The organism is Caloranaerobacter ferrireducens (genome assembly GCF_001730685.1).
In the GTDB taxonomy this organism is placed as follows: Bacteria; Bacillota; Clostridia; order Tissierellales; family Thermohalobacteraceae; genus Caloranaerobacter; species Caloranaerobacter ferrireducens.
In genome coordinates, this window is sequence record NZ_MDJR01000008.1 from 1 (window position 1) to 52,682 (window position 52,682).

Here is a 52,682-nt window from a genome sequence, read left to right on the forward strand (position 1 = left end):
TCGTCCTGAGCCAGGATCAAACTCTCAAGAAAAAAATTATCTGTATTTCAACCTCAAAAGAATCCTGTCTCCGCACTGTTCAGTTTTCAAAGACCAAACTCATTTTTCTTTGTCGACTTTTGCCGCCGACTCTTAATACTATAGCAGATTTATTTCATCATGTCAAGAACTTTTTTTGCTTTTTTTCTTTTGTCTTTTCCTCAACGGCAAGAAATAATTTACCACAAAACTTTTCATTAGTCAAGAACATTTTTCAGATTTTTATAATATCACAAAATAATAATGAATAAGATATATTAAATATTCTTTCTGTATTTATTATCTCGCTTTTGGGAAAACTTGTACGTAAAAGATTATTTGTCAGGAGGATAGAGTATGTTCTTCCAAATCAATCGTAATAAGAATAGTGTAAATTCTTTTTCGCCTTATGCAGTAAGTGAATTTAGTAAAATTATTTTAGAATACCTAAACAAATACTACAATAAAAATTATAAAGAACTAGTTATTGTATGTATAGGAACAGACAGATCAACTGGAGATAGTTTAGGCCCTTTAGTAGGATACAAACTCTCACCTCTCTTCAGAAAATATAGTAAAGTACATCTACTGGGTACCTTAGATAATCCTGTGCATGCAAAAAATCTTAAAGAAAATATTAATGTTATAAAAAATACATTCGATAATCCTTTTGTAATTGCTATAGATGCTTGTTTAGGGAATATTGATAGAATAGGTTATGTAAAAGTCGAAAAAGGTCCACTAAAACCAGGAGCTGGAGTAAATAAAAATTTGCCTGAAATAGGTAATATTCATATAACAGGAATAGTAAACATTAGTGGATTTATGGAGTATATTGTACTACAAAACACTAGACTAAGCATTGTAATGAAAATGGCAGATGTCATATCAAAGTCTATTTATCTAAGCTATATTCAATTTTATAAAGATAATAGCCAAACAATACATAATTAAAAGCCCATCATTCAAATAATGGGCTGTACAACCTATTATTTATAATATACTCTATTTCTTCTAATGTTTTACCAGTTGCATTAATTAAAAGTACCTCTTTATTTCTATCTATCTCAAATCCTGCATCCATACTGATAAATCTATCCATATAAGGTATACTGTAACCATCAGCCATATATATTATTGCTTCTACTTCTTTATTTTCATTAATATCATACACTTCATAACCTTTACTTTTTAGGCTATTCTTTAAATCATCAAGTCCTTTTTGAATAGCTATTTTTTTTGCCATAAGAAAACACCCCCAGAATACTCATTTAAAATTAGTATCTTCTGTAAGGGTGTTTTTATTCTCTTACTGAGCTATAACTTCTATGCTTCTTCTTTCTATTGTAAATATTATCTCATCATCAACATCAAATATTTCTCCATCTATATTTAAACTTATTGGATTACACATATTTACTTTTACTTCTTTAGATTTGTAAAATTGAACATATTTTTTAAATTCACCATGTTTACCTTTAAATATAGACGGAAATAGTAATAATAACTTTAATTTAGGAATCTTTTTTATAAAACAAATTTCAGAGAGGCCATCATCTTCTACAGCATCAGGGCATATTGCCATGCCTCCCCCATAATATTTACCGTTTCCAACAGCTATAAGGAGAATCTCATCATTAATTTCCCTATCATCAAGTTTTACCTTAATCTTCTTACACTTATAAGATATAAGTGTTACTAACAAACCCACCGTATAAGCAAATTTACTTTTAACATATCTTTTTATTTTCTCTGTATTTTTAACTATTTCAGCATCAAATCCAATACTTGCAACATTCAGAAATGGTTTACCATCAGCATACCCTAAATCGATGCTTTTAACTTTACGATTTATTATTAAATCTAAAGCATCTTTTATATTTTCAGGTATATTTAATGTTCTAGCTAAATCATTACCAGTACCACCAGGTACAATGCCTAATATACCTTTACCCATTTCAACTATTCCAATCATTACTTCATTAATAGTTCCATCTCCACCTACTGCCACAATAATATCAAATCCATCTTCAAGTACATTTTTAGTGATTTCTATTGCTTCCTTAGGTCTTGTAGTTTCAATAATTTTATATTTAATATCAGTTTTTTTCATTTTTTCTTCAATGTAAGGTATTAAGCTTTTAGCCCTATTTTTCCCAGCAACTGGATTTACAACAAAACACACGCTCAAAACATACCACCCAACTTTTATATGCTTTCTAGACTCTTTGAAATACCCTGTTTTTTTGCTATTTCTATAGCCTGTATTTCTTCATCCGAAAGTGTGTAATTAGATTTACCATTAAATATAGGCTTTGCATAAGTATTACATTCGTTTCTACCAAATAAACTTGATATTACAAAACCATTAAGATTATCATCTAATAGAGCTACTGAAAAACTTAAATCGCTTCCTACATCATTAAAAGCATTATACCTTACAAAACCTACTTTTTGTACTGCAAATTTCAATTTGCTATCTAGTTCCTCACACATACTTTTGATAGCTTCTGTCTCTTTTTTCATATCTTTAACTTCATCAATATACTCAAAAATCAAATCCTCTAAAGAAGCTTCGTCAACACCTTCAACAAGTCTATTGTATTTTTTTGTAATAGAAGAAATTCTTATCTGACTAATAATATTTAGTAATAACAAAAATATTACTCCAACTGTTAGAAAAATAATTATTTGATTACTATACTGCGCAATTATTTCTTCCATAACTTACAGACCCCCTTTATGTTACGATATGGTTAATATTCGTTAATTATCTTTAAATTCCTTCAAAAATTATATTTCCTTTGCTATTTCTCTTATTGCTTTTATTGCTTCTTCAATATCCTCATGTGTATTAAAGTAACCAATACTAAATCTTACAACTCCTTGTTCAAATGTACCTATCGTCTTATGAGCCAAAGGAGCACAATGAAGTCCTGGTCTAACGGCTATATTAAAAACTCTATCTAAAATATAACTTACCTCAGATGAATCCTCTTCACCAAGATTAATAGATACAACTGGGGCCTGTTTCTTTACATCACAAGGTCCATAAATTTTTACTTTATCTATTTCTTTAAGCTCTTCTATAAAATACTCTGTTAACTCTTCTTCATGTTTTCTTATATTATCAATACCTGTTTTTAAGATGAATTTAATTCCTGCTCCTAATCCTACTATCCCAGGCGTATTTGGTGTGCCACTTTCAAATTTATCTGGTAACATCTCAGGCTGTATTAAAGATTCAGATCTACTACCTGTTCCTCCCTCTTTCATTTGCATTACATCTATTCCTTCTCTTATATAAATTCCACCAGTTCCTTGCGGCCCTAATAAGCTTTTATGCCCAGGAAACACAAGAATATCTATATTCATATTTTTTACATCAATATCATATACTCCAGCAGTCTGTGCAGCATCTACCATGTAAAGTAACCCATTTTTATGTGCTATTTTACTTATTTCATCTATAGGAAATAAAGTCCCAGTAACATTAGAAGCATGAGTGGTAATTATCATTTTAGTATTTTGTCTAATATTTTTTTCAATGTCTTTTATATCTATCATTCCAGTCTTATCGCATTGGATTATGGTAGTTTCTACTCCTATATTTTCTAAAGCTTTAAGCGGTCTTAATACCGAATTATGTTCCATAGAAGTTGTTATGACATGATCACCTGATTTCAAAATGCCTTTAATCCCAAGATTAAGACCTTCTGTAGCATTTGATGTAAATATTATATTCATTGGATTTTCAATATTAAATAACTTACTTAAAAGTTCCCTTGTTTCATATATAGCTCTACCAGCTTTTAGAGCTAACTTATGTCCAGATCTACCAGGATTAGCTCCAAATTCTTTCATAGATTCTAGCATAGCTTGATAAACTTCTTCTGGTTTTGGAAAAGTAGTTGCAGCATTATCTAAATAAATCAAATCACTCACCTCCAAATAAATGACAATTTAATTATAACATATTAGAATATAAGTATATTAAAAATATGCTGAGCTTGTTGATAAAGTTAATCTTTAAAAAATATATGAAAATAACAAAATCTTCAATTTAAATAAATCAAGGAAGATTTTGTTGAAATCCATTTCGGAAATTATATTTTAAATTACCACAATTTAATAAGGTTAATAATTTCCTTATGGATTATAAAAGTGAATGCTTGAAAGAATTTAATTTTCTCTTTCGCATGAGCGTTATTTTCATGAATATTTATTTTGTCTACAAGCTCTAAATACATTAAAAATACTTTGTTATTTATAAATCCTCTTATTTAAAGAATTATATTCCTTAAACAAGAGGATTATCCTAAGAATATCTATTCTACATCGCAAATTTTAATAAATTGAAATTTTGATACATCAAATAATCCCATATCAGTAACCTTAATTTCAGGAATAACAGGCAAAGCTAAAAAAGATAATGTCATAAACGGATCTATATCGTTATTTACACCAAGTTTGTTATAGGCTAAATCTAACATTTCTTTTAATGTAACATTTACTTCTTCCATCGATTTATTTGACATAATACCAGCTATAGGTAACGGTAATGTCTTAAGAACTTCTCCTTTAGAACATATAGTAATCCCACCACCTACTCTGACAACTTCTTTTATAGCTAATAACATATCTTCATCATTATCTCCAATAACAATTAAATTATGTGAATCGTGTGCTATTGTTGATGCGATAGCACCATTTGTCAATTTAAAATTTTCAACCAGACCTAATCCAATATTCCCTGTTGCTTTATGTCTTTCTATGACAGCAATTTTCAATATATCTAAGTTTTTATGATGTTTAAAATATCCTTTTTCCGTTTCTACTTTCCTTATAACCTTTTCTGTAACAAGACTATGTGGTAATAATCTAATAACATTAGCTATATCTCCTTTAAGCTCTATTTTTAAATCTTCTTTTCTAACTTCTTTTGTTCTAACAGTATCAGTAACTTTTGATACATCCACGGCTTTTACTTTAAACAATGGTACATTATTTTTTGCTACCAAAACACCATTTTTAAAGACCTGAACTACATTAAATTTTTCCAAATCATCTATTACAATAATGTCTGCCACATAACCTGGTGCTATAGCTCCAATTTCTTTTAGTTTATAACACTCTGCAGCATTTATTGTAGCCATCTTAATTGCAGAAATCGGATCTAATCCCATCTTTATAGACAATCTTACATTATTATCTATATGTCCTAACGTTAAAATATCCTCTGGATGTTTATCATCTGTACAAAATAAACATCTTCTTAAATTCTCTTTTGTTACTCCTCTGATAAGAGTTTCTAAATTTCTAGCAGCTGAACCCTCTCTTATTAATATATACATTCCTAATCTTAATCTGTTTATCATCTCTTCTATAGTTGAACATTCATGTTCTGTTCTAACTCCAGCTATTACATATGCATTTAAATCTTTACCACTTATATTCGGTCCATGTCCATCTATCAACTTACCTTTTACTATTTTAACCTTCTCTAAAGTATCTTCATCTCCCAAAATTACTGATGGATAATCCATTAATTCTCCTAAACCTAATATTCTTTCATCACAAATTAATTCTCTCAATTTATCTGCATCTAATATTGCTCCTGAATTTTCAAAAGAAGTAGCAGGTACACATGACGGGAGCATAAAAAATATATTAAGAGGAAGTTCCATACCTGAATTCATCATAAACTTTAAACCTTCTAATCCACATACATTTGCTATTTCATGCGGGTCAGCAATTATTGTTGTTGTACCTCTAGGAACTATAACTCTTGCAAATTCATTTGGAGTTACCATCGACGATTCAATATGTACATGACCATCAATCAATCCAGGAGCTACATATTTCCAGTTCAAATCTATTTCCTTTTCACCTTTATATTGACCTATTCCAACTATTTTCCCCGAATCTATTGCAATATCACCTTCAATTATTTCATGAGAAAACACATTAACTATTCTGCAATTTTTCAAAACCAACTCTGGCAGTTCCCTACCATAAGCTAAATCAATCATTCTCTTAATATTATCACTCATTACTAATCGCCCCCAAATTTTTCTCTTTCAATGCTTTAAGGAGCCTGTCTGGTGTAACTGGTATTTCTGTCATTCTAACTCCAACTGCATCATATATAGCATTGAGTATCGCTGGTGCCACTGGAATTGTTACTGGTTCACCTATACCTTTTGCTCCAAAAGGAGCAGTAGATTCTGGTTCCTCAATTATTACCTTTTCTATTTCTGGCATATCCATTGAAGTTGGTATTAAATAATTGGTAAAACTATTATTTTTAATTTCTCCGTTCTTCAATTTTAAATCTTCCATGAGAGCATAGCCTAACCCCATAGAAAATCCACCATCTATCTGCCCTTCAATTAATTTAGGATTGACAGCTTTACCGACATCCTGGGCAAATACTGCTTTTAATACTTCTACTTTACCTGTTTCAGTATCAACCTCAATTTCTACCGAACAAGCAGCAACAGTATATGGCCAATACGGAGCTCCTTGACCTGTTTCATCATCCATTTTTGTAGTTTGTGCTATAAATATGCCCTCTTTCTTAATATTTTCTTTAATACTACTTGCTAGTTCCTTAAAAGTTACAAATCTTTCAGAATAACTCTTTAAATATATTTTTTTATCTCTTGTTTCTAATCCTACTGTACTATTTAATCCTAGCCTCTTAGCAGCTATTTGAATTAACTCTTTCCTTAATTTTTCTACTGCTATTTTAACTGCATTACCCGTATTATAAGTCTGTCTGCTTGCAGCTGCAGTTCCAGAATCTGGAGTAATACTCGTATCTTCACAACTAAGTATAATATCTTTTACCTGTATACCAAGCACTTCAGCAGCCATTTGAAGCATAATAGTTTTTGCCCCTTGACCAACTTCAGTAGCCCCTACATATATCGCAATATTTCCATCTTTTCGTAATTCTGCAATAGCTCTAGAAACATCAGGAAAACCATTACCATAACCAGTCCCATAAAAAATACAAGCTATTCCCTTCCCCCTCTTTTTCATATAAAATCGCCCCCTATTTTTCATCTATTAAACCTATACGCCTAGCTACTTCTTCAATACATTTATTTAGAGGAAAACTTTCTGTAATTAACTGACCTGTAGCCGTTTTAGACCCAATTTTTAATATATTCTTCATTCTAAATTCTACAGGATCGATATTAAGTTTCTCAGCTAATATATCTATCTGCTGCTCATATGCTATAGGCACTTGAGTTGCACCAAACCCTCTCATTGCTCCACAAAAAGGATTATTGGTATATACTGCATAACTGTCTACTTTTACATTTGGAATCTCATAAGGTCCACAAGCATGAACTCCAGCCTTTCTCAAAACATTTATTGCCCATGATGCATAAGCTCCAGTATCTCCTACAATAGTTGCTTCCATTGCCAATAACTTGCCATTTTTATCAGCACCAGTCTTATATCTCATAACCATAGGATGCCGTTTCGAATGAGCAATAAAGGATTCATTTCTGCTATACACAGATTTCACAGGTCTACCCGTTAACTTAGTAGCTATTGCTAAATGAATTTGTAAAGTTATATCTTCTCTCCCTCCAAAAGCTCCACCAACTGCAGGATTGATTATTTTTACTTTTTCTTCAGGTACACCCAAAGCCTCTGCTACCTCTAATCGATCCCAATGAGGATACTGTGTTGAAACACAAACCACAATAGTTCCATCATCTTCTGTATAAGCTACACCTGCTTCTGGCTGCAAAAAAGCGTGTTCAACCATTGAACTAATATATTCATTCTCTACTATAACCTCACATTGTCCAAATGCTTTGTCTACATCACCTTTTCTCAATTTATAGTGATATATAATATTACTCTCACCATGAACTTTTGGCGATTCTTCTTTCATAGCTTCTATTGGATCAAAAACTGCCTCAATCTCTTCATATTGTACATCAATAGCCTCTAAAGCTATCTGTGCTATTTTTTCTGTAGTTGCTACAACAAAAGCTATAGGATCTCCGATTCTTCTTACTTTCTTTTCACAGAATACTTGATGGTCTTTAAATACAACACCGTGATAATTTTTCCCTGGAACATCTTTGTATGTAAGTATTTTTATTACGCCTTCTATTTTTTCAGCTTTAGTTGTATCTACTCTTATAAATGCATGTGGTTTTGTTGACCTTAAAGTTTTACCATAAAGCATACCATCCATATATATATCTTGAGGATAAACTGCTTTACCTGTAACTTTGGAGAGTCCATCTACTCTAATTACATCCTCTCCTATTACTCTATATTTCACTTATTTTCCCTCCTTTAACAAGTATGCAGATGCTTTTTCAATTGCATCTACAATCTTGTTATAGCCAGTACACCTACATAGGTTTCCTGATATAGCCTCCCTAATCTCTTGCCTTGATGGATTTGGGTTTTCATCAAGTAAAGCCTTTGCAGACATAATCATACCTGGTGTACAAAATCCACATTGTACAGCTCCTTCATCTAAAAAAGCCTTCTGTATAGGATGGAGGTCTTCTTCATTGCTTAAACCTTCAATTGTAATTATACGACTACCATCAGCTTGAAATGCCATTACTAAACATGAGCAAACAGCTTTTCCGTCCATAATTACTGTGCATGCTCCACATTCTCCCTCACCACAACCTTCCTTTGTTCCAGTAAGACCCAAAACATCTCTCAAAACATCTATAAGTCTCATATCTTCATCGATTTCAACGCTATAATCCTTGTAATTAATATTTAGGTTTATTTTCAACATAATCATCCCCTCTTTATTTGATAGTTGTTAAAATTAATTCCAGAGAATAATTTCAGTAATTCCTATTCCCTGCACTCTGTCCCCTGAACACTATTGTTTATTGCTTCTTTTAGAGCTTCCTTGAAAACTCCTTTAACTGCCTCACTTTTAAACTCAACAGTTAAACGACCAGCTAATCTTTTTTTAACAATTTGTTCGAATTTTATTGTTGAAGCTATTATTGTTTCTTCATTTAATCTTTTTCCTATCAAAAACAACTCTAATTCCCTCTCCCTTAAACCGTGTTTACCTAAAGCTCCAGATGCTATTCGTATATTTTTACATTTAAGTTCATCTTCTACTTCTAAAAATACACTAATACACATCCTAGATATCGCTAATGCTTTTCTTAATCCTAATTTACTAAAGCCCAACCCTTGATTTTTCAAAAGATTCTTGAATTTTATACTGTAAAGAAGCTCATTAGCTTTTATGTCCACTCTTCCCTTATCTTTTAAAACTTTTTCTAAAGATATTTCCCTTGTACCTTCAATATTTTTTATAACCAGTATTGAATCTAATGCCAGAAGCACTGGCACAACATCGGCAGCTGGAGAACCATTACAGATATTGCCACCGATAGTTCCTCTATTTCTTATTTGTGGGGAACCAACAGAATTAGCTGATTTTCTTAGACCCTCTAGCCTTTGACTTTTAATATGTTTAACTAATTCAGTAAATGTTACAACAGAACCGATCTCCATATACTCATCACTTTCTCTTATAAAAGACAATTCTTTTATAGTAGATATATCTATTAATACATTGTGTTTAAGCTTTTCATGCCTTAATTGTATTATCAAATCTGTTCCTCCAGCTATTAATTTACATTTATCTCCGTATTTATCTAAAAGCTTCAATACTTCATCAACAGCTTTAACTTTATAAACCTCATTTACCCCCATAACAATCCTCCTTTATATATAAAAGGGGAAGCTTAACTTCCCTCTTAACTTTCTACTCCAGCTAGATCTATCTGTTTTTTAATCATTCTATTTACATCATCTTTCAGAGATTTTTCATTTATTGTTAGAATTTTCCTATTTAGCATTACTATATTTCCATCAATAATTGTAGTATCTACATCTGTGGCTTTGGCAGAATATACTAATTGAGAGATAATATCTACATTATCAGTCGGATAGTTATGTATACTATCTAAATTTACAATAACAATATCAGCTATCTTACCAACTTCTAAACTACCTAGCTTATCTTCCATACACATAGCTTTAGCCCCACCTATTGTAGCAAGTTCAAATACTTTTTCCGAGGGCATTACAGTTGGATTTAATAACCTTGCCTTATGTATCAGAGCCGTTGTTCTCATCTCTTCAAACATGTCTAAATTATTATTACAAGGTGCACCATCAGCACCTAATGAAACAGCTACTCCCATTTCCAATAGTTCAGGTATTTTTGCAATTCCTGAAGCTAATTTTAAATTTGAATTTGGACAATGAGAAACTTTTGTACCAGTCTCAGCTAAAATTCTCATTTCCTCATCGTTTAGCCAAATACAATGAGCTAGTATTAGCTTCTCTCCAGTCAACCCTATCTTATCTAAATAAACTATGTTTCTCATTCCTCTATCCTTTTCTACTAATTCTATTTCTCCTCTGTTCTCAGATGCATGCGTATGTACCATAACATCAAATTCTTTTGCTAAGTCCCTTACTTTAATAAGTAATTCTTCACTACAGGATACTACAAACCTTGGAGCAAATGCATATTGAATTCTTCCATTCCCTTTTCCATGCCATTTTTTTAATAAGTTAACACTTTCTTTAATAGATTCATCTGTATTTTCCATTAAAGCATCAGGAACACCTTCACCATAATCCATCATACATTTACCTGTAGTAGCTCTAAAACCACTTTCATAAATAGCAGTAATCGCCGCATCAGTATAATTTACCGTCTCCATATCAATAATAGCAGTAGTACCACCTTTTATTAATTCTGCTATACCTAATTTAGCAGATATATAGTTAGATTCTTCTGTATGAGAAGCTTCTAACGGCCAAACTTTCTTTTTTAACCAATCTAATAACTCCAGATCGTCAGCTTGACCTCTAAATAAAGCTTGTGTTAAGTGTATATGAGTCTGTATAAGCCCTGGAATTATAATTTTACCTTCTGCATCTATTATTTGAGCTGCTTCTACCTCTATTTTAGGAGATATTTTAATAATCTTATTTCCTTCTACCAAAATATCGCCTTTTAATACTTCTCTTTCTTTATTCATAGTTACAATAATTCCATTTTTGATTAGCAATCTTTTCATGATTTTCCCCCTCATACGTTTAAAAAATAATTTTAGTTTTGCTCCCACAAAAGTGGGAGCAAAACGTTATACTAACAATTTTAACACAAATAATACTGCTAATATATACATAAGAGGTGATACTTCCTTGCCCCTACCAGTTAATAACTTCAATACAGCATATGATAAAATACCAAATACTAGACCTTCAGCAATACTATAAGTTAATGGCATCATTATAATTGTCAAAAACGCTGGTATAGCTTCTGTAAAGTCATTTAAATCAACCTTCATTATAGGTGACATCATAAATAAACCAACAATTATTAAAGCTGGAGCTGTTGCTGCAGCAGGAACAATGGTAAATAATGGAGCAAACAATAATGATAGTAAGAATAATATGCCAGTAGTCAATGCAGTTAAACCTGTTCTACCACCTTCTGCAACACCTGAAGCACTTTCTACATAAGTAGTTACAGTACTTGTACCTAAACATGCTCCTACAGTAGTTCCAACAGCATCTGCAAATAAAGCTTGTTTTGCTTTAGGTAGTTTACCATCTTTCTCTAACATATCAGCTTTAGATGCTACACCAACTAAAGTTCCAATTGTATCAAACATATCTACAAATAAGAATGTAAATAAAACAATTAACATATCTAAAGTAAACACCTTATCAAAAGCAAACTTAAATGCTATTGGTTTTAATGAAGGAGGTGCACTAATTATAGATTGAGGCATAGGAGTTACTCCTAATGGAATTCCTATTATTGTAGTAATTAAAATACCTATTAATAGTGCTCCTTTAACACCTCTAGCCAACAATATTCCTGATATAACTAAACCTATTAAAGCTAAAATAACAGTCGGATTCTTAATACTGCCTAAAGTTACTAAAGTTGCATCACTATTCACAACAATTCCTGCATTAACTAAGCCAATAAAAGCAATAAATAGACCAATACCAACACTAACAGCATGCTTTATATTTAATGGTATACAATTAAGTATCGCTTCTCTTATTTCAAATAGAGTAAGTATTATGAAAATAATACCTTCTAGTAATACAGCTGTTAATGCGAATTTCCATGAATATCCCATTGTTAAAACAACTGTATAAGCGAAAAATGCATTAAGTCCCATTCCAGGAGCTAAAGCAAATGGATAATTAGCATATAATGCCATTACCATAATAGCTATAAATGACGATAAAACTGTTGCTGTAAACACAGCTCCTTTATCCATACCTGCGTCACTTAAGATAAGCGGATTGACTACGAGTATATAAGCCATAGTCATAAATGTAGTGATGCCTGCAATAATTTCAGTTTTTACATTAGTATTATGTTCCTTTAGCTTGAAAGTTCTTTCTAAGAAGCCTTTCTCGGCTTGTAAATTAGTACTCAATACTACTCCCCCTTTTTTTATTAACCTTTTTGATTAAAAATTACTTCGTTATACCTCAATCTCACCTCCTTAAAAAATATCTATTCTAATACTGTTGGCAAAATTTCAAAATTATTAACATCTAAAAGTCCTCTGTCTGTTATTTTCCATTTAGGACTAGTTGATAATGATAGAAATGATAAATGCATAAATGGTGCATGCACTTCACAACCCAACTGATGTTTTACTACTCTTTCTAATTGAGATATTTTCTGACTTACTTCATGTCCTGTTAATTCATCAGTTATCAGTCCACCAACAGGTAGTCTTAACTCTTCTAAAATTCTCCCTCTATTTGCTACAGCGATTCCTCCGCCCATTTCTATAACTCTATTAACTGCTAAAGCCATATCTTTTATATTAGTACCTACAACTAAAATATTATGAGTATCATGTGCTATACTCTCAGCAAAAGCCCCCTGTTTTAATCCAAAACCTTTAACAAAAGTCTTTCCTATGCTTCCATTTCTTCCATATCTCTCTATACATGCCATTTCTAAAATATCTTTATTAATATCAGGCATAACTTTTCCATTTTGTACTTTTAACTCTTCTTCTAAGCTTCCTGTTAAGTTTTGATCAGGTATTAGCTCTATGCATCTTACTTTAACTTTGTTTCCAGATGCCTCAATTTCTAAATCTGCATCACTTATTAAATTACATTTTACAGATCTTTTAACGCTATCTGGGTATGTATACTTAGGCATATCTATTAATAACTTGCCATATGATGCTACTAATTTACCTTCAATAAATACTCCATCTACCTTCATTTCCTCCAAATCTCCGATTATAGCAATGTCAGCAAGTTTTCCCGGAGATAAAACTCCTCTATCTTCTAGTCCAAAATAAGTCGCTGGATTAATAGTTACCATTTGTATAGCTTCAACTGGGTCAACACCTTCTTTTATTGTTCTCCTAACAATTTCATTCATATGACCTAACTTTTCTAAATCTTCAGCAACCATATCATCCGTAGCTAGAATACATCTTCTTGAATCAAGTCTATCTTCAGTAACTGCACGTATACACTCAGCCATATTTTTTTGGGTAGACCCTTCTCTCATAAATACATATACACCTTGCCTTAACTTCTCTACGCATTCTTCTTTAGTCGTAGTTTCATGGCACGAACACTTACCCCCTGTAGAAATAATATGAGCAGCTAATTCTCTTCCAAATAACTCAGGAGCATTACCATCTACTATTTTCCCAATACTTTTAGCATATGTAGTTGATGCCAATAAATCTGTTATAACCTCAGGGGTATTCCTATAGACATGTCTAGCATTACTAAAACCTTGTAATTCTCCTATTCCTATTACATTCGGATAATTCAAAATCTCTTCCATATCTTTTGATGTGATATCATATCCTGCAGTCTCTAATCCTGGACAGTCTGGAGTTAATGCTGGTACGACTAGATGTACATGATTAGGCACTAAACTAGCTTCTTCAGCCATAGCCTTTATGCCTATTGGCCCTAATGCATTACCTATCTCATGCGGATCAGCAACTAAAGTAGTAGTACCAGAAGGTATAGATAATCTAGAAAACTCCGTTATTGTAAGCATACTGCTTTCAAAATGCATATGAGAATCTATAAAGCCAGGAGATAAATATTTTCCCTGAACGTCAATAACTAAAGTATCCGGTCCAATTAAATTATCAGCATCCCCCACCAACAGAATATATTTACCTTTAATAGCTATATCAGCAGTATAAATTTCTCTTGTTAATACATTAATAACATTTCCCCTATATAAAACAATATCAGCAGACTCCTTGTCAGACATCAAAACATCTATTAATTGCCTATACTCCATTGCTTGTTTAATTCTTAATGCATCCAACCTAGCCCTCCCCCTCTCTTCCTAGTCGCTCATATATTCCCTATATACATCAACATTATCAACAATACCAACTATAGCAGCGTCTATGGGAGCTTGTAACCTATCAGCAGCTATTCTTGCAGCAGCACCTCTTGAATAGATTACTATCTCGCCAATACCAGCACCTACAGTATCGACAGTAATTAATGGATTCCCAGAAGGCTTAAAATCAAGATTTAATGGCTGAGTCACCATTAATTTGCAACCTGTTAGTCTTTCATCTTTCCTCGTAGCAACTACGGTACCAATTACTCTTCCAATTTGCATTGTACCTCTCCTTTAGGTTATTTCTTTCTAATCTTTAATCCCAATTCTTTAGCTGTATCTTTAGCAAGTGGAGTAATAATAGTTCTAGCCGATACAATAATTTCCTTTTCTTTTTTGGCAATACTAATAACATCTTTTTCAGTTATAACACCTTCAAAGAAATTCACATCAGTCATCTTATCTTCATTAGTCTGAGTTTTCAAAGATTCAAAAGATTTATATGTCTTAAATTTATCAAGAATCTTCACTACAAAATCTTTTTTATCTACTTCTGTAACACCCATTTTAATTAGCTTATCTAAATAACCTTCTATCATTTCATCTAAAAAAGGATTTTTTGCTTTTGACCCCATTTTGGTTCTGCAATTTAAAAAATCAATAAAAACTGGTTTACTAAACCAAAGCATATGCCATATAAGGCTTGTAATAAAATCATCCTGCAAACCCATTACAAGCTTCGTTAAAGTATTTTGAGTCATCATAGGTACTATTACACCGTCAAATTTGTAAAAAACATCTAAGTTTGCTATCATAACATTATTAAATATTTTTTTCGGACCCAATCGTGACTTTAAAACATCCATTCCAATAATCTCTTCAGCTACTTCTGATAAAACTACATCGTAAGTAAATCCATATCTTTTTAATTTGATTAACTTATCAACATAATCATTAAGACCTATGTTAGTCCCAGTAAATACTAGAGCCAAATGAACAGAATTAGTCTCTATAAAATTTTTTTCAGTTTCATCCTTTCTATCTTCATATATGTTACTTGTTTTTTTAAAAAGCTCATTTATTACACTTTTTGTAAATTCATATTTATCCATTTCAGCACCCCTTATTATCTATCACTGCTACCATAACATAATTATTATCAGGCTATTGATTAGCTTATTGTTTCTAACTAAAAAATAATTATGACTCATTAGGAGAGTATGGTAGCTAAAATGGGATGAAAACTATTCATTTTTTAATAATACTCTCTCAACTTCAGAATGAGGTCTTGGTATTACATGAACTGAATGCAACTCTCCAACTGCTCTTGCTGCCTCAGCACCAGCATCTGTTGCAGCCTTAACAGCACCTACGTCTCCTCTTACCATTACAGTAACTAATCCATAACCAATTTTTTCATAACCTACTAATGTAACATTTGCTGCTTTAACCATAGCATCAGCAGCTTCAATAGCTCCCACTAAACCTTTAGTTTCAACCATACCTAAAGCTTGACTCATATAAACTCCTCCTTTATTTATTTTCTTTTTTCTTATTTTTTGATTTATCCTTGATTTTGTTAGATTTTTTATCTTTCTCAAAGTTTTTCTTAAACTTTTCTATTAGTTTATCCACCTCTTCATGAGGTCTTGGTATTACATGATATGATAACACCGTACCAACTCTATTAGCTGCTGATACTCCTGCTTCAACACTAGCCTTCACAGCTGCAACCTCACCTGCTATTTGTATAGTCACACTAACGGCCTTACCAGCACCAATTACTTTCTCATATCCTACCAATGTAACATCAGCCGCCTTACTTGCCGCATCTAATGCAGTTATCGCTGTTGTTAAACCAACCGTTTCTATTAAACCTAATGCTTTTTTCAAAACTACACCTCACTTTCTTTTGGCTCTTTACTAGAATTACCATTTTCTTTTTTCTCTCTACTTTTGTTTTAGTTTTAATGATAATTCCTCTAAAGTTGTAATGGTACTTTTTCTATTTATAATACTGCTTTCTTTTTTATGAGTTTTTCTCGTTAAATCTTCTAATGTTATTTTATTCACTACTCCAGATCTATTTTGAGTATTGTTCTTCTTATGAAATATTTCTAAAAGTATCTGCTCCTCTCTCTTGTTAAGATTATGAGAAGTACTACTGTATGCCTTTAAATTAGCTTTATTTTTATTACCTGATTTTTCTAAAATATTGTTAAGAATTACATTCGTCAACGAATTTACCATGTTCTCACCACCACTAATACTCTAAAATCTTATCAACTTCTGTATGGGGCCTTGGTATCACATTTACCGATATAATTTCTGCAATTTGGCTAGCTGTTTCTTTAGCGTTTTCTACAGCTGCCTTAACAGCAGCAACTTCCCCTTCGACCATTACAGAAACTATGCCAGAACCAACAAATTCAAAATCTACTATTCTAACATCAGCTGATTTAACCATCGTATCTGCCGCTTGGATTGCAGCTACTAAACTCCTTGTTTCTACCATTCCCAATGCTTGTTTCATAATTTATACCACCTTTTTATTTAATATTGGGAAAATATTTTGTAATTTCTATATTTTCATATCTAGGAATCTTAGCCTTTTCAAAATCTACTCCCTTTTTTTCTAATGGTTTTGTTGCATCTATACCTATTTTATCGGTAGTCCCTTTATAATTATGCGATGGGTCTAATACAGAGCCATTAGCTCCTGAAATAATAACTAAATCTTTTGATGCTTGTACTCTAGTCGCTAAAATTCCTTCAACTTCACTTGTGTTAAATATATCAACATCATCATCTACAACAATTACATGCTTAAAATCATTATTGCATCCTAAAGCCGCTAAAATAGCGCTTTTCGCATCCCCTTCTTTCTTTTTGTTTATTGAAACTACTGCATGAAATCTATATCCTCCTCCGATTGTTACGTTAACATCCTTAACATCTACAAGCTTGCTTAAACTAGTATAAAGCTCAACCTCTCTAATTAACCCATTAGGTAAGTGTTCTTCTCTACAAGGGAATGATACTTGAAATATTGGATTATTTCTGTGCATTACAGCAGTTATCTCAATAATAGGATGAGAATTTGCTCCTCCATAGTATCCCATCAATTCACCAAACGGTCCTTCTATTTCTCTTTTTTTCGGAGGTATTATTCCCTCTAATACTATTTCAGCATATGCAGGAACTTCTAAATCTACTGTATGGCATTTTACTAACTCTAATGGTTCTCCTCTTAAAGCACTATCTATTTCGTATTTATCAACTCCGAAAAAATGACTGCTTACCTGAGATGCCAATAGAAATTCGTAATCATAACCTAAAATTATAGCAACCTCTAACGGTTTATTTTGATTTTCTAAATTCAATAGCTGGTCTTTGAGTTTAGGAGATGCTACAAGTATACTCAACCTGTTGCCACCATTAACTTGTAATCTTCTAACCGAAGTATACCTTTTATTAGTTTCTGGGTCTTTAATAACAATAATCCCTGCAGTTATATATGATGATGAATCTTTCTCATGAAATGTAGGTATAGGAAACATCCTTGGAATATCAATATTTCTAGTTATAATATTTTCTTTTACAGGACCTGTATTTAAAAGTCTAGTTGGTTTAGGATTGGCAATAGCATCTATTATTCTATAAATTCTATCACCATGAGTTAAGTTGAGCATATTGTAATATATATTTCTATCTCCAAACATTGCTCCTACAACAGGAATCCTATATCCTTTAACTTTACTAAATAGCATTGGTCTAGTGTTGGAATAATATTTTAGCACCGCTCCTAATTCATATTCTGGATCTACTTCTACATCACAGGTTAATAAGTTCCCGTTTTGTTTAAGCTTCTCCAAGCTGGCTCTTAACATTTGCCTTTCCATATTATCCCTCTTTTCTAATTTATTCTCCCCATCGCTTTATTAAATTGTGATTAATCTCAAATTGATCTAAAGTCCTACCTATAATCGAACTAACAATATCACTTATAGATTGGGGATGATTGTAAAAGCCTGGAGATGCAGGCAAAATAGTTACACCCATTCTCGAAAGTTTTAACATGTTCTCTAAATGTATAGCACTTAAAGGAGTTTCTCTAGTCACTAACACTAATCTTCTTCTCTCCTTTAATATTACATCAGCTGCTCTTGTTAAGAGGTTATCAGAAATACCATTCGCAATTGAAGCTAAACTTTTCATAGAACATGGTACAATTACCATTCCATCCGTTTTAAAAGAACCACTGGCAATTGGTGCAGCTAGATTTCTATTATCATGAAAATGAGTAGCTAACTCTTTAAGTTCATCTAAACTAATACCACATTCATGCTGCATTACATATTCTCCCATACTTGAAACTACTAAATGGGTTTCTACACCAAGTTCTTTCAATACCTTAAGAAGTCCTACTCCGTATATAGCACCACTTCCCCCTGTTATTCCAACTATCAATCTCATTCAGCTACCCCTCTTCCTAAGTCTTATGAAAAATTAGTCATTTGTCTGCCTCAATTGAGGCAGACAAATTCAAATTACTTAACTTTATTCTCTGTATCTCCTCCACCTATCCATGGGTCGATTCCCTTTTCCCACGCATCTATATATTCATCAATAGTCATAACCTTTGCAAATAAGCTCATATCCTTCAATCCATATTCGTGCATTTCTTCTGTTTTTGATGCACATCCATCACTTAATGCTATTACCTTATAAGCATGGTACAATGCATCAGATGCAGTACTTCTTACACATACATTAGTCCAAACACCAGTAACCACAACTGTATCAATATTCTCTTCCCTCAAATATAAATCTAAATCTGTATATGCAAAACCACTATGTCTTCTTTTTGGAACTATATATTCGTCTCCTTGAGGATAAAGCTCTTTTATAAAGTCTGACCCCCAAGTTCCCTTAACAGCATGAACAGGTCTTACTCTAAAATCTGCATCATTTTTTCTATGTGCTTCCTGTATATGCACCAATTGAACATCGTCACCTTCTCTATTTCTTACCCATTCAAATAGTCTCTGTAAGTTAGGAACTATTTTCTCTCCTCCTGGGCACCTTAATGGCGCTTTCTCTCCAATAAAATCATTTAACATATCTATAACTAATATAGCGTGTCTAGGCATTGCTATTTACCTCCTTAGAATTTTATTATTCTTTCTAATTTACCTTTGTTTTGTCTTTTTATAAACTTACCATAACCTTCACGACCTACAATACCTTCAGTATCATCATAAACAAGCTTACCGCGAACTACTGTTTTAACTGGCTTACCCTTTAACTTAAATCCATGGAACGGTGTATATTTAGCCATTGTATACATCTTATCTTTATCTATTGTCCATTCTTTTTCTAAATCTATAATTGTAAAGTCAGCATCAGAACCTATAAACATAGCACCTTTCTTAGGATATAAACCATAATGCTTAGCTGGATTCGTACTTAATACTTCTACTAATCTGCTTAATGAAAGTCTTCCCTTGTTATATCCTTCACTTATAATTACAGGTACCATTGTTTCTACACCTGGTATTCCAGGAAAAGCTGTCCAAATATTCATTCCTTCTGCTTCCTTTTCTGTAGGTATTTCGTATGGAGCATGGTCTGTCGCTATAAAGTCAACTCTTCCATCCTGTAATGCCTTCCACAATATTTCATTATCCTCTTTAGTTCTTAATGGAGGAGCTATCTTTGCAAATTGTTTAAACTCACTCATCGCATCCTTATAATTTAGTGTCAAATAGTGAGGACAAGTTTCAGCAGTTACATCTAGTCCTCGCTTCTTTGCTTCTCCTACTAAAATAGCTCCTATACCTGTACTCATGTGTACTATATGAAGCCTTGCACCTGTCTCCTCAGCAAAGCTTATTCCTAATTGAATAGCCACTTTTTCAGCTAAAGTCATTCTAGCCTCAGCCCATGCAGGTCCGTCCATACGACCTTCAGCTTGGAATTTCTTTACATAAAAATCACACATAGCAAAATTTTCTGCATGAATGCCTATTGGAAGACCAGTTTTAGCTACAGCTTTAAATGCTTCTAGCATTTCAGGATCTGTTACTCTAGGATAAGTTGGAACTGATGGTGTCATATATACTTTAAAAGCACATACCCCATAATCTGCCTGCTCCTCAACATTATGCAACCATCCATTTCTTACATCTTCTCCAGTAACTCCACCCCACATAGCATAGTCTACAATTGCTTTATCTTTTATAGCTTCTAGCTTATGCTCTAAGTTTTCTACACTTCTTACAGATGGAACTGAACAGCATGGCATATCTATTATTGTTGTTATACCGCCACTTGCTGCTGCAGATGTACCTGTAAGGAAATTCTCTCTATGTGTAAAACCAGGATCATTTATATGTGTATGTGAATCAATACATCCAGGTAATGTTAAGTGACCTTCTGCATCAATTATTTCCTTAGCATCAATACCATCTAAATCCTGCGTAAAACCTGCAATTTTTTCGTCTTTAACTAAAATATTAGTTAATATCGTATCATCCCCCTGTGGAATACGAGCATTTTTAATAATTACATCATACATTTTAAATCCCCCTTGTATTAATATTATTTAAACGGTTGCCAGCCAATGTAATACTTTATCATCAACTGACAACCAAAAGCTACCATCTATTGGCTATCAACTATTAAATATCGACTGGTATCTACTTCATCAAATGTGTCTCTAATATCTGCTCTTTTCTAAAATTCTCTAATCCTAAATAATACTCCAATGAATTTAATAAGTGTTCTAATTTAACCGGTCCTACTATTTCAGAACCAGTAACAGCTACTCCATATCTTGCCGCTTCCTGTTTAACAAAGTTATATGCTCTATAAAGTGGTGTTTGAGTGCAATCAAACATATTCATTGAAACAACTACACCAGATCTTTCTGGAAATTTGATACCAACTGCTCTAACTGTTGAAAAACCACCACTAGGTCCTCTTACTGCTTTTGCTATCTTCTTAGCAATACTTAAATCTTCAGTGGCCAAAAATACATTATATGCTGTCAATCCTTCTGTATCTGCACTAACAATTGTCGCACCTGCTGTTGGATGTAAAGCTGCAGGACCAATATCTGGCTTTCTTTCATCTGTATGGGCTACTTTTTTAAGCCCTTCATATTGTCCTTTCCTTATAAAAGATAAAGCCTTCCTTTTTTCACATCTTGCATTCTGTCCTGAAAAATAAACAGGTACTTTATATCTTTCAAAAATTTCTTTCCCAATCTCCTCTGCTAATTGCACACATTCCTCTAATGTAATATTTTTAAATGGAAATATTGGTATTGTATCCTGAGCACCAATTCTAGGATGAGTTCCTGTTTGTTCTTCCATATTTATCAATTCATATGATTTACCTGCCATATTAAGTAGTGCTTCTTTTAAAGGCTCTGGTTCACCAATTAATGTTACAACCGTTCTATTAAAATCATACTCTGGCTCATAACTAACTAATTTTACTCCTTCTACATTTCTTACTTGATCAACTATCGCTTCTATAACTTCTTTTCTTCTACCTTCACTAAAGTTAGGAACAGCTAATATGTACTTCTTTTCTTCTGACATCCCACATCCTCCTTACTTTTCAGTTAATTTATACTTTATTAAAATACTATTTCTTTTCATTGTTAACCATTCCACATATTAGTGCTATAACCTTTGTAGTTCTTTTACAAAACTTGTCTGTCCATTTGTATTTTTTATCCTTAGAATTTGTTATTTTTTTATAATTTTTTGAATAAGTATATATGTGCTTTCCCACAAATTGAAATATATGACTTGTGTAATTGTGTATTTTAAACAATTTCAAAGAATTTTTGATTTCTTTCTCATTTATACACTAACTAATTCAAAAAAATATAATAAAGGAATTTCTTCCCATAAGTGATATAATGAAAATGATCTATCCATTCCCAATTGAAACAATTTTCTATTTAGAATCTTCAAAAAGGGGGATTTCTACATGGGGCTTCGTTTAATTGATTTATCACAAGAAATTTATCAAGGCATGTCTGTTTTTCCAATGCATCAGAAAACTTTCATAATGACAAATATGACACATGAAGAAAACATGAAAACTACTGGAAGCAAAACTTTAGGTTTCTCTGCCAGAAATCTTTTAATCAGCGAGCACGGTGGAACACATAGTGATGCAGTATGGGAATATAAACCAACTGGAGATACTATTGATAAAATGCCATTAGAATATTTTTGGGGAAGTGCAATCTGTATAGATGTATCATTTGTACCTGAGAGCAGAATGATAGAACCAGAAGACTTAGAAAAAGCCGTTAAAAATTCCGGACAAGAAATAAAACCTGGAGATATTGTATTATTATATACAGGTCATTATGATAGAAACTTCGGTACAGATAAATGGCAAACTACATATACAGGTTTAAGCTATGAAGGAGCAAAATGGCTTGCTGAAAAAGGAGTAGTTAATATAGGTGTAGATGCACCTGCGATTGATCATCCTAAAGATTTGAATTTTTCTGGACATCTAGTTTGTGGTGAATACGATATAACAAACACAGAAAATTTATGCAATCTGGATAAAGTAGTAAATAAACGATTTTTATACTTTGGACTACCATTAAAAATAAGAGATGGATCAGGATCACCAATTAGAGCAGTCGCATTAGTTGAAGAGTAGGTAGTTTCTTTAAAAATAATGCCATTCATCCTCAACTAAAAAATGAGGATGAATGGCATTATTTAGTTCTGACACTAACTTTCAAATCGGATATTATTTTCGAGTTTAAAATTTTTTCATATATAAAAGTTGTTAATATCCCACTTAATCCTCCACTTACAGCAGACATTACTGCAACTACTATAAATATTTCTTTTTGTTTACCAAAAAATAATATGTACGATAAAGAAGCTCCTAGCAAATTAGCAACAGCTCCTGCTAAAATATTAACTATACAATCATTCTTAAATTTGACAGTTCGTAATACTATTTCAACACCTATCCCAGGAGGAATAAAAGTAAGAGCTTTAAGAATAAACATACCATTTAATGTAACTGCTAAAAACGCTTGTATTAAACAAAAAAGAATCACGGAAAAAGGCTTTTTTATTATTCTGTAAACTAATGTAAGCCACATCATATAATATACTCCTCCTATTATTCCTGCTGGAACATGAAAAGTAGCAGTAATAACAGAAGATACATAAAATACTGCTGGTTTTGATACGATAGATATCGTAGCAAGTAATGATATTATCAAAAGCTCCTTTAAAGTAAAACCTCTACTCAACTAGATCATCTCCCTTAATTATAATAATACCGCTTTCTCTAATATTCGGTAGATAAAAACCTCTCTCAGTTTTTATCAAATATTTAGATGCTATTTTATTAATAGTAACTATATCATTTATCTTAAAATAAAATCTTAAGAAATTAGTATATTCCTCAAAACTTTCAAATGGTTGTCCAAATTCTTCACAATGATTAATTAATTCAAAATTTATATTATAAAGTTGTAAATATTCTATTACATCATATACAGTTTCATTATGCTTACTTTTTATTTCGCAAAATTCTCCTATCCTAAAAGGATTACTTTCTAAACTTTTAGGTAGTACTAATACTAAATATTTCTTACAAAGAGCTTTCAGCTTTTTTATATTAGGAATAAATCCGTTTATATAACATAAAAATACCAAATCATATCTTAAAGAGAAATTATACTTTAACCAGTCAGCAACTAAAAAAGTTATATTATTTATGCCTAAATTTATACATTTATGCTTCAATCTATCAATAGCTAGTTTATTTATATCAACTGCTGTTCCAAATTTTGTATAATAAGAAAGACATATAGATAATTCACCCGTTCCACAACCTATGTCAATGAAAGTACTCTCTTTATCGATAATATGACTACATTTTGCTACTATTTTAGAATAAAATTCTGTTTCAATCACAGCCGTTTCAAACCATTTTAAATTATGCTTGTTCCAAACAAATGACATCTTAGCACTTCCTCAAATATACTCTTTATCTTTTTATACTGATTATCTCTATTTTCTTTATTTATTTCCAATATAAGTACATCATCTCTATTTCGAATATTATTTAGAAAAACTGTTTTTGTAGGTTTGATAACTCCAAATACAATTTTATGAGAATGTAAACATCTAAATACATATTCCTGAAACTTCAAAGCATTTGTTTCAAAAAAACCAAGTTCATCCATTATAATCACATCTTTTTTCGACTTTAAACTATCCTTAAGTATTCTTGCCCCTATACTATCAAAAATTTCAGGATAAGCTTCCCATCTATCATTTATTAATTTCCTTCCTATAAAATGAATTTTGTTATAATCTAACATTTCACTTTCATCTATAAGACTTTTTATGTGAAATCCTAGTAATTCACCCTGTTTTATATATGGCAAGGTTAGAAACCCAGAAGTTTTGATTCTTAGCTCTTTAATAATTTTTTTCAATATTGTACTTTTACCAGCATTAATATTACCTGTTAGAAAAATATTTTTTTTGATATCCACGTATTTATTCCTCACTTTGCAATATTTTTTTTATTTTCAAAGCTACCTCTAAGTTTAATCTGTCTTTTGCATTTTCTAAATCCATACCAGTTATATCCTTAATTCTTTGAATCCTATAAAGAATAGTATTATAATGTGTAAATAGTGCCTGAGACATTTTCTTAAGATTGCCATTGTATTCGAAATATGCTTCTAACGTTTTTACTAAATCTGTAGATTTTTTTATATCATATTCAACTAAACATTTAATAGTAGTATTATAAAATTTTATAAGTTCTTCTTTCAAAGAGTCATGACATAGTATTTTATATATACCTAAATCCTCAAAATTAACTACACAATTTTCATCTAAAATACCGCCTGCTCTGATAGCCTTAATTGTATCCATATAACTTTTATATGCATTCATTAAACCTATATATTCTCTGCCTATCCCCATTCTAAATTTAAATTTACCTAAGCTTTTTCTTAATAACTTTTCTACTTTATTACTAAATATCTCTAACTTTAAATCCATTTTTTCATTGTCATTAAAAGATAATAACACATATATGCTATCAGTCTTATTTGTAACAAGACCATTAATATTAATGTCTCCTATAAGTTTTTCTATTGAGTTTGCCAATCTAATAATTTTTTTTTGAAATGAATCATCAGATAATGCCGCATTTTCTGTATTTGTACTTCTATTAATACAAATTACTGCCATTACATATTTATTATCTCGATTTAGCTTAAATAAAACTGCTCTTTCTAAAGCTTTTTCTCTTCTTTTATTATCCAAAGATATTAAATCTTCTATAAATTCATATTTATGTCGATTTTCCACCTCCATTACTGATAATATTTTCAGAATTTCCAAAGCTATTGTAGTTGAAGCTGATTCTAAAACAGAAAAATCAAACCCGCCTAATGGAGTACTAGTAGACCATGTAAAAATATATCCATAAAGATGGTTTTTAACAATAATTGGCATAACCATTCTTTTTATGTACTTCCCTTTTATTAACTCTGTACTTTCATATAATTTATTATCTTTATATTTACTTAAAGATTCTTTATAAAATTTTTTTAGATTTTTTAAAAGTAAATTTTTAGTTTTATCGTCTTCGCAGTCAAATTTTATTATTGTTTTTTTAGGAAATTCTAAATCAACTAATACTGGATTTCTAACACTTTCATACACAACCTCAGTTATTTTCTCAATACTAAAATTACCCATCATTGCATTCATCAATTTTTCGTGTATTTTTTCTAATCTTTGAAGTAAAGATGCCTGTTTATTAAATATTTCTTTAAAAATCGGAGTCATAATATCTGAAAAAGGTGTAGCATAATAAAGATCAATAATTGGAAAATTTAATTTATCGGCTAATTCAATTACTTCTTTAGATAGAGATTTTATATAAGGATAAATTTTAATTCCTATGCCTGCTAATTTCTTCTCTGAACACTGTTTAATAAATTCTTTCTGCTCTATTACACTTTCTTTTCTAAAAGAATAAGCTGTTGTCAATAACAACTCTCCTTCATGAACCCAATCTAAAATGTCAGGGTCTGCCATAATATTAACTCTTGAAACAGTATTCTTTATACCTTTATAGCCAGCAATAAGCTTGCAATTTTTCATACAGTCCATTTTTAAAATATCTTCTAACAGAATACCATTTTGCCTAACCAATATACTACACCTCACTATTCTGAATTATGTTAATATTTTGACATCTTTGATTAATTTCCTTCTTATAGATTTAAAATAATATTTTCTAAATGAAAATAAGGAGGTAAAATACCTCCTTATTTTTAATTTATAAAATCTACAGCTTTCATCATTCTAATTAACATCGTAGCTGCTTCTGCTCTTGTTGCATTATCTTTGGGTACAAATGTATTGTAAGTTTTACCTGTGATTATACCTTCTTTTGAAGCTATTGCTACAGATTCCTTAGCCCAATTTGCTATAATAGATTTATCATCAAATTTATTTAACAATGTATTTAATTCATTATCATCCACTGTTATATTTCTGCCAGCTACTTTTAATGCTCTAGTAACCATAACTGCCATTTCTTCTCTACTTATAGTCTTATATGGTTTAAATGTACCATCATCATAGCCAGTAACTAATCCTTCATCAACTGCTGTGCTAACAACTTTTGCAAACCATTCTTTTCCTTCTATATCTGAAAAATTATTACTGCTTGTCTCATTAGTTTTCAAACCTAATGCTCTTACAAGAAGTGCTGCAAACTCTGCTCTTGTTATGTTTTCATTAGGTGCAAATTCATTTTCATTTTTCCCATTTATGATTAATTTTGAAGCTAATATCTCTATATTATCCTTAGCCCAATGATTTACAATATCTTCAAAAGTTTTTTGACTTTCAATTAATGTATAAATACTGTTACCTTTTCTTTTCAAATAAGCTACATAGTTTCCATTTTCATTTACAATTTTAGTTGGTACATGGATAAACATATTATTTTCTTCATCAAACACTACACCTACAACTTTATTTACATCTACTGTTGTATTTAGTGTAATTTTTCTAGTTATATATTTTGATTTAAAATTATTTATCTCTATTTTGTTCTGTTCACTAGCTGAAGCTTCTATTTTAAACTCTACAGGTGCAGTTAGCAACTTCATATTCTGTTTCTTAACAACATCCTCTATTTCGTTTATTACTTGCTTTGAAGGCTCTTTTATTATTATATCTATACTTATGTTTTCATCTTTTAGTACATTTTTGATCTCATCCATATCAATTACATCTACTGGTAAAATATATTCTGCCAAATTAGATTTAACTATTACTGACATATCATCATCTTTTTCTTTAAGAACATTTACTATACTGTAAGGTAATTTGATTTCAACATTTGATATTTCTTCTTCTATAATGTTAAAACTATTACTTGCTAAATTATTAATAGCTTCTAAAGTTTTCTGTTCATCATAGATTATCTGATTTATTATTATTCCATCTTCTAATACTTTCTCTTCTATAGATTTTTCACTGTCTTCTTGTATAAACTCTAAATTCTCTTCAGGATTTTGTGGTTCTTCTTGAATAATAGGTAGTGGTATTATTGGTATCTGTGGTTGTTCTTGTGGCTGCTCTTGAGTTTGTTCTTGTGGCTGCTCTTCCGATTGTTCCTGCTGATCTTCTTGTGTTTGTCCTTGATTTATTGTTTCATTTACAGTAAAAGTATCTGTAAAGCTTAAACCATTCCAAATAACAGTTATTGTGTAATCTCCAGCCTCAAGACCCTCAGGGAAATTAAATGTAAATTGAGTTGAATTTATTTCGCTATCACTTAGCGTAACCCCGCCATATCCAGAAATTGTTAAAGAAGGTTTTTTATCTGTTGTGTTAAAAGTCAACCCTTCCCCTGTTACTAACATTGTGAAAGAGCTATATCCAAAATCTTTTTCCTTAGGAGATATTGATATCGAACGAACAGCAATTAATATGCTTGTTTCAAACTCATCACCATTTCCATCAACTACTTTTATTGTATGTGTACCTTCTGTTAAATAGCTTTCATTTGGTATTGTAAAGTTCAATTGTGAAGTTGAAATAATGTTCACATTGCTGATTGGATTATTATCAATAGTTAAAGTTGTATTATCCTGAATAAAGTTTGTATTAATACCAGTTATAGTTATTTCTTTGTTTCCTAATTCATCCTTGTATACTGATGAAGGAGATATACTGCTAATTCCAGCAGTATTTACTTTTATTAACGAACTGCCTTGAACAACTTCATTTATTAAACTGCTAGATGTAGTTATCTTAATTCCATAATTTCCTTGCATTATTATAGTATTAGGAATTAAATTAAAAGTAAGTTTCGTATCGTTAATAACTTCTACATTAGAAATTGTAACCTCTGATATAGCTGTTTGCTGATCATCTAATATTTCTATTATAGGTATTGATTTTGAAAAATGAGTCATATCACCTATTACAGTTATAGTAATCGGTGTACTGCCCGCATTAACAATAGTATTTGGGGAAACCGATACTATTGTAGGTGAAGTTACAGTAAATTGATAAGTAGCTTTATCTGAGCTAGTATTGCTATCTCCATCAATATCTATTACAATTGTATAATTTCCTGCACTTAATCCTTCTTTTAATGAAAAGCTTAAATGCGTAGAATCTTCAACAACTACTGTTTCAGTTTTACCTGTTAACTCTTGAATTTCAACTGTTGTTGTTCCTTGCCTAAATAATGTGTTTGTTCCTGTTATTTCCACAGTCATTTTTTTATATCCTTCAGGTATATTATTTCCACTTACTACATCTGAAACAAATTCCACATTTGTTATTTGTGGTGCATCAACTGTAAAAGTATCCTCTACTATCTGGCTACCAGTCACGGCTCTAACATAATATGTCCCTACTGGTAATCCAGTTTCCAACTGAAAGCTTATATTAGTATTGTTAGATACATTTATATTCGAAATATAAGTTGCTGTTATGTCAGTACCACCACTATCAGGATTTCCATTATATAAATTTAATTGTGTTATTCCACTTGAAAAACTTGTATTAGTCCCTACTAAAACTAAATTATAAGGCGATATATACCCTGCAGGAATTTTATCTAAATCTAATCCTTGATACCGAAGTGAAGCTGATACAGAGTTTACTGATAAAGTCGTTTGCACTACTTCATTACCCGTACTAACTTCTACAGTATATACTCCTGGTTCCAAACCACTGTTTAGTGAAAATGATAAACTATTCTCATTATTAACAACTATACTACCCACAATGTTGCTTTTTCCTATAATACTAACTGTTGTTTGGGTTTGACTAAAACCTGTATTAACTCCAGTAACATTAATAGTAGTTGTAGAATAACCCTCGCTTATATTATTAGGTGAAATCGAAATAGATGGCGTTCCTCTTACTTCTAAAGCATTAACAGCAGTAATAATCTCATCATCTGTAGTAACTCGTATTGAATATGTCCCAGAAGGTAATCCGTCTTTCAATTTAAATGTTAAGTTTGTATTAGAATCTACTGATGTAATAAAATCTACATAATTCATTACTTGATTCTGACTGTCTAATATTTCAACTGAAGTTTTTCCTAAAGTAAAATTAGTATTAACTCCTGTAACAGTTATTTCTTGATTACTATAATCTTTTGCTAGACTCGTTGGTGAAATACTGCTAATTGAAGGATCCCCTATTGTTATAGTTCCAACATCATAAGTACCCTTAGGGTCTACTATTCTTATATCGTATACCCCATTTGCTAAACCTGCTCCTAAAGTAAAGCTAACTTCATCTGCAGTTGAAGTAACGCTACTAACTTGTGCAGTTTTAACTACTGACCCATTCTGCATTATATAAGGAGTGCTATTGCCTGCTGTAAATGAATTTAGTGATGTTATTGTAATCCTTTTAGGAAGAGATGAACTGCTTACAGCTTTTGGACTAATAGTAAAAGTAGATACAGCTTTAACGGTATTAAATACTGCAAATTGTGTAAAGATTATAGTAAAAATTATAGTAAAAGCCAGTAATTTATTTATAAAATACTTTTTCATATTTATTCTCACCTGTTTTTCACTCCCATCCTTTTAGAGTATAAAGATGATACTGTGGGCTAAGTAGCCCACAGTTAATATTATTGAAGTAAACTTAAGTCTATAATCCATTCTGATGGTGACTGTACATCATCTTCTGTTACAGTAACACTGTAGTTTAGAGGTGAATTAATAGTATAATATCTTTCTGACGTTGTTATATCAGTCACTGCCCATGTTGTTCCTGAATCAAGTTTAAAAGTAAACGTACCATCTTCTGATGTCTGTATCCATCTCTTTTCAACTGAAGTATCTATTACTCCATTAACAACTGGTTGAATTGCAACCCATACTTTTCCACTTAAACTTGTTCCATTTTGTTTAACTTGTCCGATTACCTTTTTCTTAGTTTCGTTATTAAAATCTATCACTATGTTAAGTTGAGTTTGTTCATCATTAACAATAAATTCTTGTTCGATTTCTGTCCAATATGAAGGTGTACCAAAGTTCTTAATTACATAATCTCCTGTTCTTAATCTAGTTTCAAATACATACTCACCATTGTTAGCACTCTTCAATTGAACAGGTACGTAATGTTTAGTTCCTTTCTTATCTAATTCAATATCTATCCAAGCTTCTTGGTCATTTAGTCCAGTATTTTTGATAATTATTGTAACGTTTGGTCCCGGCTCTTTGACTTCAACATGAGTCTGTTGACCTTCATTTACAGTAAACTCAGTATAAGGTTTATACCATATTCCATTACCAGATACAGCTATTACTTTATACAAACCTGGCTCCAATCTAATGCTAAACTGTCCATTTTCATCAACATTTACCCATTTAGTATAGTGCCAATAAATATCATCAGCGTTATAATACTTTTCTTCATTTATCCTTAATCCATCTAAAGTAAGTTGATTTCCTTCATTATCATATCTTGCAATTCCTATCCATCCGTAACTTAACACCTGTTCTTGTCCATCTATACTAGCTGTAACTGTACCTATAACGTTAGGTTCAGGTGGTGATACAACCAATTCACCATTAACTATATTTTCTGAATCAATTAAAGTTCCATCCTGACCTATAGTAAATCTAATATCAGTTTCATAGCTAAAATTATATCCGTATACGTTAACTACTTTATATTCACCTGGTTCTAAGTATATTTTGAATTTATACTCACCATCATAATTTTTATATTCAATCCAGTGTGCATTATCCCAATCATTTATACCTGCATCTACTGGTTTAATTGTTAACCATGCTTTATCAGTCACTTGATTTCCATATGAATCTTTAACTATACCTACAAGATTAGGAACTGGAGGCTTAATTTGCAATAATCCATTTTCTATTACTCCATCAACTGGTGAGCTTATATTCTCTCCTTCTACTGTAAATGGTATATATAATCTTTGCCATAAACCAGGTGCAGATATATTTGTTACTTTCCAATTACCATCATCTAGGCTCAGTTCAAAATACCCATCTTCATCAGTCTGAATCCATTTTACATTACTCCAGTCATGTTCTTTCGCACCTGCTGGTTTTATAGCTATATGAGTGTTAGCAAGAATATTTCCATTTTCATCTTTTACATATCCTCTAACATTCGGTTTTTGTTGTTTTACAATAAGTTCTCCATTAACTACATATTCATTTTCAACAAGATTACCCTGGTTATCTACTTCAAAGTTTATATTTAGCTGCATCCAAGTATCTTTTCCACCAGCTTCTACAACCTTATACTTACCAGGCTGTAATACTAAAGTAAATTGTCCATTTTGATCAGAATTAGCCCATTTATCATCCATCCAGTTGTCGTAATCTACTTCCCAATTATCATTTGCTGGTTTAATTCTCATCCATGAATTTTGAACTATTTCGAATTGTTCAGCTTCTTTGTTGTACTTCTTAACATAACCTATAACATTTGGTCTAATCTCTAAAGAAGATATATCTGCTAATTGACCATTAACAACCTTGAATTCATAATTCACGCTAACCCATTTACCATTTATCCAAGTATTATTTTCATTCCAATATCCTCTTGTAGAATAACCTGTTATCCTATAATCTCCATCATTTAATTTAATTGAAAACTCTCCATTGTCATTTGTATTTGTGCTAAACCATCTGTTGTAATAATAATCACTATTGTAAGCTATAGTACCATCATCATTAAATTCTTCATCTACTATTCGTTCAATATTAACCCATGCATCCACTTCTGGATTACCATCTTTATCCAAAATCCTACCTACTACATTTGGTACGTAATTTACATTCAGCTCATAAGTATCATTACCTGAATTATAGGTTATAATATCTGCATAATCAGATTTATTTAATGTAAATTCAATACCTAACTGTTTCCAGCCGCCTGGTGTGCTAACACCGATAATCTCATATCTGCCATCCTCAAGATATCCTATGAATTGACCAGTATTTGTCCCACTTGTATATTTAACATCCATCCATATCTCATATTTCCAAGGATTCTCTTTATAATCTTCATAATTAGGATCTTGTTCATCTAGTATTTTTCTAATACCAATTCCTACATAATCATTATTGGTAATGCTTATATCTCCGATATTAAGATTACCTTTAACATTCGGTCTTAGTACAATATTATCTGTTAAATCGTTGATAACAATTTTCTTATTAAAAGTTATCCTACGTTCTTTTGAGTAATCATAGTAATATTCTTCTTTGTCTAAACCATCATCAATTCTGTAAGAAATATCTCTAATAATATATTCTCCATCTTTTAAATTAAATCCAAAATATCCTTCTTCATCTGTTTCTGTTCCAAACCACTGAGTATAATCCGCTTTTTCAATACTAATAAATGCATTTGGTATTGGATTACCATCAAAATCTAATACTTGTCCACTAAAGTTTGGCTTAGGTGGTATTATTATTAAATCTAATGCAGGTGGCTCAATTAATATAGGATTATTTCTATCAGGATTAAGTTCTATATATTTTTTTGGTGTAGAAATTGCAAAAGCCTCATATATTTTAGCTTCATCTAAAAATACACTAAAGCTTCCATCTTCTTTTACATGTATCCATTTTTCATATTGCCAAGGTGCTTCTTTAAATTCTTCATCTGAAATACCATATTCTCTTAAGACCAACCAAACTTGATTAAAATCATCATCTTCACCTGCATATTGAGCTCTGCCATCAAAAGGTATTCCTTCATTAGTTTGAGCATCAATTTTCTTAAACACATATCCTTTAACATTATCCTGTGGTTTTTGAATTATTAGGTTAGTAACAGCCTCTCCATTCAGTGTAAGTCTTAATTCAAGATTTCCATCTTCATTAACTATATAAAATTTTATATTAACTTCTTGCCATATCTGTTCATTTGGATTCCATATACCTTTTACAAGATATTCTCCTTCTTCAAGATTTATTGCAAATTCACCATTTTCATTTACACCAAATCCCATATATTCGCTGAAAAATTCACCCTTTGTTGCATCAGGAAGTTTTTCTAAATCTACCCAAGCATTAGGTATCGGATTATTATCTTCATTTAAAACTTGTCCTAATACATTAGGCTGCTTTATAGTAATAACTACTTGCAGTTTATTATCTATAGTGTGTGATTCAGTTACTTCAAACTTATAATCCAAATCTTTCCAATGTCCGTCTATCTCATAACCATCAATCTTATATAAACCAGGTTCTAAATTCAAGTAAACCTTGCCGTCTTTATCTGTTTTTCTCCACTCTTCTATAGAGTTCTCTATTCCACGTATTGGAAGTCCATACCCTGATAAAGATGTTCCATCTTCATATACTAAAGAAATTACCACATTACTACTCTCTTCCTTTATATTATCTAAATCTATTACATAAGCATTTTCTCCAGTATAATTTGAATTTTCATCTAAAATTATTTTTAAATCCATATTCTCTACTTTTATTTTTTCATTAGTTTCTTCATTAAACGCCCATAACTCATAAAAATTATAAGCTCCAGGTAACAAATAGAATTCGAATGTACCTGTCTTAGTATATGAACCTGGTTCAACAATTTCGCCATTGTATTCAAAATTAAATTCTATTCCAGCTTCGCCTTTGTAAATTTGTCCATCTTGAGTTAGTTTTATCTCAAGATTTGGTGCTGGTAATTGTATATTTTCAAGTGGACTTTTATCATCAACTAACACTATCTTTCCATTTAAAACTTGAAATTGTTTATTTACAAAGTAAAGTCCTCCATTATCATTTTCATTAAAAATTTTGGACACAGCTGCAAGATAGTAATTGCCATCATCTAAAGCTATACCAAAGTTGCCAGATGGATCTGTCATTGTCTCATAAAAACCATCATTATCATCTACAATAACTATATGACCATTTTGTAGAGGATTACCTTTTTGGTCTATAATATTTCCGAATATATTGGTTAAAGGAAATATTATTTCTTTATTTAAATATGTGGATTCATCATTATTAACTGTAAATATATATTCCTCTTCAGGTTTTATATGAGTAAATCCTAGCTGTTTGCCAATAACTAAATACTCGCCAGGAGCAAGATGTATTGAGAAGCTTCCATCTTCATTTGTTTCAACAGTCTTTCCAAATATCCTAAATATTTCATCATTTTGTACATCTTTATCTTCTATATAAGATAAATAGCTAGTATCAATTATTAATAGTTTGTCTACATAGAACTCTCCATCTTCTCTATGAACATTGCCAAATACATTATCATCTGGAATTTGAATATCAAAATTAAATACTTCCCCATCAGCCATATATGGAACTTCTATAGTTTTATCAATGCTGATTGATTTTTCACCATTTTCATCCCAAATTTCTAAACTTACAGCCTTATATGTTCCAGGCTCTATCCATCTATCAAACATCCCATTTCCATCAATATGGATAAAATCCACATAATCATAAATACTTTCATATTCAAAATCAATCATTGATAAATCTAAATCTTCTGGTACTAAAATAATTTCAGCACCTTCTATATCGGATAATATACTTCCTTGTTGATCGATTACATTTCCTTTAATATGAATATCCATATGAAATTCAGTAACTTTTTCATCTAAAATATGTCCTACTTTATCTTCAATATTTCTTACTACAAGCAAGTTTCCAATAAAATTACTTTCCATAAAATATAACTTAACTTCATAATAAGAGTCAGTATTCTCATCACCAAACAATTCAATCATATCTGGATATATTCCAGTTGATATATCATCTTTTTTAAGCTCAAAGTTGTACTCTGATATAGAACTTCCCTTAACCATATCATCAAAATTTACTTTTACTGTATAATACTTAACATCATTTATTATTTCTTCTCCACTAAACCATGTATTAGGATTTGGAGGACTATTATCTATTCTTGCTTCCCAAAGCTGTTCAGATTTTTCTGGTATTCCGTCATCATTCTTATCATATACAAGTTTAACTAAAATTTCTTGATTGTTTATTTCTTTATCACTAAAATCAATAAATAATTCACTATTTTCAGCCTCATAAGAAAATCTAATTATTTCTTCATTGCTATTCGGATCTTCATTTGCAATAGTTTCTCTATATCCTAATTTTGCAATAGTTGTAGGTGTTTCTGTATCTTTAGTCAGTAATTCAATATACAATTTATCTTTGTAACCTGTAAAATTTTCTACTGCAACATCAACAATCGGATTTTCTTGAATATCGTAAGTTAATTTATGTGCGTTTATCCAATAGTCAGTTGATTGCCAATAAAATACAACTTCAGTATTTTCACCATATTTTAAAGTTATTTTATTTCTCTCTCTCTTATCTACAGGAATCGCTGTTAATTCATTGTCAGTTTTTCCTTCTAATGTTTCACCTATTTCAATATATTCATCAGTATTATTCTTATCAGAAAAATGACCATATAGTTTATAGAATCTATACTCTGGATCATATTCTTCATGGAAAACCACTTTAAAATCTATAGGTTGTCCAATCTCATTATTGTTTTCATCTACTATTACCGAACTACCCTGAATCGCTATTTGCTCTGAATCAACAATATTAAACAATTCAACTTCTATAATATCATTATCATAATACTCATCTTCTGCTATGCTGAATTTCGGTGGTTCTGGTATCCAATAGAATTTTATACTTTTATTTAGATAGTTAAGTTCTATTTCATTTTTCTTTGCTGCATATACGGGTATTGCAGTTTTTGCATTTTCTGACTTGTTACTAAAATCTTCATCAAGTCTAGAATATTCTTCACTATTTCTAAAATCAACGAAGTGTCCAAAAAATTCAAAGTCTGGTGTATAAACATCTTCTCCATATACATTTTCTATTACGCTTTTGAATTCAACTTTAAATTCTGTAGCTAGTTCTTCAATAGGTTGTTCAAATTCATCTAAAGGAGTAGATTTACCATAAACAACTGTAACTACCGTCTCATTAGAACCTTCACCATTGTATTCAGTATTTAGCAGTTGAATATGTAAATCGTCTCCAAAGCCCATATATTGTGCATCTACGTTGTTAATAATAAATTCTGGTTCATTTACTTCTACACCGTATGCTATATCTAAATTAAAAGAAAACAAATTAAATAACAGTGCTAAAATCATCAATACTGAAGTTGTTTTTTTAGATGCATACTTAAGCATATTTCTCAAGTTTTCCACCCCCTAATAAGATAAAAATAAAAAACCTAGTACAAATGTACTAGGCAAACTAACCATAAGAATATCGTCTTACTTAACCATGAAAACATTTCATGGGCAGCCTGGCAACCATAGGATATTAGTCCCTTAGGCCCATAGCTTTGCGTCCTAACCTTTCGGTTAGTTTGCCAAAATATTTAATTTTAATGCCTTGCAATATATTTATCGACATAATTTAACAATTTATTTAGCCTAAAACAAAAAAATTTTTATCAAAATTCAAACAAAAAAGGATGCAAAACTGCATCCTTCATTTTAACTATATATTAAGCCTTATTTAGTTTCTTTTTCTCTAGCAGGTATTACATAAACTAAATAATATACAACAGGAACTATAATAGCTCCTCCCACTATATTACCTATAGTAACAGGAATTAAGTTCTTCATCCAAATTTGTCCCCAAGTAACTTCAGCTCCTAAAAATTTACCTAAAGAAATAAAATACATATTAGCTACACTATGCTCATAACCTGATAAAACAAACATCATAATTGGGAACCAACAAGCAAATATTTTAGAAATTACATCTTGTGCTCCTGTTGCAAGCCATACTGCAAGAACTACAACAACATTACATAGTATTGCTCTAAAGAAGGCTTGACTAAATGTTAAACCAACTTTTCCAGTAGCAATTTTTATAGCTAATTGAGTAGCTGGAGCATCTACTTTATAAAAACCAGCTTTAACTACAACTATAGCTAATAATATTGATCCGATAAAGTTCCCTAAATAAACAAAGAACCAGTTTTTTAACATTTGGTTTGCATTAATTTTTTTATCCATTAAAGCTAATGTCATAAGGTTGTTTCCTGTAAACAATTCTGCCCCTGCCATTACAACTAACATAAGTCCTACAGGGAATACTGCAGCACCCATAAATTTCATAAGTCCAACATCAATATTTTTTAATGTTTGCATAACAGTAATATCAGCTTGTGCACCAAAGCCTATAAAAATACCTGCAAAAATTCCTAATAAAATCATTTGCAAAGTTGATAGATTAGCCTTTTTTATACCAGCGTTAATAGTAGCTTGAGTTATTTCTGGTGGTGTCAACATTCTCTTTTGCATTTTATTACTCCTTTCTATTCATTATCATTTATTATAACTTCTAATTCCCCACTATTCGGGTCAATTAGAAAACCATGAACTTTAACATCCTTAGGTACAAATGGTGAATTTTTTATTTTTTTTACTACTTGAATTACATTTTCCTTTTCATCTTTTATAATGCCTGTCCAATTAGCTAAGTCTATTGAATCTATAGCTTCTTTAGGAACTCCTCTTTCTAACATCTTATTTCTTATATCCTCTAAGCTCTGTTTTGCCATACCACAATCTTTATGCCCTACTACAAAAACTTCCTTTAAACCCATCATAATCGTTCCTAAAGATATACTTCTTATGACATCATCACAATTGTCTCTAATACTGTTGCCAGCATTTTTTAAAACCTTTACTTCTCCTCTTTTAAAGCCCATGGCTTCTTCAACTAATCCAACTAATCTTGTGTCCATGCATGTAAAAATAAGTATTTCTTTTTGTGCATGAGAACTTATTGGTTTATCATCTCTTCTTTCTCTTCTTACTTTAACATATTTTTTATTAGCATCAAGTATTTTTTCTGAAATTTGCATAACATCCCCGTTTGTTTATTTTTTAACAATGTAACAAGTTCATTATACTAAATATTTTTCTAATAATCAATTATATTTTTTAGTTGATTTAATGGTCGGACCTTAATACAATACTTCAATAACATCACCTACTTTTATCTTGCCACCTTTTAAAACTTTTGTAAATATACCTTCTTTAGGCATTACACATTGTCCAACTTCTTTTGCTATAGCACAACCAGAATGACATTCTTTACCAATTTGAGTTACTTCTTGTATCGTTTCCCCAATTTTTAATTTAGTCCCTACAGGTAATTCATAAAGCTTTATTCCTTCAGTAGTAATATTTTCAGCAAACTTTCCGCTACACAACCCTTTTACTCCTAATTTTTTCATCTTTTCAATACTCTCTATTCCAAGTAAACTAACTTGTCTGTGCCATTTTCCTGCATGAGCATCACCCACTAAACCAAAATTTTCTTTAAATATGCCTTCAGTTATAGGTGTTTTTATTACCCCTTTCTTCTCACTTATATTTATAGCCACTACTTTTCCTATGCTTTTCATAACAATCACTCCTCGATTTTAATACCTACTATAATCCCCAGACTTACCACCAGTTTTCTTTACAAGCATAATGTCGCTAATTACCATATCCTTATCTACAGCCTTACACATATCATATATAGTAAGCGCTGCCATAGATACTGCCATAAGAGCTTCCATTTCTACACCAGTTTTCCCAACAGTTTTAACTTCTGATTCAATTTCAATAGCATCTTCTAATATTTTAAATCTTATATTAGCTCCTGTTATAAATATGTTGTGACACATTGGAATTAAATCACTTGTCCTTTTAGCTCCCATTATACCGCCTATTTGTGCAACAGAAAGTACATTACCCTTTTTTATAAGACCTTCCTTTATTAAATTGATAGTTTCTTTTTTCATACTAATCTTGCCCTTGGCAATTGCTGTTCGTATAGTATCATCCTTACTGCTTATTTCTACCATATGAGCTAAACCTTCATCGTTAAAATGTGTAAATTTCATATTAACCTCCTATTTGAACCATATTCTTATTTATACAACTACCATTTTCCAAATTATGTGATAGAGGTTTATTTTTCACTTTTTTATATATTATATCTTTTAAATCTTTACCTTGTCTTAAAGGAGTTTTTAAATCAATTTCTTCATCTGAGTGTAAACAAAGCTTTAACTTCCCTTGAGATGTAACCCTTACTTTATTACACGAATCGCAAAATTTACAAGAGATCGGATTAATAAAACCAATTCTACCTTTAGAATTAGGCATTTTATAATAAATTGCTGGTGAATGCAGCTCTGAATTAGGAACCTTTATCATATTGGGGATTTTTTCAAACACTATTCTACTAGTTATAAATTTTTCAATAGCAAAGTTCCTTGCTTGACCAATCGGCATTAATTCAATAAATCTTATATCTATATTTTCAGTTAAAGTTATCTTCGCAAAATCTTCTATTTCATCTTCATTAAATCCTGCTATTAAAACTACATTTAATTTAATAGGTGCTAATCCAACTTTTTTTGCTTCTTCAATTCCCTCTAATACATCTTTAAGTTTGCCTCCACAAGTTATATACGAAAATTTATCTTCTCTTAATGTATCTATACTTATATTTACTCTGTTTAATCCTGCATCTTTTAAAGACTTTGCGTATTTTTTTAGCAAAATACCATTAGTAGTAATAGCTAAATCTTTAATACCTTTTAATTTAGCTATGCTTTCAACCAACTCAATTATTCCTCTTCTTATTAATGGCTCTCCTCCAGTTAATCTAACTTTTTTTACGCCAAGCGACTCAAAAACCCTAGCTATTTCCAACAATTCTTCAATTCTTAATATTTCTTCATGTGATAACTTACATACACCATCTTTTGGCATACAATATCTACACCTTAAATTGCACAAATCTGTAACAGATAACCTTAAATAGTTTATTTCTCTATCGAAAGAATCTTTCATAAGCCCACCTACTTTAATTTAAGTCAATTAACTATAATTATTTCGCCAGTATCTTTAAATTTATATCCACCTAGCTTTTCTACTCTTTTCTGAAACTCATGCGATTTTAATATAGAAATAAATCTTTGAATTTCTATCTTTTCTAAATACTCAAATGGTATTAAAAAATCATAATCCTCATAGCCTACAGGTATAAAATCTAGACCAACAGCCCTAGCTGCCGATAAAATTCCAACCCCTGTAGTAGCTATACCTGTCTTTACAGCCATAGCCACAGACATATGAGTATTCATTTCCCTTTGATAACCTTTAATATCATTAGCATCTATTCCTATTTTTTTAAGGTTATAATCTAATAACACTCTAGTACCAGAACCTTTCTGTCTATTTATAAAAGTTATATCGTCCCTAGTTAAATCGCTAAATGATTTAATATTATACGGATTACCTTTAGCAACAATAAATCCTTGAAGTCTTTTTACTCCTTTTATTACAACCATTTTATTGCCTCGGAAATATTTCTTGACGTATGGAATATTGTACTGCCCTGTATTTGGATCTAATAAATGTATTGGTGATATATGACATTCTCTTCTCCTCATAGCCATAATACCACCCATGCTTCCCACATGTCCTGATGAAATCTTCATCATATCAGATATAACATCCATAATTAAATCATGACTTCCAATTGAAACCAATCTATTTTTTATCTCTTTTTCTGCTTTTAATAGCTTTATTTGTACTTCTTTGCCTGATTCTATACCTTCTATGTTTTTAGGTATTTCCAATATACCGTCTGCTCTAACTAAACTCATAGTAACTCCTGCACCTCTAACTAAAGGTGTAGCTATATATTTACCATTTATATGTCCTAAAGTTACTCTAACTAATTCTTTATGTTTTAAAGATGAAACTATTCTCTTTGATAAAATTGCCTTAATAATATTACACTCATCAGTATCTATTCCCTGAAATTTAAAAATTAAAGGTTTGACAAAAGTTTCAAATACAAGATATGCCGACACAGGATAACCTGGTATTCCAATAACTGGTTTATTATTTATCAAACCTAATATTGTTGGTTTTCCTGGCTTTAAAGCAACACCATGAACAACAACTTCTCCTAACTCTTTAATTATTTTAACAGTATAATCTTTAGACCCTGCTGACGAACCAGCATTGACTAATAGAATATCATTATCCTCTATCCCCTTAATTATAGCTTCCTTAAGAAGGTTGTAATCATCTTCTACTGGTTTATATCTTTTAGGAATCCCTCCATATTCTAGTATTAACCCTTCAAAAACTCTAGAATTTGATTCTAGGATTTTGCCCTCCTTTAATTCATCTACTCTTTCAACTAACTCTGATCCAGTTGGTATAATTCCTATCTTAGGCTTTTTGTATACCTTAACAGTTTTAATTCCTCCTGAAATTAATGCTCCTAAATCTACAGGTCGAATTTTATGTTTAGATGAAATAATCATTTCAGTTGCTATAATATCTTCTCCAATAGGTCTTATATGCTGCCAAGGATATGCAGGCTTTATTATTTTTACCTTTCCTTCCCCTATTTCGATAACGTCTTCTATCATAATTACAGAATCATAAGGTTCTGTGACTAAATTCCCTGTATTAATATATTCGAAGTCTTTTCCTTCTACTAAAATAACAGGGTTTACTTCACTAGCACCATATGTTTTTTCTGCTTTAACTACTATACCATCCATTGCTGCTGCATTATAATGGGGAACTGAAGTTTTAGCATATATCGCTTCAAATGTTAATCTCCCCAATGAATCTAATACATCCACTTCTTCATAATCTAACTTTTTAGTAATCTTTTTAAAATATATTCTTTTAGCTTCATCTACGTCCAAATTTCCTATATAAATATTTCTATCAATACTCAACGGAAATCTCCTTCCCATAAATATTTATATTTCGTCATTAGTCGTCCATTTTTCGCTCTTTAATATTCTTTAAATTTAGTTGCCATGAAATAAAAGAATCAGTTACTAGTTGCCAGAAAACAAAACTACTTACGTCTTTCGCTTATCGCTACTTGCTATCCGCATTTTATTTTTTATTAGGCAAACATCGAATGACGAATGGCTAACAACAAAATAATTTTACATTTTCAATTTTTAATTTTTTATCTCTATTCCCTGTCCCCTAAAGAAAATATACCTCTCTCTCTTCTCCTTTGTTTAAGCCCTCTTCATTAGATTTAATTATTACATATCCATTTGAATTAGATAACAATGTAATCATTCCTGATTTCCCATAATTAGGTTTAGCAAATATTTTGCCTTGTCTTTCTTCTAAAGTTACCATTTGATATGTTTCTCTACCAGGAAACGAATGAATATTAGAATCCATAACCGCTTTTGTTTTTTTAATCTCATATGGCATGTCCATAATTTTTCTTACAAGATATTCAACAAAAACTTTGAAAATTATAATAGACGATACAGGATGTCCTGGTAAACCAAATATTATTTTTCCACCGGCTTCGCCTACTAAAGTAGGTTTCCCAGGTTTTATTGATACACCATGTATAAAAACACCTTCACCTTGAAAAGAATTTATTAATTGATAAGTATAATCCCTATTCCCAACAGAACTACCTCCAGAAATAAGTACAATATCTGATAAGTCTATAGCTTTTTCCAATTCTTTTTTTAACAAGTTAAAATCATCTTTTACAATTACTCTTTGTACAACTTCTCCTCCTATTTGTTGGACTAAAGCACTAAGACTATATCCGTTAATATCTCTTATTTTCCCAAAATCTAATTTTTCATCTAAATCTATCAGCTCATCTCCAGTTGAAATAATGTAAAATCTAGGTTTCTTATATACTTTAACATTCTTTAATCCTATAGCTGCAAGAACACCTATATCTTGTGGTTCCAATCTCTTTCCACGTTTTAAAACAATACTACCTTTCTTTATATCATCGCCAGCTCTAATTATATTCTCACCTGGAGCAATAGGTTTTAAGACTGCTATTGTATTCTCATCAATTACCTCTACATTTTCTATCATTATTACTCCGTCTGCCCTTTCAGGAATCATACCCCCAGTTGGTACATAAACTGCTTCTCCATATGTTATTTTAAACTCAGTTTTACTTCCCATTTTGACTTCACCTATTAAGTTTAAAAAACTTGGTATAGTATCAGTTGCTCCATGACTATCACTACTTATGATTGCATAACCATCTACTGTAGAACGGTTAAATTCTGGAACATTTATATCAGATATAATATCTTCGGCTAAAACTCTTCCTAAAACTTTTGTTATTTCAATTTCCTGAATATCTAGCTCAAAATCCATAAACTTTTCTACTATCATTTTCTTAGCTTTCTCTACAGAAACTACATTAAAAAAATCCATTAGAAAAACACCTTCCCATCCTCTAAGCAAATTACTTCATCACAAATTTTTTCAATCTGTTTTAAATCATGAGTTACTATTATCACTGTCGTACCTTTTTCTCTATTCATGTTTATAATCTCTTTTTCAATAATAAAAACAGATTTACTGTCTAGATTTGATGTAGGTTCATCAAGTATTAACAGTTTTGGATTAAATACCATCCCTCTCGCAATAGATACTTTTTGTGATTCTCCACCAGACAAATTAGTTGCTATTGCATCTCTCAAGTAATTAATTCTAAATCGATTCATAATTTCATTAACCATGCTCTTTCTTATATGTTTAGGTATTTTTCTCAGTTTTAAAGGATACTCTATATTTTCGTATACACTTCTTGCTAATAGCTTAGGCCTTTGAAAAACTATTGTCATTTCTTTTAAAATACTTTTACTTAGTTGTTTGCCATCATATTTCACTACACCATCAAAATCTTTATCTAAACCAGCTACTATATTTAATAAAGTAGTTTTCCCTACACCATTTTGTCCAATTAAACCTGTAATTTTTCCCTTTTTTATTTTAAGTTCACTTATATTTAAAATATTTTTATTACCATAGTTTTTCTTAACATTATATAAGGAAACTTCCATATCACTCCTCCTGAGTATAGGTGTAAATTATGTTATTAACTAAAAATGAAATTATTAATAATACAATTCCTAAAGCTATAGCCTTCGAATAATCCCCCATAGAATTAAACATAGCTATAGAAGTTGTAATAACTCTAGTGTACCCCTTTATATTACCTCCAACTATCATAACTGTACCAATCTCAGAAATAGCCCTTGAAAATCCAGTAATCACATTTAGTAATATATCTACTTTAAGCTCCCTTATTATCAAAATCAATATATCTATTCTATTTGCACCTAATGTAATTCCCAATTTTTCAATTTCCTTACCTCTGAATTTTGATAGATTATATGTTAATCCTAAAATTAGTGGTGTAACTAATAGTGTTTGAGCTATTATCATAGCCATAGGAGTATATAATAAGTTTAAAAAACCCAAAGGACCTCTCCTAGATAAAATAATTGCTACAATTAAACCAACTATAACCGATGGAATACTCATGAATGTGTAAAGAATCCTTGTAAATAATTTTTTACCCTTAAAACTTTTTAGCCCTAAAAAAATTCCTATTGGAACAGTAATTATTGAAGCTAAAACAGTAGAGGTAGAAGAAACAAATATTGATAACAATATTATTTGATACATCTCTCTATCAAAGCTTAATAAAAGCTTTATAGCTTCCTTTACCCCATCTAAAATATAATCCATCACTTCTACCTCCCTTTGTTAGTAGTTCGCTATTCGTCACTCGCTATTTGATATTCGATATGTCGGAAAGCCAATAGTCAATAATCTAATTTTACATTCCCTATCCCTGTTCTCTGTTTCTAGTACCCAGTACCTATTTTCTGCCATTTGGTATAAATAGAGGTACTTCAAACCTATCTTTACCGTATTCTCCAATTAACTTCTGTGTTTTATCTGAAAGCAGCCAGTTCATAAACATTTTTGCACCTTCTAAATTAATATTATCGTTTTTATTTGGATTAACTAAAATTATCCCATACTGATTAAACAGTCTATTATCTTTTTCTATTAATATACTTAAATTTATCTTATCCCTTAATTTTAAATAAGTAGCTCTATCTGTCAATGTAATAGCTCTCATTTCATCTGCCATCTTTAGCACATCACCCATTCCTCTACCTGCAGACACATACCAAGCACCCTCTGGTTCAATACCTGCTTCTCGCCATATTTTTAATTCCTTTTTATGTGTTCCTGAATTATCTCCTCTTGAGATAAATTTATACTTATTTTTTGCTATAGTTTTAAAAGCTTCAATTATATCATTAGATTTACCCATAAACTCTACTTCTAAATCTTTAGGTCCTACTAAAACAAAATCATTATACATAACATCATGCCTTTTAAGTCCATGTCCTTCTTTTACAAATTGTTCTTCATCTGATTTAGCATGTACTAATAATATATCTGCTTCACCGTCTCTTCCCATTTGTAACGCCTTTCCCGTACCTACTGCAATTACTTTTACTTTAATACCGGTTTCATCTTCAAATTTAGGTAATAAGTAATCTAATAACCCACTATCCCTAGTACTAGTTGTGGTAGCTAGTATTATGGTATTTGAATTGACTTTATTTTTTTCCTGAATATTACACCCTATTAATAAGACTAAAACTAATGCTATACTCAATAAAATGGTAAGTTTTCTATTCATCACCATATCCTCCTTTTAATAAGTTTTATAATTTCCTAAGTATTAGAACAAAATCTTCGATTTGAATAAATTAAAGAAGATTTTGTTGAAATCCATAAACGGAAATTATATTTAAAATTATCCACAATTCAATAAGGTCTATAACGACTCTGGCATGTAAGCATGCCAGATAAAGTTTCAATAAAATCAACATTAATTTTTTAAAAATATAAGATTTTATTATAATTTCCTATGGATTATAAAAAAACAGTCCCAGAAAGGACTGTTTAAGTTGCTGACAACTAATTTGGGTATAAAAACCCAACAGCATAAATATATGTTGTCAACTAACCCAAATTTTCCTTTCCAAACACGGGAGGCATAAAGATTTCTCCTTATACCCATCGGCTTAATATCCATAGCTTATCCACCTTAGGACATTAAGCTCGAAAAATTTGAATAGATATTCATTTTTTTACCTCTTGCAAACCCGATCAATGTAATATTAAGCTCTCTTGCTATATCTACAGCTAAACTAGTAGGAGCTGATCTTGAAATTAATACTGGTATCTGTCTCTTAGCAATCTTAATCAATATTTCAGAAGAAACCCTTCCACTGGTTAAAACCATTTTATCTTTCAAGTCTATATCATCTAGTAAAGCTCTGCCTAAAATTTTATCTAGAGCATTATGTCTTCCAATATCCTCTTCAAATAGTATCATTTTATCTTCTTGACACAATGCACAGCTATGAACTCCGCCAGTACTTGCGAAAAGCTCCGACTTTTTGTTGAATATTCTAATTAACTTTAAAATATTCTCTTTCTTTACTGTTATATTTCTCTTTATACTTTTGCTTTTAAATGAATCCATAACATTATAGAATATAGATCCTTTTCCGCATCCAGTAGTTATAGTTCTCTTACCATATAGCTTCTTTGCTAAAATATTTTTGTTTTTTGTATAAACATATGCATGTCCATTATCTTTATCTATTGTAATATTAGCTATATCTTCCTTCTTATTTACAATTCCTTCAGAATGTAAAAATCCTATAGCTAAATACTTAAGAGATTTAGGACTACATAGAAGTGTAACAAACTCTTCATCATTTATGAAAATGGTAAAAGGATACTCAACAACTATTATATCTGTATCATTTCTATTTTTTTCGTCGTTCAACCTAAGTATTTTATACTCTTTTACATTATCCATTCTATCAATCCTTTTAAATTATGTTAAACATTTAACCCCTATTCCCTTTTTCTCTTGCAATGTCTTAAATTTAGTAAGCTCTTGTATTGTATTTAAATTTATAAACATATCCCAATTAGGACTGAATTTACAAGCAATCATCTCGTTTACTATATAAAAATCTAGACTTTTAACTAATGAAAAAACCGACCTTTTCCCCCTATTAAGCTGACCTTCAATTGCAACTGTTATACTCTTCGAATAAAAGGCATTAAAAGGCTCTATCCAACCACCAACTTGTGTAACACAACCATGATAATTTCTGCTATTTAAACATTTTTTCATATGTTTGATATAGTCTATATTAATAACGGGCATATCACATGCTATAAAATACACATATTGACTTTTTGCATTCATTAAACCTGCATGTATCCCGCTTAAAGGTCCCATATCTTTTATAATATCAGACACAATTCTACAATCGACTTCACTATAATACTCCGGCTTATTAGATACAATAATTATGTCATCAAACTCATCTTTAAGCTTTTCAATAATCCATAAAATAAGCCTTCTACCATTTATATTTAATAGCTGCTTATCAAATCCCATTCTAGTACTTTTACCGCCAGCTAATATTACAGCGCTTCCAAATTTATTCATGTTAATCCCTCTATCTAGCACATTCACCTGTTTTACCGGTCATAATCTCTAGCCCATGATGCACAGCATCAATAATATATTCCAAAGACTCCCTTACTGCCTTGGGGCTTCCAGGTAAGTTAATGATTAAAGTTTTATTTCTTATACCTGAAATGCCACGGGAAAGCATAGCCCTAGAGGTTATCTGAAGGCTATAATACCTTATAGCCTCAGATATCCCTGGTGCAAGCCTGTCAATAGCTTTCCTCGTAGCTTCCGGTGTAACATCTCTAGTACTGAATCCAGTACCTCCTGTTGTTAAGATTAAATCAACACTTAATTCATCTGCCATATAAACTATTTCTTCATATATCATATTCTCTTCATCGGGAAGTACAATATATTTTTCTACCTGATAGCCTTTTTCTGTTACTATATCCTTTATAACTTTACCGCTTAAATCTTCTCTTTCTTTCTTATACCCCTTATCACTAGCAGTAATAATACCTACTTTAAACATTTTATCCACCCCAAAATTTAGAAATCTCCTCCTAATTTCACCTGTAAGTAATAATTATAATTTTTCAACTTTTACTGCACACACCTTAAGCTCTGGTATTTTAGCAATTGAGTCTAGTTCTGTATTAGTTAGGAAGTTAGCTGCACCATCTGCAAAGTGGAAAGGCATAAATACTACATCTTCATCTACAATGTCTGTAATTTTAACTTTAGTTGTAATTTCACCACGTCTTGATGTAACTTTTACCTTATCCCCATCATTAAGTCCAAGCTTATTAGCAGTAGCTGGATTTATTTCAATGTATGACTCTGGTGATAATTTGTTTAATCCTTCCACTCTACCTGTCATTGTTCTTGTGTGATAATGATATAATACCCTACCTGTAGTTAAAATAAACGGATATTCAGAATCAGGCAATTCTGCACTTTCTACATAATCAGTTGGCATAAATAAACCTTTACCCCTAGCACAGGAATCTTTGTGTAAATATTTAGTTCCTGGGTGGTCTTTTGTAGGGCATGGCCATTGTAATCCTACTTCTTCAATTCTATCGTAACTTATACCACCATATTGAGGTGTTACAGAAGCTATCTCATTCATTATCTCAGATGGATGTGAATACTTTTTATCGTATCCTAGCATATTCATTATATCCATCAATATTTCCCAATCAGGCTTTGATTCTCCAACTGGTTCTATAGCCTTTCTAACTCTCTGAACCCTTCTTTCTGTATTAGTAAACGTACCATCTTTTTCAGCAAAAGATGCGGCTGGTAAAACTACATCAGCAAGTTCTGCTGTTTCTGTTAAGAAAATATCTTGAACAACTAGAAAATCTAAATTTTCTAACGCTTTCTTAACATGATTTAAATCAGGGTCAGATACCATTGGATTTTCACCCATGATATACATGAATTTAATATTACCTTCTTCTGCTTCATGTATCATTTCTGGTATTGTTAAACCTACCTTTGATGATAGTTTAACTCCCCATGCCTTCTCAAACTTTTCTATTACCTCTGGTTTAAATACTTTTTGATATCCTGGTAAGTCTGCTGGTAATCCACCCATATCACAAGCACCTTGAACGTTGTTCTGACCACGTAATGGGTTAACTCCTGCTGATTCCTTGCCTACATTACCACATAATAATGCTAAGTTAGAAACAGCCATAACACCATGTGTGCCAGTTCTATGTTGAGTTATACCCATAGCATAATAAATTCCAGCTTTGTCGGCCTTAGCATATAGTCTTGCAGCCTTCCTAATATCTTCAGGGTCTCCACCACAAATTTCTCCTACTTTTTCAGGTGTATAATCTTTAACTAGTTTTTCTAATTCTTCATAGTTTTCCGTTCTTTGTTTAATATATTCTTTATCTTGTAGTCCTTCTTCTATAATTACATTCATCATACCATTAAATAGAGCTATATTTGTACCTGGTCTGATTTGTAAAAATACATCTGCATCCTTAGCTAAATCTATTCTTCTTGGATCTGCTACGATAATCTTAGCTCCTCTTAATTTAGCCTGCCTCATTTGAGCTCCAATTACTGGATGGTTTTCTGTTGTATTAGAACCTGTAACAAAAATTACATCAGCATTTACAATTTCCTCAATACTATTTGTCATAGCACCACTACCTAATGTAGTTGCAAGACCTGCAACTGTTGAGGAGTGTCAGAGTCGTGCACAGTGGTCAACATTATTTGTGCCGATTACACCTCTAAATAATTTTTGGAAAAGATAATTCTCTTCGTTTGTACACCTAGCAGAAGTAAGCCCTGCAAAAGCTTCTGAACCATATTTATCTTTAATTTCTTTTATTTTGTCAGTAATAAGTCTGTATGCTTCATCCCATGTCGACTCTACAAATTTACCATCCTTTTTAATTAATGGCTTTTTCAATCGATCGGGATGATTAACAAAGTTATATCCAAATTTGCCCTTTACACATAATAATCCATTGTTCGATGGACCATCTGCAGGCTGTACACCAACTATCTTATTATCTTTTACAAGCAAATCCATCTGACAACCAACACCACAATATGAACAAGTTGTTCTTACTTTTTTAGCCTCCCATAATCTAAATTTCTCCTTAGATTTTGGCATCAAAGCACCTACTGGACATACTGATACACAGTTACCACAAGATACACATATTGAATTTTCAATACCTTCTTCAAATGGAGTAGTTACATGCACCTTAAATCCGCGCTCACTAAATCCTATTGCATTAGTACATTGCAATTCTGAACAAACTCTAACACATTTACCGCACATAATGCATTTATTCTGGTCATTATAATAAAATGGGTTAGTATCATCAATAGGATACTTCTTTTTGTCCCCTTTAAAACTTGATTCCTTGATATCATACTCGTAACAATAATCCTGAAGCTTGCAATCTCCTGATTTTTCGCAAGTTAAACAGTCTAGTGGATGATTTGCAATGAGAAGCTCTAATATATCTTTCCTTGCTTTGATAACTCTATCACTATGAGTGTAAATTTCCATACCCTCTTCTACTTTAGTTGAACAAGCTGTAAGAAGATTTCTTCTTCCTACTACTTCTACAACACAAAGTCTACAAGCAGCATGAGGTTCTAATCTTTCATCATGACAGAGGGTAGGAATCTCAATTCCTATTTCTCTACATGCTTGAAGTATCGTTAAATCTTCTGATACTTCAACTTTCTTGCCGTTTATAGTAATATTAACCATAAAATCTACCCTCCCTGCTTAGCCTTTTATTTTTTCTGTTATTTCTTCTAGCCCTAGTGCTTTTTGCCAGTCTGTCTCAATAAACTTACCATTTTCCTTTATATATGGCTTATCAACTTTTTCTACGTTTACTAATTCTGTCCATAGTCTTCCTTTTAAACAAAGTGGTCTTCCCTCTCCTGGAGTTTTTGCTTTTACCGCAACAGCTTTACCATTTTTCTTGAGAACTTCAAAATCACAACCGTATTCACAAACCTTACATTTTACTATTTCTTTTTCAGCCTCCCAAGCTCTTACCTTATTCATATTCCTTCTATCAATTAATGCACCTGTTGGACATACTGCAACACATCTATTACAAGATACACATCTCGATTCTTCTAGTGAGTTATTTGCATCCGCAACTATTCTTGTTTCAAAGCCTCTATTAGCAAAAGATAGTACTGCTCTTTCATTTATTTGTGCACACGTTCTTACACATTTGCCACAAAGAATGCATTTACTTTCATCTCTTAATATATAAGGACTTGATGTATCCATTAGAGCTTTTCTTTTCTCTCCATTATGTTCTCTAAATTTAACATCATATCTATAAGCGTATTTTTGAAGTAAACACTCTCCGGCCTTTTCACAAGTTAAGCAGTCATTTGGATGATTATCCAATAATAATTGTAATATTTCTTTCCTTGTTTTGATTACTCTTTCACTTTCAGTATAAACTATCATTCCTTCAGCTACTTGTGTTGAACATGATGTCATCAATTTTGGGTTCCCTTCAATTTCAACTACACATAGCCTGCAAGAAGATACTACTTCTAAATTCGGATCATAACATAACGCAGGTATCTCAATTCCCAATTTTTCAGCCGCTTGAATAATAGTATAGTTTTCTGGTACAGTTACTTTGCGCCCGTCTATTATTAAAGTTATATTCTTCATATCTATTCCCCCTAAAGGCTACTTCTTAATAATAGCATTAAATGGACATTTTTCCATACAAG

General features: G+C 31.2%; 47 protein-coding genes and 2 riboswitches. Of the genes, 2 read left to right on the forward strand and 45 right to left on the reverse strand.

Features of this window, described 5'->3' with window-relative positions; translation table 11 throughout:
* Nucleotides 1–375: 375 nt before the first annotated feature.
* On the forward strand, nt 376–972 hold the full coding sequence (gene yyaC, locus BFN48_RS10600) for a spore protease YyaC (protein ID WP_069650884.1): 597 nt from the start codon (nt 376–378) through the stop codon (nt 970–972).
* Between the two features lie 7 nt (nt 973–979).
* Here yyaC and BFN48_RS10605 read toward each other — a convergent pair whose 3' ends face one another.
* From BFN48_RS10605 to BFN48_RS12500, 24 genes are all read right to left on the reverse strand, one after another.
* The gene (locus tag BFN48_RS10605) at nt 980–1,264 is read right to left on the reverse strand and encodes a YkuS family protein (protein ID WP_069650885.1); all 285 of its coding nucleotides are present in this window, start codon (nt 1,262–1,264) and stop codon (nt 980–982) included.
* 63 nt (nt 1,265–1,327) lie between these two features.
* Entirely contained in the window at nt 1,328–2,203 is an 876-nt protein-coding gene (locus tag BFN48_RS10610; RefSeq protein WP_242863266.1) for a diacylglycerol/lipid kinase family protein, read from the reverse strand.
* 23 nt (nt 2,204–2,226) lie between these two features.
* Nucleotides 2,227–2,742, reverse strand: coding sequence for a DUF4446 family protein (locus BFN48_RS10615; RefSeq protein WP_069650887.1), 516 nt, complete (start codon nt 2,740–2,742; stop codon nt 2,227–2,229).
* 69 nt (nt 2,743–2,811) lie between these two features.
* Entirely contained in the window at nt 2,812–3,954 is a 1,143-nt protein-coding gene (locus tag BFN48_RS10620) for an aminotransferase class V-fold PLP-dependent enzyme (RefSeq protein WP_069650888.1), read from the reverse strand.
* A 392-nt stretch (nt 3,955–4,346) separates the two neighbouring features.
* On the reverse strand, nt 4,347–6,071 hold the full coding sequence (ade, locus tag BFN48_RS10625) for an adenine deaminase (RefSeq protein ID WP_069650889.1): 1,725 nt from the start codon (nt 6,069–6,071) through the stop codon (nt 4,347–4,349).
* Nucleotides 6,064–7,089, reverse strand: coding sequence for a xanthine dehydrogenase family protein molybdopterin-binding subunit (locus BFN48_RS12850; protein WP_479722815.1), 1,026 nt, complete (start codon nt 7,087–7,089; stop codon nt 6,064–6,066). Before BFN48_RS12850 ends, ade (BFN48_RS10625) begins: the two co-directional genes overlap by 8 nt.
* Nucleotides 7,079–8,335, reverse strand: a complete 1,257-nt coding sequence (locus BFN48_RS12855) for a xanthine dehydrogenase family protein molybdopterin-binding subunit (RefSeq protein ID WP_069650891.1) — start codon at nt 8,333–8,335, stop codon at nt 7,079–7,081. Before BFN48_RS12855 ends, BFN48_RS12850 begins: the two co-directional genes overlap by 11 nt.
* Nucleotides 8,336–8,812 (reverse strand): (2Fe-2S)-binding protein, encoded by a 477-nt coding sequence (locus tag BFN48_RS10640; protein ID WP_069650892.1) that lies wholly within the window; start codon nt 8,810–8,812, stop codon nt 8,336–8,338.
* 62 nt (nt 8,813–8,874) lie between these two features.
* Nucleotides 8,875–9,756, reverse strand: coding sequence for an FAD binding domain-containing protein (locus BFN48_RS10645; protein ID WP_069650893.1), 882 nt, complete (start codon nt 9,754–9,756; stop codon nt 8,875–8,877).
* Between the two features lie 44 nt (nt 9,757–9,800).
* The gene (locus BFN48_RS10650) at nt 9,801–11,138 is read right to left on the reverse strand and encodes a 5'-deoxyadenosine deaminase (protein WP_069650894.1); all 1,338 of its coding nucleotides are present in this window, start codon (nt 11,136–11,138) and stop codon (nt 9,801–9,803) included.
* 66 nt (nt 11,139–11,204) lie between these two features.
* Nucleotides 11,205–12,524, reverse strand: coding sequence for an NCS2 family permease (locus BFN48_RS10655; RefSeq protein WP_069650895.1), 1,320 nt, complete (start codon nt 12,522–12,524; stop codon nt 11,205–11,207).
* Between the two features lie 80 nt (nt 12,525–12,604).
* A complete protein-coding gene (gene ade / locus BFN48_RS10660) occupies nt 12,605–14,416 on the reverse strand; it encodes an adenine deaminase (protein WP_069650896.1) in 1,812 nt (603 codons plus the stop codon).
* A 21-nt stretch (nt 14,417–14,437) separates the two neighbouring features.
* Complete coding sequence (locus BFN48_RS10665) at nt 14,438–14,722, reverse strand: EutN/CcmL family microcompartment protein (RefSeq protein ID WP_069650897.1); 285 nt, start codon at nt 14,720–14,722, stop codon at nt 14,438–14,440.
* Nucleotides 14,723–14,739: 17 nt separating this feature from the next.
* A complete protein-coding gene (locus BFN48_RS10670; RefSeq protein WP_069650898.1) occupies nt 14,740–15,552 on the reverse strand; it encodes a flavoprotein in 813 nt (270 codons plus the stop codon).
* Nucleotides 15,553–15,684: 132 nt separating this feature from the next.
* Nucleotides 15,685–15,960, reverse strand: a complete 276-nt coding sequence (gene pduA, locus BFN48_RS10675; protein ID WP_054871531.1) for a propanediol utilization microcompartment protein PduA — start codon at nt 15,958–15,960, stop codon at nt 15,685–15,687.
* A gap of 13 nt (nt 15,961–15,973) precedes the next feature.
* Nucleotides 15,974–16,333: a BMC domain-containing protein gene (locus BFN48_RS10680; RefSeq protein WP_069650899.1), complete on the reverse strand. Its 360-nt coding sequence runs from the start codon at nt 16,331–16,333 to the stop codon at nt 15,974–15,976.
* Between the two features lie 57 nt (nt 16,334–16,390).
* Nucleotides 16,391–16,690, reverse strand: a complete 300-nt coding sequence (locus tag BFN48_RS10685; protein WP_054871529.1) for a hypothetical protein — start codon at nt 16,688–16,690, stop codon at nt 16,391–16,393.
* Nucleotides 16,691–16,703: 13 nt separating this feature from the next.
* The gene (locus tag BFN48_RS10690; RefSeq protein WP_082394843.1) at nt 16,704–16,973 is read right to left on the reverse strand and encodes a BMC domain-containing protein; all 270 of its coding nucleotides are present in this window, start codon (nt 16,971–16,973) and stop codon (nt 16,704–16,706) included.
* Nucleotides 16,974–16,989: 16 nt separating this feature from the next.
* Nucleotides 16,990–18,342, reverse strand: coding sequence for a UbiD family decarboxylase (locus tag BFN48_RS10695; protein ID WP_069650900.1), 1,353 nt, complete (start codon nt 18,340–18,342; stop codon nt 16,990–16,992).
* A 19-nt stretch (nt 18,343–18,361) separates the two neighbouring features.
* Nucleotides 18,362–18,916, reverse strand: coding sequence for a UbiX family flavin prenyltransferase (locus BFN48_RS10700; RefSeq protein WP_069650901.1), 555 nt, complete (start codon nt 18,914–18,916; stop codon nt 18,362–18,364).
* A gap of 74 nt (nt 18,917–18,990) precedes the next feature.
* Entirely contained in the window at nt 18,991–19,593 is a 603-nt protein-coding gene (locus tag BFN48_RS10705; RefSeq protein WP_069650902.1) for a cysteine hydrolase family protein, read from the reverse strand.
* Between the two features lie 14 nt (nt 19,594–19,607).
* Entirely contained in the window at nt 19,608–21,020 is a 1,413-nt protein-coding gene (allB, locus tag BFN48_RS10710; RefSeq protein ID WP_069650903.1) for an allantoinase AllB, read from the reverse strand.
* 121 nt (nt 21,021–21,141) lie between these two features.
* The gene (gene ftcD / locus BFN48_RS10715; RefSeq protein ID WP_069650904.1) at nt 21,142–22,050 is read right to left on the reverse strand and encodes a glutamate formimidoyltransferase; all 909 of its coding nucleotides are present in this window, start codon (nt 22,048–22,050) and stop codon (nt 21,142–21,144) included.
* A gap of 46 nt (nt 22,051–22,096) precedes the next feature.
* Nucleotides 22,097–22,246, reverse strand: a complete 150-nt coding sequence (locus BFN48_RS12500) for a hypothetical protein (protein WP_176718871.1) — start codon at nt 22,244–22,246, stop codon at nt 22,097–22,099.
* 201 nt (nt 22,247–22,447) lie between these two features.
* Between BFN48_RS12500 and BFN48_RS10720 the strand changes: the two genes are divergently transcribed.
* The gene (locus BFN48_RS10720; protein ID WP_069650905.1) at nt 22,448–23,140 is read left to right on the forward strand and encodes a cyclase family protein; all 693 of its coding nucleotides are present in this window, start codon (nt 22,448–22,450) and stop codon (nt 23,138–23,140) included.
* Nucleotides 23,141–23,198: 58 nt separating this feature from the next.
* Here BFN48_RS10720 and BFN48_RS10725 read toward each other — a convergent pair whose 3' ends face one another.
* The 21 genes from BFN48_RS10725 to BFN48_RS10825 form a co-directional block, all read right to left on the reverse strand.
* A complete protein-coding gene (locus tag BFN48_RS10725; RefSeq protein WP_069650906.1) occupies nt 23,199–23,750 on the reverse strand; it encodes an ECF transporter S component in 552 nt (183 codons plus the stop codon).
* On the reverse strand, nt 23,743–24,468 hold the full coding sequence (locus tag BFN48_RS10730) for a class I SAM-dependent methyltransferase (protein ID WP_069650907.1): 726 nt from the start codon (nt 24,466–24,468) through the stop codon (nt 23,743–23,745). Before BFN48_RS10730 ends, BFN48_RS10725 begins: the two co-directional genes overlap by 8 nt.
* Entirely contained in the window at nt 24,438–25,007 is a 570-nt protein-coding gene (locus BFN48_RS10735; protein ID WP_069650908.1) for a nucleoside-triphosphatase, read from the reverse strand. Before BFN48_RS10735 ends, BFN48_RS10730 begins: the two co-directional genes overlap by 31 nt.
* Nucleotides 25,008–25,011: 4 nt before the next feature.
* On the reverse strand, nt 25,012–26,688 hold the full coding sequence (locus BFN48_RS10740) for a PucR family transcriptional regulator (RefSeq protein WP_069650909.1): 1,677 nt from the start codon (nt 26,686–26,688) through the stop codon (nt 25,012–25,014).
* Nucleotides 26,689–26,810: 122 nt separating this feature from the next.
* Nucleotides 26,811–30,578 (reverse strand): S-layer homology domain-containing protein, encoded by a 3,768-nt coding sequence (locus BFN48_RS10745; RefSeq protein ID WP_069650910.1) that lies wholly within the window; start codon nt 30,576–30,578, stop codon nt 26,811–26,813.
* A gap of 80 nt (nt 30,579–30,658) precedes the next feature.
* Entirely contained in the window at nt 30,659–37,240 is a 6,582-nt protein-coding gene (locus BFN48_RS10750) for a hypothetical protein (protein WP_069650911.1), read from the reverse strand.
* Nucleotides 37,241–37,341: 101 nt separating this feature from the next.
* Nucleotides 37,342–37,428: riboswitch (cyclic di-GMP riboswitch) on the reverse strand.
* A 133-nt stretch (nt 37,429–37,561) separates the two neighbouring features.
* A complete protein-coding gene (locus tag BFN48_RS10755) occupies nt 37,562–38,359 on the reverse strand; it encodes a formate/nitrite transporter family protein (protein WP_069650912.1) in 798 nt (265 codons plus the stop codon).
* 14 nt (nt 38,360–38,373) lie between these two features.
* Nucleotides 38,374–38,925 (reverse strand): beta-class carbonic anhydrase, encoded by a 552-nt coding sequence (locus tag BFN48_RS10760; protein WP_069650913.1) that lies wholly within the window; start codon nt 38,923–38,925, stop codon nt 38,374–38,376.
* Nucleotides 38,926–39,027: 102 nt separating this feature from the next.
* The gene (locus BFN48_RS10765; RefSeq protein ID WP_278287341.1) at nt 39,028–39,471 is read right to left on the reverse strand and encodes an MOSC domain-containing protein; all 444 of its coding nucleotides are present in this window, start codon (nt 39,469–39,471) and stop codon (nt 39,028–39,030) included.
* 18 nt (nt 39,472–39,489) lie between these two features.
* A complete protein-coding gene (gene moaC / locus BFN48_RS10770) occupies nt 39,490–39,957 on the reverse strand; it encodes a cyclic pyranopterin monophosphate synthase MoaC (protein ID WP_069650914.1) in 468 nt (155 codons plus the stop codon).
* A gap of 1 nt (nt 39,958) precedes the next feature.
* Nucleotides 39,959–40,915 (reverse strand): GTP 3',8-cyclase MoaA, encoded by a 957-nt coding sequence (moaA, locus tag BFN48_RS10775; protein WP_069650915.1) that lies wholly within the window; start codon nt 40,913–40,915, stop codon nt 39,959–39,961.
* 23 nt (nt 40,916–40,938) lie between these two features.
* Nucleotides 40,939–42,849: a molybdopterin biosynthesis protein gene (locus BFN48_RS10780; protein ID WP_069650916.1), complete on the reverse strand. Its 1,911-nt coding sequence runs from the start codon at nt 42,847–42,849 to the stop codon at nt 40,939–40,941.
* Between the two features lie 244 nt (nt 42,850–43,093).
* Nucleotides 43,094–44,320: a molybdopterin molybdotransferase MoeA gene (locus BFN48_RS10785; RefSeq protein WP_069650917.1), complete on the reverse strand. Its 1,227-nt coding sequence runs from the start codon at nt 44,318–44,320 to the stop codon at nt 43,094–43,096.
* Nucleotides 44,320–44,952, reverse strand: coding sequence for an ATP-binding cassette domain-containing protein (locus tag BFN48_RS10790; RefSeq protein ID WP_069650918.1), 633 nt, complete (start codon nt 44,950–44,952; stop codon nt 44,320–44,322). The genes BFN48_RS10785 and BFN48_RS10790 overlap by 1 nt, the downstream gene beginning before the upstream one ends.
* A 1-nt stretch (nt 44,953) precedes the next feature.
* A complete protein-coding gene (locus tag BFN48_RS10795) occupies nt 44,954–45,643 on the reverse strand; it encodes an ABC transporter permease (protein WP_069650919.1) in 690 nt (229 codons plus the stop codon).
* A 133-nt stretch (nt 45,644–45,776) separates the two neighbouring features.
* Nucleotides 45,777–46,616, reverse strand: a complete 840-nt coding sequence (locus tag BFN48_RS10800; protein WP_069650920.1) for an ABC transporter substrate-binding protein — start codon at nt 46,614–46,616, stop codon at nt 45,777–45,779.
* Between the two features lie 322 nt (nt 46,617–46,938).
* Nucleotides 46,939–47,059: riboswitch (molybdenum cofactor riboswitch) on the reverse strand.
* Complete coding sequence (fdhD, locus tag BFN48_RS10805) at nt 47,028–47,810, reverse strand: formate dehydrogenase accessory sulfurtransferase FdhD (RefSeq protein WP_176718872.1); 783 nt, start codon at nt 47,808–47,810, stop codon at nt 47,028–47,030. (Overlaps the previous riboswitch by 32 nt.)
* Before the next feature lie 18 nt (nt 47,811–47,828).
* Nucleotides 47,829–48,455, reverse strand: a complete 627-nt coding sequence (mobA, locus tag BFN48_RS10810; protein ID WP_069650921.1) for a molybdenum cofactor guanylyltransferase — start codon at nt 48,453–48,455, stop codon at nt 47,829–47,831.
* A gap of 10 nt (nt 48,456–48,465) precedes the next feature.
* Nucleotides 48,466–48,954 (reverse strand): MogA/MoaB family molybdenum cofactor biosynthesis protein, encoded by a 489-nt coding sequence (locus BFN48_RS10815; RefSeq protein WP_069650922.1) that lies wholly within the window; start codon nt 48,952–48,954, stop codon nt 48,466–48,468.
* Between the two features lie 54 nt (nt 48,955–49,008).
* The gene (gene fdhF / locus BFN48_RS10820) at nt 49,009–51,681 is read right to left on the reverse strand and encodes a formate dehydrogenase subunit alpha (RefSeq protein WP_083238912.1); all 2,673 of its coding nucleotides are present in this window, start codon (nt 51,679–51,681) and stop codon (nt 49,009–49,011) included.
* 18 nt (nt 51,682–51,699) lie between these two features.
* The gene (locus BFN48_RS10825) at nt 51,700–52,620 is read right to left on the reverse strand and encodes an NADH-quinone oxidoreductase subunit G (protein WP_069650923.1); all 921 of its coding nucleotides are present in this window, start codon (nt 52,618–52,620) and stop codon (nt 51,700–51,702) included.
* Nucleotides 52,621–52,682 lie beyond the last annotated feature (62 nt).

Bases quoted from the DNA above. Each gene is read 5' to 3' on its own strand.
- BFN48_RS10800 (WP_069650920.1), bottom strand. From the start codon at position 46,616: ATGAATAGAAAACTTACCATTTTATTGAGTATAGCATTAGTTTTAGTC.
- BFN48_RS10760 (WP_069650913.1), bottom strand. From the start codon at position 38,925: ATGCAAATTTCAGAAAAAATACTTGATGCTAATAAAAAATATGTTAAA.
- ftcD (WP_069650904.1), bottom strand. From the start codon at position 22,050: ATGTCAGAAGAAAAGAAGTACATATTAGCTGTTCCTAACTTTAGTGAA.
- BFN48_RS10690 (WP_082394843.1), bottom strand. From the start codon at position 16,973: ATGAAACAAGCATTGGGAATGGTAGAAACAAGGAGTTTAGTAGCTGCA.
- BFN48_RS10780 (WP_069650916.1), bottom strand. From the start codon at position 42,849: ATGGGAAGGAGATTTCCGTTGAGTATTGATAGAAATATTTATATAGGA.
- BFN48_RS10615 (WP_069650887.1), bottom strand. From the start codon at position 2,742: ATGGAAGAAATAATTGCGCAGTATAGTAATCAAATAATTATTTTTCTA.
- BFN48_RS10765 (WP_278287341.1), bottom strand. From the start codon at position 39,471: ATGAAAAGCATAGGAAAAGTAGTGGCTATAAATATAAGTGAGAAGAAA.
- BFN48_RS10695 (WP_069650900.1), bottom strand. From the start codon at position 18,342: ATGGAAAGGCAAATGTTAAGAGCCAGCTTGGAGAAGCTTAAACAAAAC.
- BFN48_RS10670 (WP_069650898.1), bottom strand. From the start codon at position 15,552: ATGGATAAATATGAATTTACAAAAAGTGTAATAAATGAGCTTTTTAAA.
- BFN48_RS10785 (WP_069650917.1), bottom strand. From the start codon at position 44,320: ATGGATTTTTTTAATGTAGTTTCTGTAGAGAAAGCTAAGAAAATGATA.
- BFN48_RS12850 (WP_479722815.1), bottom strand. From the start codon at position 7,089: ATGAAAAATAGGGGGCGATTTTATATGAAAAAGAGGGGGAAGGGAATA.
- BFN48_RS10755 (WP_069650912.1), bottom strand. From the start codon at position 38,359: ATGCAAAAGAGAATGTTGACACCACCAGAAATAACTCAAGCTACTATT.
- BFN48_RS10720 (WP_069650905.1), top strand. From the start codon at position 22,448: ATGGGGCTTCGTTTAATTGATTTATCACAAGAAATTTATCAAGGCATG.
- BFN48_RS10705 (WP_069650902.1), bottom strand. From the start codon at position 19,593: ATGCCTAGACACGCTATATTAGTTATAGATATGTTAAATGATTTTATT.
- BFN48_RS10650 (WP_069650894.1), bottom strand. From the start codon at position 11,138: ATGAAAAGATTGCTAATCAAAAATGGAATTATTGTAACTATGAATAAA.
- BFN48_RS10815 (WP_069650922.1), bottom strand. From the start codon at position 48,954: ATGTTTAAAGTAGGTATTATTACTGCTAGTGATAAGGGGTATAAGAAA.
- fdhD (WP_176718872.1), bottom strand. From the start codon at position 47,810: ATGGATAATGTAAAAGAGTATAAAATACTTAGGTTGAACGACGAAAAA.
- mobA (WP_069650921.1), bottom strand. From the start codon at position 48,455: ATGAATAAATTTGGAAGCGCTGTAATATTAGCTGGCGGTAAAAGTACT.
- ade (WP_069650889.1), bottom strand. From the start codon at position 6,071: ATGAGTGATAATATTAAGAGAATGATTGATTTAGCTTATGGTAGGGAA.
- BFN48_RS10665 (WP_069650897.1), bottom strand. From the start codon at position 14,722: ATGCAAATTGGAAGAGTAATTGGTACCGTAGTTGCTACGAGGAAAGAT.
- BFN48_RS10645 (WP_069650893.1), bottom strand. From the start codon at position 9,756: ATGGGGGTAAATGAGGTTTATAAAGTTAAAGCTGTTGATGAAGTATTG.
- BFN48_RS10795 (WP_069650919.1), bottom strand. From the start codon at position 45,643: ATGGATTATATTTTAGATGGGGTAAAGGAAGCTATAAAGCTTTTATTA.
- BFN48_RS10730 (WP_069650907.1), bottom strand. From the start codon at position 24,468: ATGTCATTTGTTTGGAACAAGCATAATTTAAAATGGTTTGAAACGGCT.
- BFN48_RS10745 (WP_069650910.1), bottom strand. From the start codon at position 30,578: ATGAAAAAGTATTTTATAAATAAATTACTGGCTTTTACTATAATTTTT.
- yyaC (WP_069650884.1), top strand. From the start codon at position 376: ATGTTCTTCCAAATCAATCGTAATAAGAATAGTGTAAATTCTTTTTCG.
- allB (WP_069650903.1), bottom strand. From the start codon at position 21,020: ATGTATGATGTAATTATTAAAAATGCTCGTATTCCACAGGGGGATGAT.
- BFN48_RS10825 (WP_069650923.1), bottom strand. From the start codon at position 52,620: ATGAAGAATATAACTTTAATAATAGACGGGCGCAAAGTAACTGTACCA.
- BFN48_RS10605 (WP_069650885.1), bottom strand. From the start codon at position 1,264: ATGGCAAAAAAAATAGCTATTCAAAAAGGACTTGATGATTTAAAGAAT.
- BFN48_RS10790 (WP_069650918.1), bottom strand. From the start codon at position 44,952: ATGGAAGTTTCCTTATATAATGTTAAGAAAAACTATGGTAATAAAAAT.
- moaC (WP_069650914.1), bottom strand. From the start codon at position 39,957: ATGAAATTTACACATTTTAACGATGAAGGTTTAGCTCATATGGTAGAA.
- moaA (WP_069650915.1), bottom strand. From the start codon at position 40,915: ATGAAAGATTCTTTCGATAGAGAAATAAACTATTTAAGGTTATCTGTT.
- pduA (WP_054871531.1), bottom strand. From the start codon at position 15,960: ATGAGTCAAGCTTTAGGTATGGTTGAAACTAAAGGTTTAGTGGGAGCT.
- BFN48_RS10685 (WP_054871529.1), bottom strand. From the start codon at position 16,690: ATGGTAAATTCGTTGACGAATGTAATTCTTAACAATATTTTAGAAAAA.
- BFN48_RS10700 (WP_069650901.1), bottom strand. From the start codon at position 18,916: ATGAGATTGATAGTTGGAATAACAGGGGGAAGTGGTGCTATATACGGA.
- BFN48_RS10640 (WP_069650892.1), bottom strand. From the start codon at position 8,812: ATGTTGAAAATAAACCTAAATATTAATTACAAGGATTATAGCGTTGAA.